This window comes from Alphaproteobacteria bacterium PA2, assembly GCA_002256425.1.
Classification (GTDB): Bacteria; Pseudomonadota; Alphaproteobacteria; order Caulobacterales; family Caulobacteraceae; genus Phenylobacterium.
In genome coordinates, this window is sequence record NKIZ01000001.1 from 3346878 (window position 1) to 3404548 (window position 57671).

At 60.0% G+C, this 57671-nt stretch carries 47 protein-coding genes and 1 tRNA gene (1 of these 48 only partly in view); 20 read left to right on the forward strand and 28 right to left on the reverse strand.

The features are described 5' to 3' along the window. Positions 1 to 523, forward strand: partial view of a 5-(carboxyamino)imidazole ribonucleotide synthase gene (locus CFE28_16055; GenBank protein OYU71372.1) — the 3' end only. Its footprint begins 557 nt before the window's first position; the window shows 523 of its 1080 coding nt (coding positions 558–1080); the start codon falls outside the window, past its left edge; the stop codon is at positions 521 to 523. Between the two features lie 5 nt (positions 524 to 528). On the opposite strand, the gene motA is transcribed toward CFE28_16055, so the two are convergent. After that, the gene (motA, locus tag CFE28_16060; protein OYU71373.1) at positions 529 to 1398 is read right to left on the reverse strand and encodes a flagellar motor stator protein MotA; all 870 of its coding nucleotides are present in this window, start codon (positions 1396 to 1398) and stop codon (positions 529 to 531) included. 59 nt (positions 1399 to 1457) lie between these two features. Here motA and CFE28_16065 point away from each other — a divergent pair, with 59 nt between their 5' ends. Beyond that, the gene (locus tag CFE28_16065; protein OYU71374.1) at positions 1458 to 2816 is read left to right on the forward strand and encodes an MFS transporter; all 1359 of its coding nucleotides are present in this window, start codon (positions 1458 to 1460) and stop codon (positions 2814 to 2816) included. On the opposite strand, the gene CFE28_16070 is transcribed toward CFE28_16065, so the two are convergent. Continuing rightward, on the reverse strand, positions 2817 to 4094 hold the full coding sequence (locus CFE28_16070) for a peptidoglycan-binding protein (protein ID OYU71375.1): 1278 nt from the start codon (positions 4092 to 4094) through the stop codon (positions 2817 to 2819). 157 nt (positions 4095 to 4251) lie between these two features. Between CFE28_16070 and CFE28_16075 the strand changes: the two genes are divergently transcribed. The 4 genes from CFE28_16075 to CFE28_16090 all read left to right on the forward strand — a co-directional run bounded on the left by CFE28_16075 (position 4252) and on the right by CFE28_16090 (position 5695). After that, positions 4252 to 4377 carry a 50S ribosomal protein L36 gene (locus CFE28_16075; GenBank protein OYU71376.1) on the forward strand — a complete coding sequence of 42 codons (126 nt, stop codon included), beginning with the start codon at positions 4252 to 4254 and terminating at the stop codon, positions 4375 to 4377. Between the two features lie 24 nt (positions 4378 to 4401). Then, complete coding sequence (locus CFE28_16080; protein OYU71377.1) at positions 4402 to 5013, forward strand: HAD family hydrolase; 612 nt, start codon at positions 4402 to 4404, stop codon at positions 5011 to 5013. 104 nt (positions 5014 to 5117) lie between these two features. After that, positions 5118 to 5384, forward strand: coding sequence for a hypothetical protein (locus tag CFE28_16085; protein ID OYU71378.1), 267 nt, complete (start codon positions 5118 to 5120; stop codon positions 5382 to 5384). Beyond that, the gene (locus CFE28_16090) at positions 5381 to 5695 is read left to right on the forward strand and encodes a hypothetical protein (GenBank protein ID OYU71379.1); all 315 of its coding nucleotides are present in this window, start codon (positions 5381 to 5383) and stop codon (positions 5693 to 5695) included. The genes CFE28_16085 and CFE28_16090 overlap by 4 nt, the downstream gene beginning before the upstream one ends. On the opposite strand, the gene CFE28_16095 is transcribed toward CFE28_16090, so the two are convergent. Beyond that, on the reverse strand, positions 5692 to 7185 hold the full coding sequence (locus CFE28_16095; GenBank protein OYU71380.1) for a sigma-54-dependent Fis family transcriptional regulator: 1494 nt from the start codon (positions 7183 to 7185) through the stop codon (positions 5692 to 5694). The two genes, CFE28_16090 and CFE28_16095, sit on opposite strands and share 4 nt — an antisense overlap. Positions 7186 to 7445: 260 nt before the next feature. Here CFE28_16095 and CFE28_16100 point away from each other — a divergent pair, with 260 nt between their 5' ends. Continuing rightward, complete coding sequence (locus CFE28_16100; GenBank protein ID OYU71381.1) at positions 7446 to 9569, forward strand: PQQ-dependent dehydrogenase, methanol/ethanol family; 2124 nt, start codon at positions 7446 to 7448, stop codon at positions 9567 to 9569. 49 nt (positions 9570 to 9618) lie between these two features. On the opposite strand, the gene CFE28_16105 is transcribed toward CFE28_16100, so the two are convergent. The 7 genes from CFE28_16105 to CFE28_16135 all read right to left on the reverse strand — a co-directional run bounded on the left by CFE28_16105 (position 9619) and on the right by CFE28_16135 (position 21090). After that, positions 9619 to 10419: a dehydrogenase gene (locus tag CFE28_16105; protein OYU71382.1), complete on the reverse strand. Its 801-nt coding sequence runs from the start codon at positions 10417 to 10419 to the stop codon at positions 9619 to 9621. A gap of 26 nt (positions 10420 to 10445) precedes the next feature. Beyond that, on the reverse strand, positions 10446 to 10919 hold the full coding sequence (locus tag CFE28_16110) for a universal stress protein UspA (protein OYU71383.1): 474 nt from the start codon (positions 10917 to 10919) through the stop codon (positions 10446 to 10448). A 43-nt stretch (positions 10920 to 10962) separates the two neighbouring features. Further along, positions 10963 to 11979 (reverse strand): tryptophan--tRNA ligase, encoded by a 1017-nt coding sequence (gene trpS / locus CFE28_16115; protein ID OYU71384.1) that lies wholly within the window; start codon positions 11977 to 11979, stop codon positions 10963 to 10965. Positions 11980 to 12105: 126 nt separating this feature from the next. Continuing rightward, positions 12106 to 13689 carry a murein biosynthesis integral membrane protein MurJ gene (mviN, locus tag CFE28_16120; protein ID OYU71763.1) on the reverse strand — a complete coding sequence of 528 codons (1584 nt, stop codon included), beginning with the start codon at positions 13687 to 13689 and terminating at the stop codon, positions 12106 to 12108. A gap of 102 nt (positions 13690 to 13791) precedes the next feature. Beyond that, positions 13792 to 16623: a [protein-PII] uridylyltransferase gene (locus tag CFE28_16125; protein ID OYU71385.1), complete on the reverse strand. Its 2832-nt coding sequence runs from the start codon at positions 16621 to 16623 to the stop codon at positions 13792 to 13794. Positions 16624 to 16673: 50 nt separating this feature from the next. Beyond that, a complete protein-coding gene (ggt, locus tag CFE28_16130) occupies positions 16674 to 18395 on the reverse strand; it encodes a gamma-glutamyltransferase (protein OYU71386.1) in 1722 nt (573 codons plus the stop codon). A gap of 103 nt (positions 18396 to 18498) precedes the next feature. Then, positions 18499 to 21090, reverse strand: a complete 2592-nt coding sequence (locus tag CFE28_16135; GenBank protein OYU71764.1) for a TonB-dependent receptor — start codon at positions 21088 to 21090, stop codon at positions 18499 to 18501. A 276-nt stretch (positions 21091 to 21366) separates the two neighbouring features. On the opposite strand from CFE28_16135, the gene CFE28_16140 reads away from it, so the two are divergent. The 3 genes from CFE28_16140 (at position 21367) to CFE28_16150 (ending at position 23233) form a co-directional block, all read left to right on the forward strand. Next, complete coding sequence (locus CFE28_16140; GenBank protein ID OYU71387.1) at positions 21367 to 21558, forward strand: hypothetical protein; 192 nt, start codon at positions 21367 to 21369, stop codon at positions 21556 to 21558. A gap of 56 nt (positions 21559 to 21614) precedes the next feature. Next, entirely contained in the window at positions 21615 to 22451 is an 837-nt protein-coding gene (locus CFE28_16145) for a beta-carotene hydroxylase (protein ID OYU71765.1), read from the forward strand. A 143-nt stretch (positions 22452 to 22594) separates the two neighbouring features. Beyond that, entirely contained in the window at positions 22595 to 23233 is a 639-nt protein-coding gene (locus CFE28_16150; protein OYU71766.1) for an NAD(P)H-dependent oxidoreductase, read from the forward strand. Between the two features lie 810 nt (positions 23234 to 24043). On the opposite strand, the gene CFE28_16155 is transcribed toward CFE28_16150, so the two are convergent. Beyond that, positions 24044 to 24328 (reverse strand): hypothetical protein, encoded by a 285-nt coding sequence (locus CFE28_16155; GenBank protein ID OYU71388.1) that lies wholly within the window; start codon positions 24326 to 24328, stop codon positions 24044 to 24046. A gap of 389 nt (positions 24329 to 24717) precedes the next feature. Between CFE28_16155 and CFE28_16160 the strand changes: the two genes are divergently transcribed. From CFE28_16160 to CFE28_16175, 4 genes are all read left to right on the forward strand, one after another. Next, the gene (locus CFE28_16160; protein ID OYU71767.1) at positions 24718 to 25449 is read left to right on the forward strand and encodes a chromosome partitioning protein ParA; all 732 of its coding nucleotides are present in this window, start codon (positions 24718 to 24720) and stop codon (positions 25447 to 25449) included. Positions 25450 to 25871: 422 nt separating this feature from the next. After that, on the forward strand, positions 25872 to 26342 hold the full coding sequence (locus tag CFE28_16165) for a hypothetical protein (protein OYU71389.1): 471 nt from the start codon (positions 25872 to 25874) through the stop codon (positions 26340 to 26342). A gap of 1 nt (position 26343) precedes the next feature. After that, positions 26344 to 28134, forward strand: coding sequence for a hypothetical protein (locus CFE28_16170; protein ID OYU71390.1), 1791 nt, complete (start codon positions 26344 to 26346; stop codon positions 28132 to 28134). Further along, positions 28085 to 31174, forward strand: a complete 3090-nt coding sequence (locus tag CFE28_16175) for a hypothetical protein (GenBank protein OYU71391.1) — start codon at positions 28085 to 28087, stop codon at positions 31172 to 31174. The genes CFE28_16170 and CFE28_16175 overlap by 50 nt, the downstream gene beginning before the upstream one ends. Before the next feature lie 128 nt (positions 31175 to 31302). On the opposite strand, the gene CFE28_16180 is transcribed toward CFE28_16175, so the two are convergent. Continuing rightward, entirely contained in the window at positions 31303 to 31518 is a 216-nt protein-coding gene (locus CFE28_16180) for a hypothetical protein (GenBank protein OYU71392.1), read from the reverse strand. Between the two features lie 137 nt (positions 31519 to 31655). Between CFE28_16180 and CFE28_16185 the strand changes: the two genes are divergently transcribed. The 3 genes from CFE28_16185 to CFE28_16195 all read left to right on the forward strand — a co-directional run bounded on the left by CFE28_16185 (position 31656) and on the right by CFE28_16195 (position 33987). Further along, positions 31656 to 31877: a hypothetical protein gene (locus CFE28_16185; GenBank protein ID OYU71393.1), complete on the forward strand. Its 222-nt coding sequence runs from the start codon at positions 31656 to 31658 to the stop codon at positions 31875 to 31877. 174 nt (positions 31878 to 32051) lie between these two features. Then, positions 32052 to 32792 (forward strand): hypothetical protein, encoded by a 741-nt coding sequence (locus CFE28_16190; GenBank protein OYU71394.1) that lies wholly within the window; start codon positions 32052 to 32054, stop codon positions 32790 to 32792. Positions 32793 to 32823: 31 nt separating this feature from the next. Further along, the gene (locus CFE28_16195; GenBank protein ID OYU71395.1) at positions 32824 to 33987 is read left to right on the forward strand and encodes a hypothetical protein; all 1164 of its coding nucleotides are present in this window, start codon (positions 32824 to 32826) and stop codon (positions 33985 to 33987) included. Position 33988: 1 nt separating this feature from the next. Here CFE28_16195 and CFE28_16200 read toward each other — a convergent pair whose 3' ends face one another. The 14 genes from CFE28_16200 to CFE28_16265 all read right to left on the reverse strand — a co-directional run bounded on the left by CFE28_16200 (position 33989) and on the right by CFE28_16265 (position 53413). Beyond that, complete coding sequence (locus CFE28_16200) at positions 33989 to 36034, reverse strand: TIGR02688 family protein (GenBank protein OYU71396.1); 2046 nt, start codon at positions 36032 to 36034, stop codon at positions 33989 to 33991. Continuing rightward, positions 36024 to 38663, reverse strand: coding sequence for a TIGR02687 family protein (locus CFE28_16205; protein ID OYU71397.1), 2640 nt, complete (start codon positions 38661 to 38663; stop codon positions 36024 to 36026). The genes CFE28_16200 and CFE28_16205 overlap by 11 nt, the downstream gene beginning before the upstream one ends. Before the next feature lie 5 nt (positions 38664 to 38668). Continuing rightward, positions 38669 to 42244, reverse strand: coding sequence for a hypothetical protein (locus CFE28_16210; protein ID OYU71398.1), 3576 nt, complete (start codon positions 42242 to 42244; stop codon positions 38669 to 38671). Positions 42245 to 42259: 15 nt separating this feature from the next. Then, the gene (locus CFE28_16215; protein ID OYU71768.1) at positions 42260 to 45919 is read right to left on the reverse strand and encodes a hypothetical protein; all 3660 of its coding nucleotides are present in this window, start codon (positions 45917 to 45919) and stop codon (positions 42260 to 42262) included. A 5-nt stretch (positions 45920 to 45924) separates the two neighbouring features. Continuing rightward, positions 45925 to 46494: a hypothetical protein gene (locus tag CFE28_16220; GenBank protein OYU71399.1), complete on the reverse strand. Its 570-nt coding sequence runs from the start codon at positions 46492 to 46494 to the stop codon at positions 45925 to 45927. Beyond that, entirely contained in the window at positions 46491 to 47084 is a 594-nt protein-coding gene (locus tag CFE28_16225; GenBank protein OYU71400.1) for a hypothetical protein, read from the reverse strand. Before CFE28_16225 ends, CFE28_16220 begins: the two co-directional genes overlap by 4 nt. Further along, the gene (locus CFE28_16230) at positions 47084 to 48310 is read right to left on the reverse strand and encodes a kinase (protein ID OYU71401.1); all 1227 of its coding nucleotides are present in this window, start codon (positions 48308 to 48310) and stop codon (positions 47084 to 47086) included. The genes CFE28_16225 and CFE28_16230 overlap by 1 nt, the downstream gene beginning before the upstream one ends. Before the next feature lie 3 nt (positions 48311 to 48313). Further along, positions 48314 to 48895, reverse strand: coding sequence for a hypothetical protein (locus CFE28_16235; GenBank protein ID OYU71402.1), 582 nt, complete (start codon positions 48893 to 48895; stop codon positions 48314 to 48316). A 127-nt stretch (positions 48896 to 49022) separates the two neighbouring features. Further along, a complete protein-coding gene (locus CFE28_16240) occupies positions 49023 to 49982 on the reverse strand; it encodes an integrase (protein ID OYU71403.1) in 960 nt (319 codons plus the stop codon). Then, positions 49979 to 50332: a hypothetical protein gene (locus tag CFE28_16245; protein OYU71769.1), complete on the reverse strand. Its 354-nt coding sequence runs from the start codon at positions 50330 to 50332 to the stop codon at positions 49979 to 49981. The genes CFE28_16240 and CFE28_16245 overlap by 4 nt, the downstream gene beginning before the upstream one ends. Positions 50333 to 50450: 118 nt before the next feature. Continuing rightward, positions 50451 to 51818 carry a hypothetical protein gene (locus tag CFE28_16250; protein OYU71404.1) on the reverse strand — a complete coding sequence of 456 codons (1368 nt, stop codon included), beginning with the start codon at positions 51816 to 51818 and terminating at the stop codon, positions 50451 to 50453. Then, entirely contained in the window at positions 51818 to 52285 is a 468-nt protein-coding gene (locus tag CFE28_16255; protein ID OYU71405.1) for a hypothetical protein, read from the reverse strand. The genes CFE28_16250 and CFE28_16255 overlap by 1 nt, the downstream gene beginning before the upstream one ends. Beyond that, positions 52282 to 52719 carry a hypothetical protein gene (locus CFE28_16260; GenBank protein ID OYU71770.1) on the reverse strand — a complete coding sequence of 146 codons (438 nt, stop codon included), beginning with the start codon at positions 52717 to 52719 and terminating at the stop codon, positions 52282 to 52284. The genes CFE28_16255 and CFE28_16260 overlap by 4 nt, the downstream gene beginning before the upstream one ends. Then, positions 52712 to 53413, reverse strand: coding sequence for a hypothetical protein (locus CFE28_16265; protein OYU71406.1), 702 nt, complete (start codon positions 53411 to 53413; stop codon positions 52712 to 52714). The genes CFE28_16260 and CFE28_16265 overlap by 8 nt, the downstream gene beginning before the upstream one ends. 145 nt (positions 53414 to 53558) lie before the next feature. Here CFE28_16265 and CFE28_16270 point away from each other — a divergent pair, with 145 nt between their 5' ends. After that, a complete protein-coding gene (locus CFE28_16270) occupies positions 53559 to 53945 on the forward strand; it encodes a hypothetical protein (GenBank protein OYU71407.1) in 387 nt (128 codons plus the stop codon). Then, entirely contained in the window at positions 53926 to 54660 is a 735-nt protein-coding gene (locus CFE28_16275) for a hypothetical protein (GenBank protein OYU71408.1), read from the forward strand. Before CFE28_16270 ends, CFE28_16275 begins: the two co-directional genes overlap by 20 nt. Before the next feature lie 918 nt (positions 54661 to 55578). On the opposite strand, the gene CFE28_16280 is transcribed toward CFE28_16275, so the two are convergent. After that, positions 55579 to 56253 (reverse strand): hypothetical protein, encoded by a 675-nt coding sequence (locus CFE28_16280; GenBank protein ID OYU71409.1) that lies wholly within the window; start codon positions 56251 to 56253, stop codon positions 55579 to 55581. Positions 56254 to 56447: 194 nt separating this feature from the next. On the opposite strand from CFE28_16280, the gene CFE28_16285 reads away from it, so the two are divergent. Next, the gene (locus CFE28_16285) at positions 56448 to 57560 is read left to right on the forward strand and encodes an integrase (protein OYU71410.1); all 1113 of its coding nucleotides are present in this window, start codon (positions 56448 to 56450) and stop codon (positions 57558 to 57560) included. 30 nt (positions 57561 to 57590) lie between these two features. Here CFE28_16285 and CFE28_16290 read toward each other — a convergent pair. Continuing rightward, a tRNA-Arg gene (locus CFE28_16290) sits at positions 57591 to 57667 on the reverse strand. Positions 57668 to 57671: the final 4 nt, after the last annotated feature.

Consider the following 57671-nt stretch of genomic DNA (forward strand, 5'->3'; position numbering starts at 1 on the left):
CGCCGCCTTTGTCCGTGAACTGTCGATCATCGCGGCCCGGGGTCGCAAGGGCGAGATCGCAGTCTATCCCCTGGGCGAAAACCACCATCAGGCTGGGGTCCTGCGCCGGACCCTGGCGCCAGCCCCTGTATCACAGGCCCTTACCGACCAGGCCGAGCGCATAGCCGCCCAGATCCTGGCTGGCCTGGACTATGTGGGCGTCATCGGGATCGAACTGTTCGAGCTTGAGGACGGCCGCCTGCTGGTCAACGAGATTGCGCCGCGGGTCCACAATACCGGCCACTGGACCCAGGACGGGTGCGAGGTCGACCAGTTCGAACAGCACATCCGGGCCGTCGCCGGCTGGCCCCTTGGCCCCACCCGGGCCCATGCGCAGATCGAGATGGAAAACCTGCTGGGGGATGATGTCGCTGACTGGGCCAGTCTCGCAGCAGAGTCCGACGCCCGGCTACACCTCTATGGCAAGCGCGAGGCCAAGGCGGGCCGCAAGATGGGTCACGTGAACCGGCGGATGCCGGACTAGGCCGGTCAGGCTTCGGGCGGGATTTCCGAGAGGGCCTGCTCAAGCTCTGCAAAGCTGGGCTGGGACGCCGACGGCACGCTGCCGCGGCCGATTTCCACCGAGATCTGGGCGGCGTTGCCGTGCAGGTGGGCCACCAGGACCGACTGGATGATCTTGTAGAAGGCGCCGTCATCCTCAACCACGCCGGTGAGGCGTGATGCGAAGGGCGCCACCAGGCCATAGGCCAGGAACACCCCCAGGAAGGTGCCGACGAGGGCGCTGCCAATCATTTCACCCAGGACTTCCGGCGGCTCGGTGATCGAGCCCATGGTCTTGATAACCCCCAGAACGGCGGCGACGATGCCAAGGGCGGGCAGGGCGTCGGCCAGGTTCTGGATGGCGTGGGCGGGATGCAGAGCCTCGTGGTGATGCTTTTCCAGCTGCTTTTCCATCGCATCCTCGACCTGGTGCGGATCTTCCAGGTTCATGGTCATCATCCGCAGGGTGTCGCAGATGAAGTCGATGGCGAAGTGGTCCTTCATGATCTTCGGATAACGGGAGAAGATCGTGGAATCGTGCGGGTTTTCGATGTGGCTTTCCAGGGCGATGACGCCCTTGGACTTCATGGTCTTGGTCAGCAGGAACAGCAGGGACAGGAGGTCACGATAGTCCGATGTCTTCCACTTCGGCCCGCCGAAGACCTTGCCCATGCCCGCGCCGCAGGCCTTGATGACCGTCATGGAGTTCGAAATCAGGAAGCTGGCCACGCCGGCGCCGCCGATCGCCATCATTTCGTGAGGGGCGGCATGAAGGATCACCCCCATGTTCCCGCCCGTCATGATGTAGCTGCCGAACACCAGGCCGAACAGCAAGACGATGCCGATTATCTGAAACATGCGGAAAGTCCGTCCCGACGAAATCTTACCGCACCATCGACATTAATGCTTAATGCCCGATGACCATTTCGGGGTTTGCGGCGACCTCAACCCGGATTATCTGCATTCCCGTGACTGAAGCCAAAGCCCCGACCAGCGGTCTGCCCCGTTCGACATTCGCCATCATCTTCGGCGTGTCGCTTGCAACCGCCATGGGCAATACCGGCATGATCTCGGTATTGCCCGCCATAGGCCGGTCGATCGGTATTCCCGACCCGATGGTCGCGGCAATTTTCTCGCTATCGGCCCTGCTCTGGGCGTTTTCCTCGCCCTTCTGGGCGCGCGCCTCCGACAGGTATGGTCGCAAGCCCCTGATGATGATCGGCCTGAGCGGCTTCATGGTCTCCATGGCGGTCTGCGCCATGGTTGTGGCCTTTGGGCTGCGGCACATGGCGACCCCCCTGATCATTTTTGTATGTTTCCTTCTGGCGAGGGCGCTGTTTGGGCTGTTCGGCGCGGCGTCCAATCCCGCTACCCAGGCCTATGTGGCCGAGCACACGCCCCTGGAGCAGCGGACCCAGTCCATGTCCAGCCTGGCCGGCGCTTTTGGTCTGGGCACGGTGATCGGGCCCTTCATCGCGCCCCTGTTCGTCCTGCCCTTCATCGGCCTGGCCGGGCCCATGGCAGGCTTCTCGCTGATCGCCGCCGGCATGCTCTATGTTGTCTGGCGCTATCTGCCTGAGAGCCAGCACCGGCCGGAATGGACGCCGCCACCCAAGGAAGTGGACGGGGTCAAGGTCAAGCCCATGTGGCGGGATCCGAGGCTCACACCCTTCCTGATCTATGGCTTCATCGTCGCGGTCTGCCAGACGGCGCAGGGGCAGACCCTGGGCTTCCTCATCATCGACAAGCTGAAAATGTCGCCCACCCAGGCCCAGGGTTTCATCGCCGTGGCCATGATGTTCGGCGCGGTCGCCGGTCTGCTGGCCCAGTGGGGCCTGATCCGCATGTTCGAAATGACCCCAAGGCAGCTCCTGCGCTGGGGTGTCGTTGTCGCGGCCGCCGGCAACCTGATCGTCGCCTTTTCACCCGACTACTGGACCGTGGTTGTTGGCTACGCCCTATCAAGCCTGGGGTTCGGCTTCGCCAGGCCGGGCTTTACAGCCGGCGCTTCACTGGCGGTGAACATGGGTGAGCAGGCCCGGGCAGCCGGCGCCATCGCGGCGGTAAACGGGGTCAATGTGGTGCTCGCCCCATTCTTCGTCTGGCTTTATGAGAAGATTCCCCCGGCCCCCTTCCTGCTCAACTTCACACTGCTCATGGCCATGCTGGTCTATGCCCTGCGCAATACACAGATGAGGGACGCCGACCCCAAGCCCACCACCCTGGAAGACACCAACCTCGCCACCCTGGAAAAGAACCAAGAAGGCGCGGGCTGATCAGGGAACCGGGACCTCGGCCTTGAGCAGGCCCACCATGGCCATGGACAGATAGCCGTCAGCCGTCATGCTCCTGGACTTCTGCCAGGCCCGAAGGGCGCTGCGGGTGTTGATCCCGACAACACCGTCAGGGGAACCCGGGTCAAAGCCCAGGGCGATCAGGGCCTTCTGGGCGCCGATCCGGTCGGCAAGGCTGAGCGGGGTCTCCACTGGCCAGGGGGTGGACAGGGGTCCAAGTCCCGAGAACCGGTCCGCCAGCAGACCCACAGCCAGGGCATAGGTGGTGGCGTTGTTGTAGGTCCGGATGGCGAAGTGGTTGGGGAAGAACAGGAAGATCGGGCCGCCAGCCCCGGTCGGCGCCGCCAGCATGGCCTTGGCTGACTGATCAGCGGCGCTCCAGCCCATGCCATCGGCCGGGCGAAGGCCAAGGTCGCCCCACCAGCCCGGAGTCTCCCGGGGACCCTCTGTCAGGCTGAAATCAAACCCCTGGGGGGCAAGGACTTCCCTCGCCCACCCCTGCCCCCGATTCCAGCCGCCCTTGGCCAGCAGGTTGGCTGCAGAGGCCAGGGCGTCGGGCGCCGACCCCCAGATGTCGCGTCGGCCATCGCCATCGCCATCCACGGCGGTGGAGAGGAAGGAGGTCGGTATGAACTGGGTCTGGCCCATGGCGCCCGCCCAGGACCCCACCAGTCGCGACCTGGGAAACTCGCCGGACCCGATAATCCGCAGAGCGGCCATCAGCTGGTCCTCGGCGAATTGCCGCCGCCGGCCCTGGGCGGCCAGGGTCGCCATGGACCGAATGACATCAAACCCGCCCAGCACGGCGCCAAAGCCGGTTTCCATGGCCCATACGCCCAGCAGGACATCGGCGGAGACGCCATAGGTCTTCTCAATGGGCGCCAGGAGGTCCGTCAGTTCCGCCCTCTTGCGGCGACCTATAGCCACCCGGTCGTCGGAAATCGCGCCCCGGACATAGTCGCTGAAGGGTTTGGCGAACTCTGGCTGGCGGGTGTCCAGGCTGTTGACCCGCGGATCAGGCAACAGTCCGGTGAGTTCGCGATCCAGGAGAGCAGCCGGCAGGCCGGCGCGGATGGCGCGGGTATAGAAATCCCGGGCCCAGGTGTCGAAATCGGGATCGCCGGAGCGGGTTACCGGCGAGACCGGCTCTGGCGCGGTCGGAGTGGGCGGGGCGGGAACCGGCGAAACCGCAGGGGTCAGATCCGTTGAGGGGTCCGCACATCCGGCGACAAACAGGGCGATGAAGGTGCGGCGATCCATGGTGACAGCCTACCCATCCTGAAGGGCGCGCTCAATCAAAAGCCCGAAAAGACATGAGGCGCGTCAGCATTCATTGACTCGCAACCGTGCAGCCCGTATACGCGCCGCCTCAATCGCAACCCGGACGCCGACGTCCCGCGCCCAAGAAGATAGTGTTATGAAGGTCAGAAGCTCGCTCAAAACCCTCAAGACGCGTCACCGCGATTGCAAGCTCGTGCGCCGCAAGGGCCGGGTCTACGTGATCAACAAGACCAACCCGCGCTTCAAGGCGCGTCAGGGCTAAGCGGTCCGCGCCGGAGACCCGGAGATGCCCAAGGCGGTACTCTGGGATATCGGCAATGTCATGGTGCGGTGGAACCCCCGCACCCTCTACGACAGGATTTTTCCAGAACCGGTCCATCGCGACCGGTTTTTGTCGTCTGTCTGCACCATGGACTGGCACGTCGCCCACGACCTTGGCGTCAGCTTCGCCGAGAATCGCGCCCGGCTCCTGCCGAAATTCCCCGAATACGAGGCCGAGATCACTGCCTGGGAAACCCGGTGGATGGAAATGTTCTCGGGCCATATCGAGGAAACCCGCCAGGCCATGGAAGACCTGCACGCTGCCGCCATTCCCCAGTTCGTCCTGTCCAACATGTCAGACGAGGTGTTTGAGGACATCACGGCCATCATCCCGGCCTGGAACCGGGTATCTGGCCATGTCCTGTCGGCCGAGACCGCCATACTGAAACCTGACCCCAGAATCTTCGGGCAGGCCTGTGACCGGTTCGGCTTCACCCCGCAGGACATGCTGTTTGTGGATGACAGCGCCACGAACATAGCCGGAGCCCAGGCCCTGGGTTTCCACACCCATCACTTCACCGATCCGGCTGCGCTTGGCCCCGCCCTGGTGGAATTCGGCCTCCTGCCCGACCGGTAGGGCCGGAACTCACAAGTTTTCGCGCAACCGGCTTTCCCTTGGGCGACTTGCGATCTAGGTTCCGCGGCTTTCCGTAACTTCCTTCCTGTGAGAGACTCCTTCCCATGGCCGACGACGCCGCCCATTCCGACGTTCTGAACCAGGCGGCCCAAGGCCAGCTGAAGAGCATTATCGAGCGCATTGAACGCCTCGAGCAGGAAAAGTCCGAGATCGCCGAGCAGATCAAGGAGGTCTTCGCCGAGGCCAAGGGCAACGGCTTTGACGTCAAGATCCTGCGCAAGGTGGTCCGTATCCGCAAGCAGGACCGCGCCAAGCGGATGGAGGAAGAGGCGATTCTGGACCTCTATCTCGCCGCCATGGGAGAAATTTGAAACGCGGGCCACCAGACCCCAAGGCGGCCGCCAAGCGCGCCGCCCTGAACGCCCTCAAGCGCGCCCGCCGTCAGGCGGACCGCGCCGGGGTGAAGCTTTCCGATTGGGAAGGTGAATTCCTGGGCTCGGTCGAGGACCGGCTCAAGACATACGGCCGGGCCTTCGGAGACCCGGAGAAGGGCGGCCCCGGCCAGGCCCTGTCGGTCATGCAGCACGTAAAGCTGAAAGAGATCACGTCCAAGGCCAAGGGCGAGAAGAAAGACCTCCCGCGCCGGGGTTTCAGACGCAAGTCACCGCCACAGGCCGACTAGGCCGATTTCTGGGCCAGCTCTCCGGACTCGCCCCCGGCGATACCGTTCAGCACCTCTTCCAGTCCCTGCTCGCGAACCTTGCGATAGAGGGTGGAGCGGCCGATGCCGAGGCGACGGGCGACCTCGCTCATGTGGCCGGCATAGATCTCGATGGCCAGCTGGATCAGGTCGCGCTCGATCTCTTCCAGGGTGCGCAGGTGGCCCCGGGCGTCAAGGATCTGGACCGGGCTGTCCTTGGGCATGTCGGCCATGAGCTCGCCCATGGTGGGCGGAGCCGAAGGCGGCCGCTCGTTCGCCAGTTCCGGCGTCGGGGCGGCGAGCCCGGATATGGCGGGGAAGTCGTAGGGCTGCAGATAGGGGGCGTCGGCCAGGATGATGGCGCGATAGACCGCATTCTCCAGCTGGCGGACATTGCCCGGCCAGTCAAAGCCGGAGAGCAGGGCCAGGGTCTCGGCCGAGGCGCCGGCCACCGACTTGCCTTCTTCCACATTGAACCGGCGGATGAAGGTCTCCACCAGGGCCGGCACGTCCTCGCGACGCTCCCGCAGGGCCGGGGCCTCGATGGGGAAGACGTTCAGACGATAGAACAGGTCCTCACGGAACCGGCCCTCGCTGACCGCCTGGGTCAGGTCGCGGTTGGTAGCCGAAACAATGCGCACGTCGACCTTGATGGAGCGCTTGGAGCCGACAGGGTCGATCTCGCTCTCCTGCAGGGCGCGCAGCAGCTTGACCTGGATGTCCAGGGGCAGCTCGCCCACTTCGTCGAGGAAGAGGGTGCCGCCACTGGCTTCCTGGAACTTGCCCAGGTGCTTGTCGGTGGCGCCGGTGAAGCTGCCCTTTTCGTGACCGAACAGGATGGATTCCACCAGGTTCTCGGGAATGGCGCCGCAGTTGACCGCCACGAAGGGCTTGCCGCTGCGCTCGGATGAGCCATGGACCGCCCGGGCGATGACTTCCTTGCCGACGCCGCTTTCGCCGGTGATCAGGATGGGGATGGAGGACTTGGCCGCCCGCTCGCCCATGCGCTTGACCATCTGCATGGAAGCCGAGGACCCGACCAGGTCGGCGAAGGTGGTCTTGCCGCCGGCGTGCTTCTTCAGGCGCTCGACCTCACCCTTCAGGGCGCCCATGGACAGGGCGTTGCGGATCGAGACGTTGATACGTTCCGGCGAGGCGGGCTTGACGAAGAAGTCGGTGGCCCCGGCCTGCATGGCCGCCACCACAATGTCGATGCCGCCGGATGCGGTGACCACGATGACCGGTTGGTTGAAGCCGCGGGCGCGTATTTCCTTCAGGGTGTCCTGACCCGACATGCCGGGCATGACCAGATCAAGCAGGATGACGTCGCAGGCGCCGCCGGAGGTCAGGCGCGCAATGGCCTGATCGCCGCCCTCTGCCTGGACCACGGCGAAGCCGTCGCGCTCCAGGACCGCCTGGAGAAGTCGCCGCTGTGTCGGGTCGTCATCGACGACGAGGACCGTTTTGGTCATATGAAAACACCCACCTGTACCGGACCTTCATCTGCCGGGGAGGACCCTGGGATGAGGCTCTTTGTGTCGCGATTTGATACAGGGCTTGGGTAAAGACCGGGTTTCGGAGTCATGAGTCGTGTCTTAACGCGGCGCTTTTTCCGGAATCGGCAAATGGCGCTGAATCAGACCCTCCTGACGCTGGGTCACGCCTTGCCCTGAGCGGGCGTCTGGGCATATTGGCGGCAAGGTCGCGATGTCGATCGCCCAGGGAGGGGCCCATGAATCTTGGCAAGTTTTCAATCGCGCTGGCGCTGACGCTTATCCTGGCCGCGTGCGGTCAGGGCGGCGGCAAAGGCGCCGGCAATGTGGATGGCGCGCGGATCGCCGCCGCCAGCGGGAATGGCGAGTGGCTGTCGGTCGGCCGGACCTATGACGAGCAGCGCTTCAGTCCCCTGACCAAGATCGACACCACCAATGTCAGCAAGCTGGGCCTGGCCTGGTACCACGAGTTCGACACCGACCGCGGCCAGGAAGCCACGCCGGTGATGATTGACGGCGTGCTCTACACCACCACCGCCTGGTCCAAGGTCTATGCCTTCGACGCCAAGACCGGCGCCCTGAAATGGTCCTTCGATCCCAAGATCGACGGCTCCAAGGCCTTTGACGCCTGCTGCGACGTGGTCAATCGCGGGGTCGCGGTCTGGAAGGGCAAGGTCTATGTGGGCGTACTCGACGGTCGCCTGATCGCCCTGGACGCCGCCACCGGCAAGCAGGCCTGGTCGGTCCAGACCACGGACACCACCAAGCCCTACACCATCACCGGCGCCCCGCGGATCATCAAGGGCAAGGTCCTGATCGGCAATGGCGGCGCTGAATATGGCGTCCGCGGCTATGTCACGGCCTATGACGCCGAAACCGGCAAGAAGGCCTGGCGCTTCTACACGGCCCCCAACCCCGAGGGTAAGCCGGACGGCGAAGCCTCGGACAAGATCCTGGCCGAAAAGGTCAATGGCACCTGGTTCGGCGATGTCTGGAAGAAGACCGGCGGCGGAGCCACCATCTGGGATTCCATGGCCTATGACCCGGACCTGGACATTGTCTATCTGGGGGTCGGCAATGGCACCCCCTGGAACCATCTGAAGCGTTCACAGGGAAAGGGCGACACCCTGTTCGTCTCGTCCATCCTGGCGCTGAAACCCGACACCGGCGAGTACGTCTGGCACTACCAGACCACCCCGGGCGAGAGCTGGGACTATACGGCCACCCAGCACATCATGCTGGCGGACCTGACCATTGACGGCAAGCCGCGCAAGGTGGCCATGCAGGCCCCGAAGAACGGCTTCTTCTATGTTCTCGACCGGGCGACCGGCCAGCTGATCTCGGCCAAGGGCTTTGTGCCCCAGACCTGGACCACCGGCGTCGACATGAAGACCGGCCGCCCCGTGGAAACCCCCGGCGCCCGCTATGCGGACAAGCCCTCCATGCAGCTGCCTGGCCCCCTGGGCGCCCACAACTGGCACCCCATGGCCTTCAACCCGAAGGAGGGTCTGGTCTATATCCCGGCCCAGGCCTCGCCCTTCGCCTACACCAACATCAAGGACTTCAAGTACCGCGCCGGCGCCTGGAATGTCGGCACCGACTTCCTGGCCAACGCCCTGCCGACCGACAAGGCTGTGCTGGCTGGCATGAAATCCATGTTCAAGGGCGAGCTGATCGCCTGGGATCCCGTGGCCCAGAAGGCCCGCTGGACCGTCGAGCACCCCTACTTCTGGAACGCCGGCATCATGTCGACAGCTGGCGGCCTGGTCTTCCAGGGCGCTGGCGAGGGCCAGTTCGTCGCCTATGACGCAGCCAACGGCAAGAAGCTGTGGAACTACGAAACGGTCAACGGCGTCGTCGCGGCCCCCTCTACCTATGAAATCGACGGCGAGCAGTATGTGGCTGTCATGGTGGGTTATGGCGGCGGCGGTCCGGTCTCGGCCTCGGTCTTGCTGGGCAACAAGCCCCGCCTGCCCGGTCGCCTGATGGTCTTCAAGCTGGGCGGAACGACCCAGGCAAAGGCCTATGACGTCGCCGTTGTTCCTGACCTTGATCTGACCCAGATCTCGGCTCCAGGGGACGCCAAGAAGGGCTTCGGGCTCTATCACGAGAACTGCCAGGTCTGTCACGGCCCCAGCGCTTCGGGCGCCTATCTGCCCGACCTGCGCAAGTCTCAGATGCTGACCTCCGCCGAGAACTTCAAATCGGTGGTCCTGGACGGCGCCCGCAAGGCCAATGGCATGGCGAGCTTCGCCAAGTTCCTGAACGTCGCCGAAACCGAAGACCTGCGCGCCTACATCCTCAGCGAGGCCCGCACCGCCCAGGCTGACGCCGCCGCGGCGGCGAAGGTGGCGGCGAAATAGCCCCGAATGACTGAACCGGCGCCTCCGCAAGGGGGCGCCGGGACAGGCTCTATATCTTGCGGAACTTCCCGCTCTGGGAGGCCATCAGGGCCAGGACCCAGTCGTCGGGGATGATCTTGGACAGGGCGGCGATGGCCTTGTTGGGGGCGCCCGGCACGCTGACCGGCCGGTTGGCCTCCGCCGCCTCATAGCCTGCAGCAGCCACCTCATCAGCGCCCATCCACAGCCAGTCCGGGGTGATCTTGTTGATCTGATCGCGGGTGCCGGTCACGTCATGGAATTCAGACCAGGTAAAGCCGGGACACAGGGCGCTCACATGAACCCCGGTGGACTGGGTCTCCAGATGCAGGCTCTGGGAGAACTTGATCAGATAGCTCTTCACCGCGCCATAAAGGGTGTGGCCGTTGGATCCCGGTGCAAAGCCCGCCAGGGAGGCGACATTGATGATCCGGCCGAACCTGCGCTCGATCATGCCCGGCAGGACCTTGTGCGCCAGTTCCGAAGGCGCGGTCAGCAGGATCTGGATGAACCTTGCCTGATCCTCCCATGTTGTCGCCGCATAGGTCCCGGTCAGACCGTATCCGGCATTGTTGACCAGGGCGTCCACATGCCGCCCGTGGGAGGTCAGGTGCTCGAGAATGGCGTCGGGCGCCTTCGGATCAGCAAGGTCCGCCACGACGGTCAGGGCCTCGACGCCGTACCGGAGGGAAATCTCGTCTGCCAGTTTCTCCAGCCGGTCAGCCCGCCGGGCCGTCAGGGCGACATCATAGCCATGGCTGGCATAGGTCCGCGCCAGGGCGGCGCCTATCCCGGCGGAAGCGCCGGTCACCAGGGCGAGTTTACGGTCCATGATGGCCTCTCAGTTTCAGGTCTACCTCAGGCGAGGTCAGCGATTTCCGCGTCTGTCAGATCGCCCGGCACCACAGTCACGGGCACCTTGCGGGCGCCCCACTTGACCCCCTCCTTGGCGATGGAGGTCACCAGGGGGCCTGGTCCACGCCCGCCGACGGCCGCGGCCAGGACCAGGATCTTGATGTCAGGGTCATTGCCGATCACGTCGCGGAGGGCCGCACGGGTATTGTCAGCCCGCACAATGATGAACTCCGGCGCTGAGCCGGTTTCAAAGACAATGAACTCGGCCAGGGCCTGGAGGGACTGTTCCGCCTCCTCCCGGGCCTGACGCTCGATCTCGTCGCGCACGCCGCTCCAGTGCTCGAACACAGCCGGCTCGATCACCTTGAGCAGGGCCACATGCCCGCCGGTCGAACGCGCCCGACGGCAGGCAAAGCGCAGGGCTGCCTGAAACTCGGGGCTCTCGTCGGCGATGACCAGGAACTTGCGTTGGCTCATGGGGCGGACGGTGGCCTGCCCGCTGAGTCATGGCAAGGGGGTCTCATCCGGCCCAGTAACCGACGATGGACTTGACCTCGGCCAGGGTCGGGGCGGCGACCTCACGGGCCCGGGCGGCGCCCGCAGCCAGAATGCGGTCGATCTCGGCGGGGTCGGACATGTAGCGACGCATGGCCTCGCCCACCGGGCCCAGCTTGGCCACAGCCAGATCCGCAAGCCGGGGCTTGAAGGTCCCGAAGCCCACGCCGGCAAACTCGGCCAGGACCTCGGCCGCGGTCCGGCCATCCAGGGCGGCGTAGATTCCCACCAGGTTCTGGGCCTCAGGCCGTTCTTTCAACTCTTCCATGGTCTCGGGAAGCGGCTCGGGATCGGTCCGCGCCTTGCGCACCTTCTGCAGGATGGCGTCGGCGTCATCCATCAGGTTGATCCGCGAATAGTCCGACGGATCGGACTTGGACATTTTCGAGGATCCGTCCCGCAGGCTCATGATCCGCGCGCCGGGGCCCTCGATCACCGCTTCCGGCAGGGGGAAGAAGTCGGCGACATCGAAGTCGTGGTTGAACTTCTGGGCGATGTCCCGGGTCAGTTCCAGATGCTGCTTCTGGTCCTCGCCCACCGGCACGTGGGTCGCCTTGTAGATCAGGATGTCGGCGGCCTGGAGCACAGGATAGGTGTAGAGCCCGACGCTCTCGCGTTCCTTGTGCTTGCCCGCCTTGTCCTTGAACTGGGTCATCCGGTCGAGCCAGCCCAGCCGGGCGACGCAGTTGAACACCCAGGCCAGTTCGGCGTGCTCGGGCACGGCCGACTGCGGGAAGATGGTGGCGACCTTGGGGTCGAGGCCTGCAGCCAGATAGGCGGCGGCGATCTCGCGGACCTGGGCCTTCAGCAGCTTGGGATCCTGCCATTGGGTGATGGCGTGGAGGTCGGCCACGAAGATGAAGGTCTCCATCTCGTGCTGCAGCCGGGTGAACTTCACCAGGGCGCCGAGATAGTTGCCCAGGTGCAGGGCGCCGGTGGGCTGGACGCCCGAAAGGACGCGGGGGTGTCGGGGTGTGGTCATGGGTCAGGCTTTACGAAGAAGGACAGGAAGGCGCATGCGCCGTGAGCGCGGGTTCTACGCGCTGCGCCATCGACGGGCGGCGTGTCCGGTATGAGCCATGGCCGTGGCAATAGTCCCTGGCCGGGTTCACGGCAAGTCCGGCGTATCAAGGACCGGGGCAGCAGGATCCTTCGGCCGGCGGCGGAGGGCGGCGCGGGCCTGGGCGATGGTCAGACCACCCGAGGCGAAGAGCAGGGCCGGATAGAGGGCCATGATGGCGAAGCAGGCCAGCAGGACCGCGATCTCCTTCTGGCCCAGGGGACCCAGATGGAACCCGCCCAGCAGGCCCTGCAGAAGGTCGCGGTTCCAGGACGCCGCACCGGCCAGCAGCCCCAGGGCTATGGTGGCTGCCAGGATACGGAGAAGCCGCGAAACCGCCGCCGCGCCGGGGCTGTAGAGGCCGCGCCTGGCGAGGGTCGCGGACATCATCAGCACATTGACCCAGGCCGCCAGACTGGTGGCCGCTGCAATGCCCGGGACGCCGATCACGGCAAACAGGGAAACCCCGGCGACCACATTCACCGCCACGGAAATCAGCGCATAGCGCATGGGGGTCTTCGTATCCTGGCTGGCGAAGAAGACCCGGGAGAACAGCTGGGCCAGAACAAAGGCCGGCACGCCCCAGGCGTACTGGCGCAGGGCCTCGGCGGTGGAGTGGGCGTCAAAGGTGGTGAAGGCGCCGCGGGTATAGAGGGCGTCAATCAGGAAGAAGGGCATGGCCAGCAGGGCGGCGGCGGCCGGCAGGGTCAGGGCCATGCTGAAGACGATCGCCTCGTCTATGGCGCCCTGGCTGGCGTCTCGGTCGCCCGCGTGGACGGCCCGGGACAGCTGGGGCAGGAGGGCGACGCCGACGGCCACGCCCACCAGGCCCTGGGGCAGCATGTAAAGCCGGTCACAGACGGCCAGCCAGCTTCTGGCGCCGTTCACCTGGCTGACCATCATGCTGGAGACAAAGATGTTCACCTGGGTGGCGCTGGCGGCGATGGAGCCGGGGACCGCCAGCAGGATCAGCTTGCGGATGTCGGGGGTCAGTCTCGGCCAGCGGAAACTGACCTGGGCGCCCGACCTGCGCACCCCCCACCACAGCAGGGCGGCCTGGGAGATCCCGGCGACCACAACGCCGAAGGAAGCATAATATGCGGCCTCCAGGGTGGTCTTCGCCGGCCAGACGGCGATCAGGGTCCAGAGGTTCAGCACGATCGGCGCAGCGGCCGAAAGGATGAAGCGGTTGCGGCCGTTCAGCACCCCCGACAGGTGGGCGTAGATCGCCATGCACGGCAGATAGGGCATCATGATCTGGGTAAGGCGCACGGCCAGGTCATGCTTCTCGCCCTGGAAGCCCGGGGCGATGGCGTAGATCAGCCAGGGCATGGTCAGTTCGGCGACAATGGTCACCGCCAGGGCGCCAGCCGCAAGGACCGCCATGGCGTCCGCCGCCAGAACGTCGGCCACCTCCTCGCCATCCTTGGCCAGGGATTTGGAATAGGCCGGGACAAAGGCCGAGGCAAAGGCGCCCTCTCCGAATATCCGCCGGAACAGGTTGGGGAATGAAAAGGCCATATTGTAGGCGTCGGCCGCAAAGGATGCGCTGGCGCCCAGATAATAGGCCAGGGCCAGGTCGCGGAAGAATCCGAAGAACCGGCTGATCAGGGTGAAGGCTGAATAGACCATGGACGAGCGGATCAGACCGCTGGACTTGGTCGGGGGTTTGGGGGCGGCGGCGGTCACGGGCGCTCTCTGCGCGGCATGGGTGCGCCGGTCAAGTCTCGCCGCCTACCTTGCGACACTGGCGCGGGCCTTCTGCAGGTTGGCCCTGGGTTTGACGATGGGCTGGTCTCGGTCGTCCTCGAGGGCGGCGATGAGGTCGGCCTTGAGGGCGGTCATGGCCTTGGGCTCAACGACCTTTTTGCCCTCGCTGTCCACCACATAGAAGGCGTCCACGGCCCGCTCGCCATAGCCGTCAATGTGGGCCGACAGGATCAGCAGGCCGGCGTCGGAAATCGGCTTGGCCAGGGCGGCCAGCAGACCCGGCCGGTCCCGGCCCGAGGCTTCGATGACGGTGGAAACTTCCGAGGCGTCATTGTCGAGCATGACTGTAGGCGTGATGGCGAAGGCGGCCGTCCGGCCCAGATCGCCAAGCTTCTTGGTTTCCGCCTTGACCGGTTCGCCCCGGCCAGAGCCGACCAGCATTTCAGCCAGGCGCTGAAGGGCCCTGGGATTGTCGTGGCCGAAGGGCTTGCCTGCTGCGTCCTGCACGAAGAAGACGTCCAGGGCCTGACCCTGGCGGGAGGTGAAGACCCGGGCGCCCACCACATTTGCCCCGGCATTGGTCAGGGACTGAGCCAGGTCGACAAAGAGCCTGGGCCGGTCGGCCGCCGCCACCACCACTTCGGCGGCGTTTAGGTCGGGACGGACCCGGGCTTCGGCCGCTGCGCCAGCGGTTTCAGCGGTCCGGGCCAGTCGGGCGTGAGCCTGGACCTCGGGATCGCCGAAGGAGGTGAAATAGGCGTCCTCCATGGATTGGGCCCAGGCGGTGGCGGCCGGATCCACGTCCACCAGGCGCACCCGGGCGTCATAGGCGGCGTTCTCGTGATAACGGCGGACCGCGGCGGCCTGATCGGACCCGCGCCCACCCCGGAACAGGGCCTCGGTGGCGGCGTAGAGTTCCCGCAGCAACTGACCCTTCCAGCCGTTCCAGACTCCCGGCCCGACGGCGCGGATATCGGCCACGGTCAGGACCAGCAGCAGGCGCAGCCGCTCGGGGGTCTCCACCACCCGGGCGAAGTCCACTACCGTGCGGGGATCGGAGACGTCGCGCTTCTGGGCCGTGTCGCTCATCAGCAGGTGATGTTCCACCAGCCAGGCCACCAGCTCGATCCTCTGACGGTCCTGACCCAGACGCTCGCAGGCCTGGCGGGCCGCCCGGGCGCCGGCCTTTTCCTGGCCGCCGGCTCCGCCCTTGCCGGTGTCATGCAAGAGCATGGCCAGGAACAGGGCCTCACGGTCAGCGATCAGGGGCATGATGGCGGTCGAGAGGGGATGATCCTCGGCGAACCGCCCGGCGGCGATCTGGGCAATGAAGCCCACCGCCCGCAGGGTGTGCTCGTCCACCGTATAGGAGTGGTACATGTTGAACTGCATCTGGGCGACGATGCGGCCCCATTCCGGAACGAACCGGCCCAGGACATCGGCCTCGTTCATCATGGAGAGGATGCGCTGGGGATCCCGGCCATGGGCGAGGATGTCCAGGAAGACCTTGGCCGCCTCCGGATCGCGACGGACCTTGGGTCCGATCAGCTCATGCAGGCGCGAGGCATAGGTAAAGGCGTCGGGATGGAGGTCCAGGTCCCTTCGGTCCGCAAGACGGAACAGGCGCAGCAGATTGACCGGATCGGACTCGAAAACTTCGGGGCCGTCGACATTCAGTCGACCGCCATCCTCGTGAAAGCCGGGATCCAGCGCCGTTCGCCGCCCCTTGCCCCGTCCGGGAAGCAGACGTGACAGGCCCTTGGGCTCCTGCTTGACCCGCTCGGATTCCAGCTTGGCGGCGAAGACCCGGGTCAGGGCGCCGACCTCCTTGGCGATCAGGAAATAGCGCCGCATGCAGCGCTCCACCGCCGGCGCGTCGCCCCGGTCGCCATAGCCCATTCGCCGGGCGATCTCCGGCTGGATGTCGAAGGTCAGGCGCTCTTCAGGCCGGCCCGTGGCGAAATGCAGGTGACAGCGAATGGCCCAGAGGAAATCAAAGGCGCGGACAAAGGCCGAGACCTCACGGCGCTCGAACATGTCCAGCTGGATGACGCCATTCAACCGGTCGACCTGGGCCACCGGGTGCAGGTACTGGGCGATCCAGAACAGGGTGTTCAGGTCCCGCAGGCCGCCCTTGCCCTCTTTGACATTGGGCTCGACCATATAGCGGCTGGCCCCGGCCCGCTCCTGGCGCTCGTCCCGCTCCTTCAGCTTGGCGGCGACGAACTGGGCCGCCGTGCCCTTGACCACTTCGGCGCGGAACCGCTTGGTCAGATCATCGGCCAGGGCCTCGTCGCCGGTCAGGCGCCTGGCCTCGAGGATCGAGGTGCGGATGGTATAGTCTTCCTTGGACAGGCGGATGCACTCTTCCACGGTCCGGGAGGCGTGACCCACCTTGAAGCCCAGATCCCACAGGGCATAGAGCATGTACTCGATGACGCTCTCGGCGTGGGGGGTCTGCTTGTAGGGGCGCAGGAACAGCAGATCGAGGTCTGAAAAGGGCGCCAGTGTGCCCCGGCCATATCCACCCACAGCGATGAGGGCCAGGCGCTCGCCCTCTGTGGGATTGCGGGCCCGGAAGACGTGGACTGTCGTGAAGTCATACAGGGCGGTGACCACCTCGTCGGTGACCCCCGACAGCAGGCGGGCGGTCTCGATGCCGCCGGCGCCGTTTTCCAGGCGCTCCTTGGCGATCATCCGGCCGCGGAACAGGGCCTGTTTCAGGATATCCAGCGCCCGCTTGCGCTGCTCGACCTCATCGCCCCCGGCGTCCAGGGCTGCAGCGGACAGCTGGGCGCGCAGGCGCACGCCATCGACCACGTATTCCAGTCGAGTCGGTCGCAGGCGCGGGGGCATGGAGATGTTATAGGCGATCTGACGCCAGTGGCTACAGGGGTCAGGTGGCCTCAGTAGCCGGCGACATCTCCAACGGGCAGGCGGGGATCGATCGCCCCATAGAGCCGGTCGTCCCCCAGGGGCGGCGACCCGATCGCCGGACCGCCCACGTAAATCGCGGCGATCTGGTTCCAGTAGTCCATGGGCTCAAGCTTGTGACCAAAGGAGGCAAGAACGGACATGGTGTCAGCGCTGAGGGAGCCTGGCTCGTAATAGATCACGTCCGGCAGCCATTGGGCATGGATGCGCGGGGCGTTGACCGCCTCGGTCACCGTCATCCCGTGGTCGATCATGTTGATCATGACCTGCAGGACGCCGGTCGGAATGTGGCTGCCGCCGGGGGTGCCCAGGACCATGGCCAGCTTGCCGTCCTTTGTGACAATGGTCGGGCTCATGGAGGACAGGGGGCGCTTGCCGGGCGCAATGGCGTTGTTCACCCCTTCGACCAGGCCGTACATGTTGGGTTCGCCGGGCTTCGACGAGAAATCATCCATTTCGTCATTGAGCAGGATGCCGGTCCCTGGCGCCGTCACCCGGGCGCCGAACCAGTCGTTGAGGGTATAGGTCAGGGAGACCGCATTGCCCTGTTCGTCGACGATGGAGAAGTGGGTCGTGCTGCTGCCCTCACGCCCGACGCCGGGGACGCCCAGAGAGACGGACGGTGTCGCCTTGTTGGCGGAAATACCCTGGCGCAGCTGGGCGGCGTAGTCCGGCGACAGGAAGCGGGCGACATCGACCTTCACGAAGTCCGGATCGCCGAGATTGACGTTGCGGTCATGGTAGGCCCGCCTCAGGGCCTCGGTCATGTAGTGGACGCTCTGGGCTGAATGGAAGCCCAGGTCCTTCAGGGGATAGGCCGAAAGTATGTTCAGGACTTCGCAGATCACCACCCCGCCCGAGCTGGGCAGGGGGGCGGAAATCACCCGATAGCCGCGATAGTCACATTCGATCGGCGTACGTTCGACGGGGCGGTAGTCGGTGAAATCGGCATCGGCCAGAATGCCGCCATGGGCCTTGCTGGCGGCGACCATGCTGGCCGCCGGCGCCCCGCGATAGAAGGCGTCGGCGCCCTTGTCGGATATGGCCTTCAGGGTCTTGCCCAGGTCGGCCTGGACAAACAGGTCGCCCTTGCGCCAGGGGCCGCCGGCCTTGAGGAAGATAGCCGCGCTGGGGGCGTCCTTGGCAAAATCGGCAGCGCCTTCATTGAGCATTGTGGCGTCGCCCTGATCCAGGGGGAAACCTTTCGAGGCGAGCTTGATCGAGCTGGCCATCAGCTCGGCCCGCGGACGGGTTCCGTATTTCTGCCGGGCAAGCTCCAGCCCGGCCACGGTTCCGGGGATCGCCACGGCCCGATAGCCTCTGGCCGACAGGCCCGGAATGACCTTGCCCTCTGCGTCCAGATACATGGTGGCGGTCGCGGCCTTGGGGGCGACCTCGCGGAAGTCGATGAAGGTCTGACGGCCGTCGTGCATGCGCACCATCATGAAGCCGCCGCCGCCGATATTGCCGGCCTCGGGAAAGGTCACAGCCAGGGCGTAGGCCACGGCGACCGCAGCGTCGACTGCATTGCCGCCCTTGCGCAGAACCTCAACGCCGGCCTGGCTTGCCCGCCGATGGGCGGAAACGACCATGCCATGCTCGGCGCCGACCGGTAGGGGCTCCGCCGCCTGGACCTGGCCGCTGAACAGGGACAGGCCGATCAGGGCGATGAGCGAGAGCCGGGCGATGCGCATACTTCACTTCCTTGCAGACAGGCCTGGGACGAAACCCAAAAAAAGTGGGCTGGGCAAGCCTAAGCCTGCCCAGCCCAACAATCTTCCAGTGGTTTCTGGAGGTTTAGTAGACAACCTTCATGCGGGCATACCAGAAGGCGCCGTTGAAGCCGAAGGGTCCGCCGTTACGGGGATAGACCTGCCCGTCACCCGTGCTGTTGGTCAGGGTGAAGATCGGGTTGCTCGCCGAGGCGGCGATCTTGTCCGGGAAGGTGTTGAACAGGTTATTTGCACCGACCGTGAAGGTGTACTTCTCGGCGAAGGTGTAGCTGGCGTCGAGGTCCACAGTGAACTTCGCACCGAACTCCTGACCGGGATAGTCGGACTGGGCGCGCCAGCTGCTGTAATAGTGACCCGCCGCATTGATGGCGAGGGCGTCACGCTTCCAGTTGGCCGCCAGGTTCAGACGATGGTGAGGCGCAAGGTTCTCAGCGTCCACGATCTGATTGGCGCCAATAGCCGCCGCATCAAACTTGGTGACCTTGTTTTCGTTGAAGTTGTAGGCCGCAGTCAGGTTCAGTCGGCCATCAGCCAGTTCGGTCCGATAGCTGCCGACAATGTCGACGCCCTTGGTGGTGGTGTCGAGGGAGTTGGTGAAGTACTGGACTTCGCCATCAATGCCCACGGAGGCCAGTTCCGGCCGCGCAGTGATATCAGCTGCCCTGACCTTGAAGGTCCGGGAGATGAAGATCCGGTCGGTGACCTTGATGTTGTAGGCGTCAACGGTCAGCGTCAGGGCGCCGGTGGGCTGATAGACAAAGCCGATACCGAAGTTCCGGGATTCCTCAGGCTTGAGGGCCTTGGAGCCGAAATACTTGGCCACCGAGCTGGTCACCGGGAAGGTGCCGGTCTGGACCGAGTTACCCGCCACGAAGTTGGTGGTCAGGACCTGGGTATTGCTCTGGCCCGGGGTCGGCGCGTGGAAACCGCTGCCAACCGTCGCGCGCAGGGCGAACTGGTCGTTCACATGATAGATGCCGTTCAGCTTGCCGACCCAGGCGCTGCCGAAGGTGTCGTAGTGCTCGTAACGGCCGGCGGCGCCGACCGAGAAGGCGTCGGTCAGATCGGTTTCAGCACCGGCATAGAAGCCATAGCTGGCCTGCTCATTCTTGCCGGCATAGGTCGGGCTGGTGCCGCCATAGCCGCTGGCCGCCGGGCTTTCCGCAGAGGTGAAGGTTCCGGTAGCGCTGTAGACACCCGGAGCGGTCTGAACATAGAGGGGGTGCGGAACGGCATAGGGGCCGGCGCCGTAGGACTGGGGATCACCCTCGGTCGCGGTATAGGTTTCCCGGCGATACTCGGCGCCGCCGGACAGGGTGACCGGGCTCGCAAAGCCGGCGTCCATGTCATAGGTCAGGTCGAGGCTGCCGTTCATTTCCTTCTGGATCAGCTTGCCGAACTGGAAGCTGGTCTGCGAGGCCTTGCCGTAGGACGGGCTGGTGGAATTGTACATCGACAGGTCGAGGGAGTTACGGCTGATCGACCCGGACAGGTCATAGCCGATGCCGCCGGCCGTCTTGCCCTTGAGGCCCAAGGTTCCGAAGGCCTGGTCGGTCTTGCCGACAAACCGCGGGGTGAAGCCTGCGGGATAGATCGAGCTCAGCATGAAGACATTGCTGTCCTGGACGTAGCCGCCAGCCGGGCAGGTCGCATTGCCGGTCGGGCAGGTGGTCAGATAGTAGGGCTGCTGGAAGAAGGACCGCCCGCCAATGCTGATGGTCTGTCCGTCCGTGGTCTTGAAGGGCCGCGACCCCACCACCGATGAGCGGAAGTTGAAGCTCTGGTCCGCGTCGCTGTGGGCGAGGTTGGCGAAGGCGTAGACCTTGGCGGAATCGGAGATTTCAAAGCCCGAATTGACGATGAACTTGTAGCCCTCGCTGGGCGAAGTACCCCAGATCTGAACTGGCAGGGGATAGTGCGGCAGCTTGCTGGCCAGGGTCGGATTCTCCGCGGCGAAGGCTGCGGCGATCGGCCGGGTCTCGCCACGGCTGGTCTGGGCGTCGTTGTTGTATTCACCGGAGACGCGGATGAAGCCGGTCTCACCGAGTCTCAGGCCACCGCTGGCGGCGATCTGGTAGCTCTCGCCGTCGCTGTTGGTCTGATACTGGCCGTAACGGGCCTGCATTTCGAAGCCCATGTCATCGCGAAGGCCATAGTTCAGGACGCCGGCGATGGCGTCCGAGCCGTACTGCGCCGTCGCGCCGTCGCGAAGGACTTCCAGGCTCTTGATGGCGATGGAGGGGATGGCGGAAATATCGGCGCCCTGGGAGCCGAAGGACAGGCCGGTGTCGCCACCGTTATAGACCTGGACCAGAGCCGAACGGTTGTAACGCTTGCCGTTGAGCATCACCAGGACCTGGTCGGCCGGAAGGCCGCGGAGGGACGGCGCGCGGACGAAGGTCGAAGCGTCGGAAATGGTGTTCTGGCCGACGAAGAACGACGGAATGATGTTGTTCAGGGTGTCCAGCATGTTGCCGGACGGTTGGGCGGCCAGTTCGCTGGCGCTGACCACATCGATCGGAGAGGCGGAGTCGGCGACCGTGCGGTCGGTACGACGGGTGCCGATGACGATGACTTCATCGACGGCATCGGCCTTGGCCGCGCCGGCAGGCGCCGCAGCGGCCGTTTGAGCGAAGGCAGGGCCCGTCGCGGTCATCGCCAATCCGGCCACGCTGCCCAGCAGCAAGGCCTTGATAAGCGATGTGTTTTTCGGATTTTTCATTCAATTTCCCCAGAGGTTTGGCTTATCTTCGCCATATTACAGCTTGGAATAGTGTGCAGTCAGCGGACAATTGTCAAAGCAGGTTGCACAAGTTTCGGGCTGCTGTGCTTTTCATAAGACAGGTCCGGGTGGCGCAAGACACGCCTTGCAGAAAAATGACGTGCGTGTCAGGTTTGCAGTTCAGAACTGTTCGCAGGACCACGCCATCCCATGATCCGAGCCATTCTGGGGCCACTCTTCAAATTCATGCCCCTCCTGTTCGGGATCGGCTTCCTGGCCCCCCTCATCAAGGAAATCATTGTCCTGACCAACCTCAGTCCGGGTGCGCCACCCCTGGTGGTCGGCCTGGTCATCGGCGGGGCCTGGGGCGCCTTCGCCACCTGGAAAGGTCGCTGGATATGAAGGCTTCAGCGGTCGCTGCGCCCGAGAACCTGTCGGCCCTGTCCAGCCAGGAACTCATGCGCCTGGAGAAGAAGATCGCCGATCAGTACATGGGCGGCCTGCCCTGGGGCTCCATCAGCTGGGGCCTGGGCAATCTGGTGGTCTGGCTGTCCCTCTGGCCCCTGACCCTGTCGGGCATTTTGCCCCTGTGTCTCGCCTTCCCCATCGCCACACTGAACGTGATGCTGAGCTATCTGCCGTCCCACGAAGCCCAGCACCGGATCATCGCCCAGGAGGGCGACAAGCTGTTCTGGCTGAACGAACTGGTGGGGCACCTGTCCACCATCCCCCTGGTCCTGCCCTATGATGTCGCGCGCCTGACCCACCTTGAGCACCACAAGCACGCCAACCATCCGGAGCTGGATCCCGACATCAGCACCAAGGCCAAGGGGCCCTGGGATTCCATACTGAACAGCATCCGCAACCGGCAGCCTGGCTCCAAAGGCAACGCAAAATATGGGGAGACCCTGCAGCGACTGGGAACCCCAGAGGCCCAGAAGGCTGGCCTGATCGCCCTGGTCTTCCAGCTGTCCTATCTGGGCATTCTCTTCACCATGGCCTGGACCGGTCACGCCCTGGTCGCAGCCCTGATCTGGTGGCTGCCCCGGCACATCGCCCAGACCTATATCCAGTTCTATCTCAGCTGGGCCCCACACCATCCGGGAACCGAGTCCGGCCGCTATCGCGACACCCGCGCCTTCCGCAGCGCCGTGGGCAATATCGGATCCATGGGCATGCAGTTCCACATCATCCACCACCTCTATCCCCGCATTCCCCTGATGCGGACCCCGGCGGCCTATTGGGCGCTGAAGCCGGTGCTCGAAGCGCGGGGATGCCGGATCGACGGGCTGTAGCAAGTCGACGGGCGACCTGCAGAATTTCTGCGGGAGCAAACTCCGATCTTCGGGCGTTTAGCCCTATCAAACCCCGCGCACATTCCTAGATGTGCCTGCCGACGACCATTCCGGTCCGCCAACCCTTTGGAAAAACCTCCCCCATGACCCAAACCGTGATCGACCTGCTGAACTGGCGCTACGCCACCAAGAAGATGGACCCCGCCAAGGCCGTTCCGGCCGACAAGGTCGAACGGATCGTTGAGGCCGCCCGGCTGGCGCCGACCTCCAGCGGCCTGCAGCCCTATGAAATCGTTGTTGTGAAGGACCCTGCTGTCCGGGCCCGCATCCAGCCCGTCGCCTGGAACCAGGCCCAGATCACCGAGGGCTCGCACCTGCTGGTCTTCGCCGCCTGGGACAACTACACGGCCGACCGCATCAACCACATGTTTGATCTGACCAATCAGATCCGTGGCTTCGAGAACGAGGGCTGGGAAAACTATCGCAAGATGCTGCTGGCCACCTATCCCCAGCGCGAAGCTGAACTGAACTATCAGCACGCCGCCCGCCAGGCCTATATCGGCGTCGGCGCCGCTCTGATCGCTGCAGCCTTCGAAGAGGTGGACGCCACGCCCATGGAGGGATTCGACCCCGTCGCCCTGGACGAGATCCTCGGCCTGAAGGACCGCGGCCTGCGCAGTGTGGTGATCATTCCCCTGGGCTATCGCCAGGAAGAGGGCGACTGGCTGGTCAACCTGGAAAAGGTCCGCCGCCCGACCGACCAGTTCGTCACTGAGGTCTAGGAGCGGGCTGGCTTCACCCGCGGCGTGTCCGCGCACAAGCCATTACGGATGGGGTGGTCTGGACTTTCCGGATCATCCCACACCGCCCAAAGGGCGTCAGACGACACCACGTCAAATTTCTGATTTTCCTGGATAAAATGGCGCGCCCGGAACGATTCGAACGTCCGACCCTCAGATTCGTAGACTGGCCTTATATGTTGAAATAATTGGCCTTTTTTGCAAACCTAAGGTCTTTTCCCGGATTGAATTCAAACGGGAATTCTTCGACTTTGCAAACCCAAAAGAACCTCGACAGCGGCCTCATGCTGACCTCTCAGGATGCATTGAAGTCCTAGGTTTTGAGCCTACCACGCAGGTGTGGGGCTGCAGATGACTGGCTCTGCAGAAATCACGATCCACCGCGGTCGGCGGACGAAGAACTTCACGGTCGTCGATAACGCCATAATTGAGCATCGAGTGCTGAGCGTTCGCGCTCGACTTGCCCTGATACATCTCCTTTCTAAGCGAGACGATTGGGTCCTCCAGATTGGTGACCTTAGAAGGGTTCTTGGGACGGCTGGGCGGGACCTGGGCCGGGACACGGCATACGCCGTAGTCTGCGAACTCGTGGCGGTTGGTTACATCGAAAAGGAGCAACTCCTCGGTCCTGATGGCCGCTTCCTAGGCGTGCGTTACACCGTCTGGGATGAACCTGTTCAGATGAAGCTACCTCCTGACTCAGGAGGCACCGTCGGCAACGATTTAGCCCTTGCTGAAACAGAACCACGGACTTCCGAGCCGCCTCCTGAAAATCAGGAAACGGTCGAAACCTTACGTGAAAATAGCGTGAAACTGAGAGGCGAGCTGCCGCTTCCTGATATTCAGGAAACGCCGTTTCCTGGTTTTCCGGATCCGGTAAATCAGGACCTTACCAAAGAAGAATCTATACCAAGAACTAATTCCCCCCTTCCTTTCCCCCATCGAATTCGCGGCGGCGACGTGCCCAAGGTGGAGGGAAGGTTTGAAGCTTTTTGGCGCGAGTGGCCGGAAGATGAACGGCCCAAGTTTTACGCCGCCGGTGAAAAGCATTTTCTTAAGCTCAAGGTCAGCGACCAAGAGTTAGCTGCCCGTCTGGCACCTGCTTATCGAACATATTGCCACCGCAGATCTCAGCCGGTCCTGATGATCCCATATCTTCAGGATCGGACGTTCCTGGATTTGGCGGAGGGGCCTCCGATCGATCCGGATGGACACTTTCGGATAGAGCCAGGTCGAGACGAGTGGGGCGCTTGGCTTCGCCACTACTCCGAGAGGTTTGGCCCCCGGCGGGTACAGTCCATCGAACAACTTGGCTTCACGTTGACGCCGACGCGATGGCCGCCAGTCCCAACACACACCCCTCACCTACCAGCCTGAATTCAGGTCGCCCTGTCCACGCGAGGAAGGGTGGCCATGAGGGCGTGCCGGAATGAGGCCCTTCGATATCCAAGACCTAGGAGATGAAAATGAAGACCCTGGCAGTGATCGCCCAAAAAGGCGGAGCCGGAAAAACGACAGTGGCCCTAAATCTGGCCGTGGAAGCCAGTCGAAGGGGCGCAAGCGTCATTGTCCTGGATCTGGATCCTCAGGCCTCTGCGGCGGCCTGGAGCGACTGGAGAGGCAAAGACGACGTGCCTGTCGTGGCGGTTCCCTCGACGCGGCTTTCCCACGTCTTGAAGGAAGCTGAGGAAGCAGACGTTGGCTTGGTTGTCATAGACACACCACCGGCCGCCGACGGGGCTGCGGTCGCCGCCGCCCGAGCTGCAGATCTCATCCTAATTCCGGCGCGAGCAAGCGCCTTCGATCTGGATGCCATTCGCACAACGATCGAATTGATGAGGGTTGCTCAGAAGCCGGCCTTCGCCCTGCTGAACGCCCTTCCCCCTCGCGCCAGTAAACTCAAGCAGGAAGCCGCCGCCCTGATCGAGGAGGCCGGGCTGCCTCTTGTTTCGGTCGAAGTCACTGAGCGGTCGGCCTTCCGCCATGCGGCGCTCCTAGGGCTTGGGGCCATGGAGTTTGAGCCGGAGGGCAAGGCCGCTGCAGAAATTGAGCGTCTCTACGACTGGCTGGCTGATCGCCTGGGCAATGGGTCTAAGCCAAACCTAACCCTGTCGGGCGATTGCGGCGGCGCTGCAGCGAAGCGGGTCAAGGGGCTATGCGACCATTCCTTGGACGTCCAGGCGGAGCTTCCGCTGTGACCCCTCGCCCAGACCTCAAGGCCCGTCTCGCTAGATCAGCCGGCATTGCGACCAAGCCCGTCTCCGAGGAGCAGCCAGCACCCAAAGTCTCCTACCAAGGCTCCACGCCCGCCCGGGAGGGGAAGGTGATGATCGCAGGGTACTTTTCGGCCGAGCTTGCCAGGGCCGTCAAAATCGCCGCCGCCGAGGAAGGTGTAACGGTCCAATATCTGATCGGCGAAGGCCTGGACCTCGTCCTGCGCTCAAGAGGCAAACATGCCTTCGATGAACGCTGACGCCACCTGGCGGAGACCAACCGCTGGAACCCTGAAGAGCCCTGACTTCGTGTCTACACCATTAAATAGAGCAGACACCACGCATGCCTGCGGCTTGGCCCTTTCATTGTTTTTATTGAATTATCCAACGTTGTAGGATGGCTGCCAATGGACACTCTGCCTGAAATCGCGCCTGCATTTGTAAACACGCCACCAGACCAACGTTTGGATGCCGATCTTGCTCCGGCGCCTGAGCGCCTGCCCGTAAGCTCCTTCCGGCTGAACGCCGTCGCACGAGATCAACTGGCAAGGCTCGCAGACCAGGCCGGCCTGTCCGCCACGAAGATGGTCGAGGCCTTGATCGCCAGGGCTGTCGACGATCCTGAGGGTTACTATTCTCGACTGGGCGCGCACTACGCCATGATCAGCGCCAGCGCGGGCCTTGCCCTTGCCTCTGTGACCAATCCTGCTATCGCGGCAGCCCTTAGTCGATGCCTTCCAGCTCAGGCCGCCTTGGCTCTAGGGCCCCTCCCCCCTCGCCCCGCCGACCTTCCCGACGCGCCTGACAGCGGCCCAGTCGCGGACCTCCTTAAGGCGCTTGAAGGGCTAACAGCAGCTGCTCGGTTAGGGCACCAGTAAGATGCTGGCTGCGCGATTTCGGTTCCTCCCGTTCGTCGTCCGCCAAGGCGGGCGAGAGGCCTTTAGCGCAGCCTTATGGGCTGGCGCTGTGGGGGCGTGCCTTTGCGAGATCAGCGCCATCGCAATTTTCAGAACAAGCCTGTTGCACATGACCGACGTGCTAAAAATCCTGGCCGGCGGCGTCTTAGGCTTTGTGCTGATTACTGGCCTGGCCACAGGAGGGATCGTCACCTTCCTCGCCCTGGCAGTGAACCAAATGACCTCACTGCAATGGGCGGAGAGGCATGGCGAGAAGATCACGGCGCCCGAACGATGCGGCGCCCTCCTCGACACCGAAATCAGACGGCGAAGGATCGGACCGAAAGGCGGCGCGAAGTCGGCAAAGGAACTCTTTGGCCACCTGGCTACGACCGGCAACTTCCTGGCCCTGGGTGGGGACGAGCGGTTTCGGGTCGAACTCGTTTCCAGAATCTTGAGTGGCCTCAGGCATGGCAAGCGCAAGGTCATCGTCTATGACCCCGACCGTCGACTTGTTGGGTCACACCGGCAACCGACCTCAGACACGGTCTGCGAGCTGGGCAACCCACTCAAATCCGGATGGGACCCTGTCGCCGAGGGACTTTCACCCCATGAGTTTGCGATCTTCCTGAGGGCCATTCTCCCGAGCGGCCCAATCGCTATGGAGGGTGGGCAGATCGTTCTGGCCGCTTACGCGTTTCTCGCTGCAAAGCCTTGGCGCCCCTCTATTGCGACCCTGCGCACCCTTTTGGAGAACGCTGACGATACCCTGCTGGCCATCCTCATTGAACAGGCGGGAATTCACGCGTTTACGCCGCGAGGTCTGCAATATGGATTGGACCTCCTCGCAGCTTTCGAGAGAGCCGCCGGGCCCAACCCGATCAGGCTTCTGGAATGGGCGAATACCGGAACAGCCGGTGTATTGGTCCTGACCCAAGCTGACGAGAAGACCCAAGAGGCTCTCGACTTCATGCTTGGCCTGGCTATCCGCCGGGCCAAGTCCAGTGGAGGGCTACCCCCACATTTGGTGTTTGTAAGGCCGCCTCAGTTCGGGGTCGGTCTGATGCCTTCCCTTACCGGCCTTGTCGCATGGCCTGCGCCCATTAGCCTGGCGTCTGACGGGTTTTCTGAAATCCAGGACTGTGACGACGGGTTGGAAGTTCCAGACTTCCTGGCCAAATTTGGGGAACAGTTCCTGCTCAAGCCGACGGGGATGGGCGAGGCCCAAGACCTTGCGCGTTATCTTGAAGCTGTGGTCAGCGAAAACCACGCCAGGTCCCAGAAGGCCTGGTGGCGCTCCCAGTTCCCAAGAATTGGGAAAAGTCACTCGCCCCCGCCCCCTAGAAGCCTTCACGAACTGGTCAATATGGCGCCCGACGCCGCTATTGTTCGATTGCAGCACCCAGGGCGAGACCAAAGGCCCCTGCCCCTCTTTGAAATTCGCGTTCACGACAGCAGCGAACTTGGCGAGCAAACGACCAGGAAGGGTTCGGAAGGCGGGGCATTCCAACCGCCGCCCGAGCCCGAGACCATGCCGCTGATCGAGCCGCAGGTCGAGGATCAAGCCGACATTGCGGAGGACCAGGTCGATGGGGACCGGTCTCTTCCCGATCGCCAGGATCGATCGCCTGCCATCGACGATGTGATCGCAAATCTCTTCGGGGCACACGGCCTGGTCTCAGCGGCCGAGGATCTGCGTAGCGACCGGGCGATCGAGGGTCTTGATGAACTGGCCGCCCCCGCAGTTATCGATAAGGACCTTGGACATGCTTAGCGTCTGGGCTGTCTCATCAGCCTCCGGCGGGCAGTATTATCAGAAAGAAGACTACTATCTTTCATCGATGGAAGGCGGGCCGGAAACTGGCCTCGTTTGGCTTGGCGAAGGATCAAAAGCGCTCGGTCTTGAAGGCCCGGCACGCGCCGAGGACTTTCAATCGGTCCTTCGAGGACGAAATCCAGATCCTGAAGGCCCTCCCCTCTCCAGAGCCGAGCGCTTGGGTGAGGTGGAACATAAGGCGGGCTTCGACCTTACTTTCAGCGCGCCAAAGTCGGTCTCCCTCCTTGGCCTCATTGGGGGCGATCATCGTCTGTTAGCCGCGCACGAAAAGGCCGTCGTCGCGGCCATGAGTTATGCCGAGAAGGAGCTTGCAGTCACCCGCGTCAGGACACCGGAGGGCAGAGTTGAAAGGGTCTCGACTGGAAACCTGGTCGCCGCCAAGACAACCCATGCGACCAGCCGCGAGGGTGATCCGCAGGCACATTCCCACGTCATCGTGGCCAATGCGACTTGGTTGAAATCAGCAGGCGAATGGCGAGCGATTGAATCTAAGGCCCTGTTTGAGGGACAGGTCACGCTGGGCCTCATCTACCAACGAGAGCTCGCTCGGGCATCCATGGAGCTCGGCTATGACGTCCAGCCTCATAAGGGCGGGACCTTTGAGCTTTCTGCTGTGAAGCAAGAACAGAGGGAGGCCTTCTCCAAGGCGACCAAGCGGGTCGAAGAGGCCTATGCGCGGGAAAAGCCCACCACGCCGGACGCCGCTCAAGTCGCAAAGCTTAAGGACCGCCCCAAGAAACTGAAGCTCGATATTGGCGAGCTCGAGGGACGATGGCGCGAGGAAGCCCGGGAGGTTGGCTTGGACGCTGAAGGTCTGGTGAAAGCGGCCCATGAACGTGGACGTGGCGCCGTCCTTTCCTCCGACCAGATAGCCAGGCGCGACGCCCCCATTGCAGAGTTCGTTTCGGCCCTGAAAACGCGCTTTCTGGGAGGCGTCTCTGAAAAGTATGGCTACCAGACTGGTGAGCCTGAAGTCGGCCGAGATCCAGAAGCCCGCCGAGCTGTCAGCTTAGCCGTGGAAGTTCTAGAAGATCGGCGTGCGGTCTTCACAAGGACAGAGGTCATGCGCGGCGCGCTGGAAGCCTCTTCGCTCCAGGTGGCGAGCGAAAGTCTATCAAAAGAGATCGCGGCGTTGGAGCGCGGCGGCGTTTTGAAGGTCGCAGATCAGAAACTGCATGGCGGCCTGACAACGCCGGACGCCTTGGCGCTTGAGCGCCAACTCATTGCATCGATCGAAGGTGGCAAGGGCAAGTCGACGCCAGCCTATGACAAGATCGGAGCCATCTCTCGATTGAAGCAGCCAGATCGCCAATCCTCGGATCTGAACTTGAACGCCGGCCAGGTCTCTGCGGCCCTGCTCGTCCTGTCATCCAGAGACAGGGTGCTGGCCATTCAGGGCGCTGCCGGCGTCGGCAAGACGACCTTGATGCGCACCGTGAATGAGGCCCTGGCCGACAAGGGTATCTCGTCAGTCGGGCTTGGACCAACCCATGCCGCAGTTGACTCACTTCGTAGCGAAGCTCGGATGGACAGGGCGCAGACGACGGCCAGCTTCCTGGCTCAGTTCTCCGATGTCGCAGACGGGAAGCGGCGGGCCACCAGCAATGAAAAATCCCAATGGGCCGGCAAGGTGGTCGTCGTCGACGAAGCTTCCATGCTGTCCAATCGTGACGCCCTGAAGATAGTCGATCTGTCGAGAAAGCTTGAGCTCTCGAAATTGGTCTTAGTGGGCGACCAGAGGCAACTTGGATCCGTGGGGGCTGGGGCTCCGTTCCGCCACCTCATGAATGAAGGTGCGCCCAAGGCCATCGTTGACGAAATCGTCCGCCAGCGTGACCTCGGCCTACGGTCTTCAGTCGAAGCCTTCTCCCGAGGAAACGCCAAGGATGGCGTGGAGCGGCTTGGCCTCTCACTCATCGAGGTTGGCGCAGGAAAGGGCTCAAGCGACCTCGTTGAAAAGGCCTTTCAGCTTTGGAAGGCGGCGCATGAAAAGGGCCAGACCCGGCCCGTCCTCACTGCGACCCAGGCTGAACGCCACGAGATCAATGGCAAGATCCTGGAGCACCTAGAAAGGCAGGGCGAAATCGGGCGCACTGGCGTCTCAGTCTCGCCTTTGGTCCAAGTTCATTTGACGGGTCCGGAGCGCTGGAAGGTAGAAAGTTACAAGGAAGGCCAAGTGCTTGTCTTCAACTCCTCAAGCAGACAGCTGGACGTGTCCAAGGATGAACAGGTCCACGTGATAGCTCGTGGACGGGCGGACACGTCCACACTTCTGCATGTTGAAAACCAAAGCGGGCGGCAATTTGCGATCGATCTTGCCTCAGCGGCTCGTAACGGGCGGGACATATTTTCGGTCTTCGATCAGCAGGAACCCACGCCAATCTACAACGGCGCCCAGATGGTGTTTGAGCGGTCGCTGAAAGGCATTGAAGCGCGGGTTGGCGAGAAGGTGACGATCGTCTCAAGCGACGAAAAGCAGGTGACGCTGGAGCGAGATGGAGGAGCACGGCTTGAATTGCCTGCCAATGACCCGAACCTCAGGTTCCTGGGTCCAGGCTATGCGATGACCACTCATCGCGCCCAGGGATTGACGCTCAGAGATGATCCAATAGCGGTCCTGCATTCTCGTAATGCGAACCAAGCCATCGCTTATGTCCAGGTATCACGGGCGGTGCACGGCATCAGCGTGGTCACCGACGCCAAGGAGCGCTTGCTCTCGAGGCTTTCCAATAAGGACGGACAAAACCTGATCGCTTCGGAGAATGTTCGTCCAGATCCGGCTGAGATGTCGCCAGACCGGCGAGCGGGAATGGATCAAGGCCTTCGCGAGCCGATCGCACGGGATGTCAGGCTGGAAAGCGAGAAAGAGAAGAAGCTTGAGAAAACCTTTGATCGACAAATCGATGGGCCGGCGCGCCAAGAGCCGCAACCCGAGCCGTCAGCCGACCGAAAGAGGGATTGGGGGATGTCGCTTTGAGGCTGAAGTGTCCGACGCCTTGCGGACTTGGATGCCTGTCTTGGCGTCCACCTGGCTACGAGTAGACCTGTCCTCAGGTCCCCGTGTCAGCACCCAGAAATATCTGGCAGCGGGGACAACGACTTATCTTAGAGAAGGAATTTCTGGAGAGCCAATCCGCCGGCCGAAGTCACAATCATCGCTATTGTAAGCCATATCCTTTGGCGTCGAAGGCTAGCTTCGTGGTGATCCCCGATCCCTTCGAATTGCTTGGTTGTCTCAGCGAACCGCTCATCAATCGAGGCGAACGAACTGTCGAATTTGGCGCTCAGCTGCGCAAATTTGGATTCCAGCCGACTTTCCATAGGATCGCTCGTACCTGTAAGTCCGAAGTCGAGACGGGTTTTACCATTCTGTGCAGAGAAGCTCTATCGGATTGAGGTGACTATGGTTCGATCCATTCATCAACAGACTCGAAGCCAATCGCAGTCGGATCGAGAAAGTGGTAAATGAAGTTCGTTCCGACCTCGTCACAAAGGGTTCGTACCGCCTCATGGAAAGCCGCCTTGAGAAGTCATTCGCCGAACTTCGTGCAGAACTTGCAACGTGCCGGACGGACATATTGCAATGTATGCGAAACCAGCAGCGGATTCAGATCGCCTTGATTATCGGCATGGAATTAATCATGGGCGTAGTGGCGTTCGCACTAGGCGTTTACCGTTAACAATCGTAGCGAAAAAAGAAGTTCCACTCTTCTTGGAGTGGAATGTCTGCGGATTTGATGTCGCTTAAGGCGCCAATCCGTCCTTCCCGACACATCTCGATAGATCCGCCAGCCCTTCCAAGGCTTCGCAGGTCGATGCAGGCAGGTCACGGCAGTTCTAGGTCGAGGTGGGGTATGGTCGAAGATGAACGCCTGCATGCCGTAAAGGCTCTGGTGATCAATCATGTCAGCACCCCCTCACTGCGCCGCATTCGAGATGCATGGGCTGTCCATCTGCTCGCGCAGGAAATCCTTGAGAAGCTCGACCATCGGGCAGGTATTTGGCGAAAATGGAACGATCAGCGCGAAGAGCTGGTCAAGTCAGCAACAGACTGCTGGATTCCTATCGTGGATCTTCAAGAATACCTGAATGGCATGCAAGGACCGCCCCTAACGCGGATGGATGTCGCACAGCGGCTTAGGGCGTTCCAGGACGAGGGGCATCGTTCTCCGCCAAATGAAGAAATGAAGCCCGTATGCTTGGATATTTTCGAAAGAGAGAAAGCGGAAGGTACGGAACTTCCCGCCATCATTGGGGCAATCCAAGAATGGCTCGACAAGGAAGAATTGCGCCTGTTCTTCGCCAGCATGGAGGCTCGGCGGAAACAGGTCGAAGAGGACAAGATTGCCCTGGAACAGCGGCTCCTCTCAGGAGCAGATTGCAAATGGACCCCGCTCGACAACTCAGCCGAGGTCTATTGCCGTACGAACGGACGCACCTATCGGCTCCTTCGGACAGGCAACAAGATGCTGGACCTTCACCGCATCAAAAATCTCGATGACCAGCAAAGCCTTTTGATCGGGACCTATCGAACTCGCGCCGATGCAACGAAGGTTGTCGCTGAGTCCGCCTACCAACCTGAGCCGCGCTGGTAATTGGCACGACGACAATCGTTTGGAGGGGGACATGGCATTAGTTTCGAGGCAGGCGCTTTATGAGCTGGTCTGGGCCAAGCCAATGAGGACGCTCGCCCAAGAATTCAATCTCTCCGACACCGGCCTGAAAAAGATCTGCCAAAGGGTCGAAATCCCCGTTCCCGACCGTGGGTATTGGACAAAGCTGCGCGCCAGCAAGGCGGTAAAGCCCGCCAATCTCCCGCCTCGAGGGCCAGGCATGCCCGACGCCGTCTATATCGGCGAATATTCCCGGTTCGGCTCGCATATTGTTGACCCCGAGGTGGAGCTTGCAGAGCCAATCCCAGTCGAACCTCAATTCAATGAAACGCTTGATCACTTGAGGCTCCGTATTGCGGCGCGCGTTGGCAAGGTGATCTACGAGCGCACATTGAATGCGCCTCATGGCTTAATCAGAAATCTGCTCGCTGACGATGAGAAGCGTGGTGTCAGGGCCCGAGACCTACCTTGGCGCCTAGCATCAGCGGAGCCGTTCTTTGACTCGGCGTTTGAGAAGCGCCGACTGCGCATCCTCAGTAGTCTATTCACAGCCCTGCAAAAGTTCGGGTGTCAGCCTTGGATTGCCGATCCCGAGGCGCGAAATATCGGCGTTATTGTTGGCATGGAGCACATAGGGTTCTTCCTCGATCACCCATCGGCAAAGGCCGATCGAAGCGGCCAGTGGCGTACTCGGCCCGGTTGGGCGGATGAGCTGCGGCTGACAATTGCGGGAGAAGGGGCGCGGAGTTGGAGTGATACCGAGGAGCACGGCCTCGAGGTACACCTAACCGACATAGTCGTGTCACTCGTCACAGTTGGCGAACTCAGTTATCGCGCCGCGGCGCGGGATGCATTTACGCGGTCGCTCCGACGGCGACGACAGCTTGAGGAAGAGTTGGTTCGTCGGCGCGCGGAAACAGAACGCAAGGCCTGCGAGGCGGAGGTCGCGGCAGAAAAGGTAAGGCGCGACGAACTCATCCGTATGGCGTCAGACCTCCGAGCCGCCGACGACATCCGCACGCTCGTGACAAGGGTTCTCGAAGGCAAAGGGGTGGGCGATGAGGTCGCATCGCGCTGGGGCGCCTGGGCTCTGGAGGTCGCCGATCGACTTGATCCCTCAAGTAGGCCTTCGCTCGATCTCACAAAAGCTGCTGGCGAAATTGGCCCACCGTCGTAACTCAGTCCACGCCCAGTGCCTTGAATACTGCATCTACCGGATCCGAGTAAAAGGAGGTCTGGAATTTAGCGAACAACTCGCCAGGCACAGTTGGAATGTCTGCGACGCTTGCCATCGGCAGAAGGATACGTTTGGCGCCGCTATCGAAGGCGAGCTGCAGGCATCCTGCGAGGTTTTCGACCGGCTTAATGTTCCCTCCAAGGCTCATGTCACCGAGGATCACCATCTGGCTCTGGACGGGCTTTTGGAGAACGCCAGAGCAAGCCGCCACGAGTCCAGCCAAGGTTATGGATGAGGTTGGACCACTGTTTTGGAGCTCAACCAGGTGGACGTGATAGTCGTGCTCTGTCGCCTTGGACGCCCCGCTTATCCGGGACAAGTTCGCTTTGAAATAGTCGAACCCGATCTTCAAGGCCTCGCGCGCTGAACTGCTTGAGCCGATACCGGAAACTGCGAACTTTCCGCCGCCGGCTGTCGTTTGAGTTTCAAGCCGATAGAGGCCCAGGTGTCCGCCGCTGCCCGTCCCAATGGTATGCAGGACGCCGGGCTTCATCTGACCTTCGGGGATTAGATGGCCGCCACCCTGTTCAGGAACAGCGATGAACCGCTCCTCGTGCGTTTCTTGATCGATGTAGGAGAAATGGACGTCAAAGAATTCCATCCCCCCAATCTTCTTGAGCTGCTCCTTGACCCGCCGTCGGGTTTCCAGCGCGTATTCCAGGCACTTGCGGACATCATCCTTGTCAAATCCGCCGTGGGGAAACAGCAGCTTCAGCAACCCTGAAACGGTCTTGCGCACGGCGATCGTGTCGCGCTGATTGAGATTGTTGCCGAGTTTGAAGAACCGATCGATGGCGTCCGAGAAGCTACGCTTGCGCATTTCGCGCATGAATTCGGCAAGGTAGTCGGTGATCAGACCGTACCTAGTCGTGAAGAACTCTGGGCGCATTTTCGGGATTTCCCAGCCTGGTATATAGGCGTGGAAGCGGTCGAAAAATGCACTGTCGATCATGGGCTGCGGAAAGGGCGCCAGCAGGTGGCTGGTCTTTACCAAGGTATCGACTGACTGATTGATGTTGCCGACGAAGACCATACTCGCAGAGGCCGCGATGGAATCCCGGCCCCGAGCAAACGAGCCGTTGGCCATGTAGCCTTTCATGATCTGGATACCATCGGGATCCTTGAAATTGATCCCTGCGACCTCGTCGAACGCCACCACGTCCCACATGCCAACCAGCCCGACCTGCCGGCGCGACATATTGTAGAAGAGGTTTGCGACCGTAGTCTGGCCGCCTGAAATCATGATGCTATTGGGGCTGATTTCCTCATAGACGTAGGACTTACCCGTCCCGCGAGGCCCGAGCTCGCAGGTATTATAGTTGTTCTCGACAAAGGGAATTAGTCGAACGAGCAGGTGCCAGAGCGTTCGTTCATCCAGAACTGTGGGCTCCATCCCTGTAGAGCGGGTGAGCACATCGATCCATTGTTTGGTTGTGAACTGACGCCGGGCAGCGAACAGCTCTTCCATATCCATATTGGGCATCTGGATCGGCTTGAGATCGGCGATCGAGAAGGGTGACCCGCGCTGCCCTTCCTCGAAATAGTAGTGGACGGTAACGATGCACCATATCCCACCAGCCAACAGCTTTTCGTTGGCCTTCACGTAGGAGGCCTCGATCTCGGCATCCTTAACGCCCAAGTTCGCGAGCAGGGCCTCATAACAGTCGCGCTTGTCGTTCAGCCTGACGCTGATCTTGTCTATGATCTTGAAACTGCCGCGCTCGCGGATCTTCGATTTGACCTTCTCAGCTTCATCGGGACGCACGTAATTATCAGCGAGGATGCCCTTAACGGTCTCCAGGCCTTCGCGGATCGTCGCCTCATCGTCGGACGCGCAATAGGTGCCGAGTAAGTACTCAAGGACATAGGTCGGCACATTGGCGCCTTCCTTGACCAGCTTAGTAAGGTCCTTCCGTACGACCTTGCCCCCGAAGTGCTGGACTAGAAGCTCGTCGACGTCGTTCTTGGCTTGAGGCTCAGAAGTCATTGTCGAAAGCCAGACTGATCGTGATTGGGAAGGGCGGGATGAGGTCGAGTTGATCGTCGTTGTCGCGGATGATCAATCGATATTGCTTTTGAGCGTCAAACGGCAGGTTGGCCAATGTAAGCCAAACCTCTTTGCGCCATAGGTTCATATCCGCCACAGCGGAGTCGAAAGTGACAACAGCTGTATTCGAAATCTGCTGATCGCCGTCATAGATGGCCAGGCGCGCAGTAGCAGGTTGGACGCGCGCGGATACGGCCTCCGTTTGCGTCAAGGTGAACCGATGGCGGGCAGTAGTGACACGGGTACTATGGAATAGGGGCGCTATTCCCACTTTGCGTATTGAAGTCTGGTCCCTCCCCTTGCCTTCCCCGCGCGCGTAATTGATCCGGAGCAGCGGTACGCAGATTTCCTGAGGCATGGCGCCGCCATGGACGAAGCGACTGCCGCCGACGAAGTGGAAGCGATTGATCCCCATGGGCGCCCAGAATTCCATGTCCATTTCGGATTTGGCGGTCGTGCTGGCGCTGCCAGCGATTGCGCCCGACGCTGTCCCTAGGTTCGTGCCAATCAGGTAACGCTTTTTGGCAATGACTGTGCCGCTTGGACGAGTGGACAGAGCATTCTTCTGCGCTTCGGTGGGGGATGTATTCTGGAAGAGGAAGCCGTGGTCAGCCGTAACGACGGCCCGGTTGCAGTTGAAGGTAAAAGCGCGCCGAACCAGCGCATTGATCTCATCGATCGTCGTGCGAACGGCAGCGAAGGTTTTGTCCTCATTGCCGGTATCGGCCGTCTGATCGATTTGATTGTGGTACACGTAAATCACCCGATAAGGCCTGAAGAAGGCCTTGCCGTCGTCCTTCTTCATTTCCATTAGGTCAGCGGCCTTGACGGCCACACCACCCACGGCCTCCAGCAGCTTCTTGCGCGCTTCGAGACCCGCTGTCGGCCGGCCATCAAGCAAGACAGCCGCATCTGCAGTGTAGGTCAGCTGCTGATGGGGGAGCAGCGCCGCCATGCCAAGCGCCGTATAGGACGGCAATACACCCAGCATGGATTCCAGCTTAGCCTGGTATCGGTCGGTGCCATTCATGGCTCGGAACAGCTCCTCCGCCGCCTCATAACGGAAGGCGTCAGAGATGATCACAACGACCCGTCGATCCGGGTCGCCGTCCAATATCGGTTTAATGGCGCGGCGGAAGAAATCGAACTGGTTGGTCACCTCCGGCAGCGACCAACCAGGAAGCAGTTCGCCTGAAACCTGACGGGTCCACAGGTCACCAAGCTCAGCCAGGTACCAATTGCCATAAACATCTTCGATGTGAGCGCGCAGGTCCTTGAGGACGTCCCAGTTCTCACCATCCGCGGTATCAGCGGCTTCGGAAAAGAGCCGGTAGAGCTGGTCGAAGCGAAAGAGTCGGCTCGTATAGGCTGCCCAGGTCTCTGCAGCGGAATTGCTCCGCAAATGAGCCCCCTCTGCGCCTTTGAGCGCGAGAAAAGCCGCAGCATGGGTGATCGCTTCGAATACCGCATGCATTGCTGCGCGCGGCGCCTCGTGTGTGGTCGGCTTGTCAGCATTTGCCCAATAGGCGTCCTGGCGCACGCCACAAAGGCCGGCAATCTTTGCGGCGTCCACGGTTTCGGACGCCTCGAGCACCTGGCGAGTGAGGAGCGATGCAATGCGCTTTTCTACATCGAGGAAACTATGGACAGTTTCGAGGTCGGCCAGACCGAAGACCGATAGCTGATCCTTCACTTTAATTTCGATAGCGATCTGCGCTGCGAGGGAGTCATAGCGCCTTTGATAGGCGCTGGAGTCACGCCAACCGTCCATGAACACAACGGCGTTTACCCCTCCACCGTTCGGCAGCGTCAGGTGGCTGAAGGCCTCCGGCGTCTTACCGGTAACGTGACGCGCGAAGTCCGTGGCGAACAGGCGCAGCAGCAAATTCCGTAGATTCGGGCTTTCATCGACATATCGGAATTCTGCGCAGACGAAATCCCAGAACCGGTCAAGGAGACCAAACCGCTCGAACTCGGCCATCAGAGGGGTAAATGCCGCAAGATCCTCCTCGTCCATTTCGGCCAAGGCGATCCGGAGAATATGCGCCAATTGAGGTTGGGCGGCTTTAGCCAACACAGCCAGGATCTTCAGATCAAGTTGCCGTTCAGTGTCGCCAGGGATGACCAACCGTTGCAGCTTTTCCAGCCTTTCACGGCTAGCGAAGAACTTCGCACGTTCGTTGATGAATGGCTTGAGCGCCAAGGTATCGAAGAGCCCCAGCTCTCGCAGAATTAAAGTGGACTTGTCGGCCGCGAAGGGGGCAGCCCAACGCCGAATATCCAGCATCAAGTCATTGGCTGGATCAGTCTGCATGCCAGTTTGATAGAGTAGGAAACGCGACGAGGGCTGTTCGAGCAAAATTCGAACCTTGAGTGCCAAGGCAGATTGGCCAGAAAGGTGGATCACCTCGACGCCATCGTCGCAGCAGGCCTCAAGGCCTAGGCCATCAATTTCGCCATCGAACTCTGATTCAGCGTCGTGCCACCAGACAACCCGATGGCCGGCATGGTCAGGCCCACCGCTGGTGAATAATCGCTTTAAATGGACCTGGATGTGCGACAAATCCACGTTGGCTAGTCTTCCTTGTCGTCCTTGCCGCAAACCTTGTCTTTGGCTGCCAGCAGGTTGCCAAAGCGGCCATAGTTGACCTTCACCCCGTCGTCGAGGTCGAGCTCAATCCGTTGATCGGCAAGGTGCCGCAATTCCTCGTCAAATACACGCAGTTCGGACACTTGTTTGAGCAGTTTGTCCTTCTCTCGCGTCTTACGGGTCTTTTCAGCTGACGAGGCGGACACCGCAATCTCGGCATCCAGATCGTCTACGCGCTGCTGAAGTTTGCCCATCAACGGCGTGACATAGACCGTGCGCATTCTGGCCAAAGTGCCTTCGTTGTAGCGGTGGAGATAGACCAGCGCCTCGAACGCCTTCTGCTTGCCCGAGGAAAAGAGCCAGTAGATCGGACGGTTCTTGTAGGTCTGAAGGTGATCTTTGTAGAACTGCTTTGAGAGGTAGGAACGCAGTGCCGCACGTGGCTCACCCGCCTTGTCCTTGGAGAGACCATTCATCAGCGTGAACATCGTTTCCGTGACTGGCGCTTTTGGCCAAGCTGCACAAAGGAACTCCTCGATCCGCACGGCAGCATCGTCGCCAAACCACTGCTCCTCCGTCAGCGGGATTATGCCGTCGTCGTCGGCGGGAAACGGACCATAGCGTGACGGATCGAAGCCTATACCTCCGGAATGGGCATAGATCAGGCCCGGTTCAGCCAGCGAGTAGCGGCCCATCATGCAGCCGAAAGCATATGAAATTATGTCAAATTCTGTTGTGGTTTCTCGTTCAAAATTCTCAACTCTATATCCATTACTATCTACACTTTGATGAAAATATCTACTGATATAATCAACTACAGATTTATCGATTTGTTTTTGTAATCTTCTTATAGATAATATGTTATTTTCATATTGAAGGTTGCTAAAGTTAATATATTCATCAATCGTTTTTGATTCAGATTGAAATATATTGATGCCTCTATATTCTATTGATAACTCTATGCCATCCCAATCGTCTTTTGCCGCATTGATAGCATCATTCGCCCAAAAGCTCATTTTATCAATAAGGTCGTCGGGGCACAAAGGAAGGTCGTCGAACTCACTGTTAAAATCTGTGCCAGGACTCATAAGTTGGATGGCGTCTGATACAACAGATGAATTTAAGAAGGCAAGATTCGCCTTCAAATTATTAAGGGATGAAAATGGCACGAGCATCGCAGATGTATCGAATATTAGACCTTCAGGATTATACCTAAAACCAATACGCTTTCCGCTAGATCTAACTCTAGACCACGTAACGCCCTCTCTAAAATAGAGAGACCTATTTCTTATTACAAATTCCGGATCAGAAATATTTCTATACTTATTTCTAACAAGATCGAGCAATTGCGATCCATTGTCTTTGTAATTTACAACATGAATAACATTTCCATACCACTTTCTAGGCGCTCCTCCCTTATTATAGAGGAACCATGACTTTTTTGGGTCGGATGTAGATATTTGGGAGATGGCATCGCGGGCAATTTCCCACCAGTATCGCAGAAATCTAGGATTATCTGTCGTAGACATTCCCTGCTTGGCAGTGGCGACAGAGCGCATTTTGTTCGGAAGTTTAAGAATTAAGCCAGCACTTATAGGTGCTGATGGTTCGATAATATTGTTCGGGAGTTCGAGAAATTCTCTTTGAAATCGATCAAATCGGTCAATGTATTTATTCCCATTTTCGGAATCTGAACCAGCCAATATAATAGATTTTCCTCCAAAATTTGAACCAGACAAGACAATCGCACACGCTCTTACCGAGAATGCGCCTGATCCAATTTTCCAGACCGAATTTATCGACTCATTATTCAGAATTTCAAATCTCAATGAAGATAAGCTGGGTAGATAAAGAAGCTCTTCCTTTACAACAAAACTTGAAATACCGTTTCGTTTTCTAAGATTCGACCCTCTTCTAATAAACATTGCATAAGTGTCTATTTTTGCTTCTGGGTAGTAGCGCACAGCAAAATTTTCATAAAGCTTTGGAACGCCCGTTACACCACGCCCTCCCAAGTAAGGCGGGTTTCCTACCACACAATCGTAGCTATCACCCAGCAAACGGGCCTGTTCGACCAACGGCTTTAACAGCTCCTGCGCATCCTCCTGCGCCCGTCGCAGCAGCAAATCACCCGTGAGCGGCTTTGCTAGTAGCGCATCCAGCAAAGGCAAACTCTGCATCACTTTGTCTGGAACCGTGATCAGCGATCCAAAGGTCTTTGCACCTTCAAACAGCGTGACCAGCGCCTTGATTGCACTTGCTTCGGCTGAGGTCGGCTGTTTCGCAGCAAGGGTGGGCTGGCGCAGCGTTTCAGGCAGAAGATCGCCGCTCGGGACCAATTCAAAACGCTCGTGAGGCAACAGCGCGCTAGCCAGCGCATCTGCATCAAGCGCCTCGGCCTCTTGCAAGGCCAGAACATTCAGCGTGGGAGGATTACGCAGCACCGAACGATCATCGGCACAGGCTTTCATCAGCAGAGCAAACCCGGCCATCTGTGCCGCACGATCATCGATATCGAGACCGAACAGGTTCTTGGTCAGGATCGCGCGGGCAGCTTCGCGCTTGGTGTAGCCCCGCTCCAGATAGATTGACCGGAACAGGTCATAGGCTTCGACCAGAATATGGCCTGACCCAACTGCTGGATCGATCAATGTGATGGCTTCGAGATCAAGCTGCTTTGGTGTGATCGCATCGATCTGAGCTTTGACCTCTGGCGTCTGTTCCGCCGGAGCAATGTAATACTCCATGCCAGCGCGAATGCCGCTGTCGGGATAGGTCGCCAGCCACTGCGCCCCGAGGCTGTTCTGGACCATATATTTCACGATCCAGTTGGGCGTGAAAAGTTGGGTGGCAGCAGGGATATCTCCCGACTTCACCACCTTGCCCATCACCTGATCCTTCTTCTCCGAGATGTAGAACTGGTAGAGCCAGCCTATGATTTCGACCTCGTCCCATTCAGGCTCCGCGATGCTGTTGACCAGCTTGCGGATGATGCTGTCCGTCTGGAGCAGGTTTTCTGGGAGCAGGAGTTCGGTTTCATCGTCGATGCGCTCGAAGAGAAATGGCATAGCTTTGTGCAGGTCGTTGCACTGGCCGATCAGGATGCGGCGATAGAGGACCTCATCCTTGTCGCCCGCGAGCTTGAGCTCGACGACAACCTTTTGGTCTAGGCCAGGCAGGCTTAAGTGCTGTGCCTGCTGTAAGATCTCCGGCTCCCGTTCACCGCGTGGATGGCTGAGCACCCGGTAGCCGTGGTCAAAATAGCCATGCAATTCGATATAGCGGATGGCCAGGAAACGATTGAACCAGGTATAAGCCACAGCCTCCATGACATCGTCAAAGGAGGTGACTTCGATGCGCGCGAGCAATTTCCTGCGCTGTGCAGCCACGACCTTGGGAAACGCCTTGCCGCCAATAAGGAAGAGGTCGCCGCGCTCTTCCCCCGGTGTGAAACCTTCCTTGGTGACACCGAACAACGCGGCTCGGTCGGTCATTGCGCGAATAAAATCCTTCCGCGCCTGAGGAGCATAGGTCTTCAGGGCGTTGCGATTAGCGACCATTGATAGGTGATCCTGCTACAGAATTTCGATTCGAGCGTTGGCGGCCAGGGCCTCTTCGAGCTTTTGGCGAAGTGCGGAAAGGTAAGTTTCCACATCGTCCCTGCTCTCAAGATAGGCCTTTGAGCCCATCAGGGTGCGAGCCGTAACCTGCTGTCGCTGTCGGAACTTCTCGGGCGTCGCAATGCGCGGTGGCGCAATGTAAGGCATCGCGGGCCCCTCTTGAGGACCGGGATGATCTGCCTTTTCTGTCGGAGCTGCCGACCCTGGCTTTGCTGCCGCCTTTGCTCGGGCACTTGAGACGGCGCGTTCGATCATAAGCCGTGCATTGTCTTCTGCTTCAGCTGCGGCCTTAACTAGGTCGGCAATCTGACCAGTAAGGATCTGATCAAGAATATCCCGGCGGATACTTTGAAGTGGCAGAAGGCATTGATTGGAAAAATCCGCATCGACGCCGATATCCGCAAGATCGGCCTTCACTGCTGCAATGCGAGGGTCAACCAGGGCCAGAGCTTCGGCTCGCCTCTCAATCAAGACAACCTCGTTTCGGGCTTTGAGCAGATCGATCAGCCCACCGCTTTCTTTGATCCTCGGATAGGGGCTTTCCGCGGCGAGAATTGCAGCGACATTGTCGAGCGCTTTGGCCGCATCAGAATCCTTTCGCAGATGGAATGCGTTGGGAAGGAATCGGTCCCGATAGGCTCTCCGCAATGCGTCCCACTGAGTACGCTGTTGCGTGAAAAAGGTGGACTGCTGCTGAAACCGTTCATCCTGCTCCACCAGGTCGGCGCGATCCGTCTGTAGTTGGTTGATCAGAGCGAAGCTGTCTTTATGGGCGAGGAGTTTCCGCGTGACACCCAAGAGGTCGGCGATCTCACCCTTCCCCGGATAGTCGCCCGTGCCGGCTAAAGCCGCCCATTCGTTCAACTGCCTAAGACGGTCATCAAAACGGTCTCGAATAAAGGCTGCCAAGTCATCTTCAGACTCCGGCGGGGTCTTGCCGAATAGGTCACGCGCAAGTGTGCGGACAGCTTGAAGTGCGGACCTGTCCACAGTCTGGCGCCTGGAAACACTGACACGGTTCCACTTGGTAGTTCCGTCAATCTGACCAAAAACTTCTGCGACCGCGAGCTTGCCGCCATTGGCATGAAGCTCGATTTGACCGGCCTTAAGAAGCCGACAGACCAAAAGGAGCGTATCGAATTCCCGCCATCCGTAGGGGTGCCGGGCAAACCGATCATTGATCATCGCCCCCAAGTTCAGCGTCTGGCTGCGCCCGCTCAGAAGTTCGACATAGTCGAGCACTTCTTTGAGGGCGCGAGCGTTCTGGCTTCCGCCCGTTAAGTCCAGTTCCTCACCATTGGGGTCGGACAAAACCTTACGGATCTCAACGATTGGGTCGCTGGAGGAATGCTGGATATAGCCAAGCTTGTTGTAGGAATTCTCCACTAGGTAGTTCAGGGCGGCATCAACCGCAGCCTTCGGCGCGCCTGAGAACGTCTTTTCCTTGCCGATAACGTAGAACTTCGCCGTTTCCAGCATGTCCGACAAAGTGGCGTGAATGCGTTGGCGGCGTTGGGTGTTTTCAGAGCGCTTGTCATCAAAGATCCGCTTTATCGTTGGGGTCACAGATCCGTCGGATCTTTGACGGAGGTAGGCCTCAGTCTTGATCAAGGTAGTGATCTCGTCTGCGAGCTTTTTGTCATCCCGCAGTTTGATGAAAACCTGGCCCACAGAGCCATCCATGCTCTGCTGCACACAACGCGGCTCATTGAAATCGCCGTAGTCGGACGCCAGGGGCGTAAGGACCGAAAGCGGAAGCGCACCCTCAATACGGTTGCCGATGGGCGCGAGATCGATGATCCGTAGGATATCGAAGTCCTTGTTGTTGACGCTGTAGCGGTACTTGCGCAGGTCTTTCAGGACATCTTCGAATATGACCTCCCCAAGCAGCCGAAGCCGTTCGCTCTCGACATACTCTTGGGTCTTAATCTCCTTGTTGATGTCGCGCTCTTCGTTGGTCAGAAAGAAATAGAGATCGCCGTTTCGGCTGATCAAGGTCTCCCTTTCCAGTCTTAGAAGGCTCTGCTCGATCTCCGCGCGAATGGCTCTTTTGTCGGCGTCCACTTCGTCGACAAAGAAGGTAACCAGATTGTCGATATTGCCCGGGACCTCATCAATATACCTGATTAAAAACAAGGTCTTGAGAACGCGGCTGTCAAAATCTGTGGCGTCAGCAATGTTTTGTACGCGGCTGATGGCGACACGCACGACGCCTTCTAGGAAACTCTCTATTGAGGGGTAGAAGGCGTCTAGCGTCACTAGGGCGCCCAGGGGACGCTCCTTGATGGCAAGCGCTGCAGTCTGGAAGGCGTCGAGCATGGAGCGCTCGCCCTTGGAAAGGTGCCCGCCTGCCGCGCCGAATTTGCGGCTCGCCTCGAACATCTTCTGTACCAATAGGAATTGGTACGGGGGGAAGGGGTAGCAGGTTGCGAAGTTCTTCCCGTCAGCGAAGCCTCGCAAGGTCATGCCCGCGTCTCGGAACGTTATCTGGTTCTTGAGAATGTCACCCTTGGCTGCGAACAGCGTTTCGAGCTCAGTGACGGCGTCGGAGGTTTTGGCCAGAAGCCGGCGCTGAATTACTTCATCGGCGTTGGATCCCGACAGGGAAAGCCGGGTAGAGAACCGCCCTTGGATTTTCGAGAAATCATTTTCCCGGGCATTCTCGAACGAAGCGCCGACGACGGCGTCCATATCTTCCTGGGATGTCACGACCACCCAAGCGCGGCCTTTGCAGATGGTGCCCAGCTCCTCGGTGACGGTCTGAAGGTTGAGCATCAGTTGGGATTGGCCGCCTATAAACTGGCCCACTTCGTCGACCAAGAAGACCAGGCGCTGCTCAGGGTCTTTGCCGTCCAGGTACTGCTTCACCCACTTGGCAAAATTCTCGATCGTCAGGCTCAGGCCCTTCTCGAGGTTATCGATCCAGGCTTGAAGGCTGTCGACCGGCTGTCCAAGCACGCCGCCCAAAGCGGCAGCGATTTCGGCCGTATGGAAATGATAGGAGTCCCGTTCCTCATTCCAGTTCAGACCGTAGCCAACCTCTAGAGCCTGTTTGAATGCCTCGTACTTTCCTTTCTCGTCGAGGAACCGCTCCATATGGGCCACCTCGGGATGGTCACCGCTGAAGCCGCAGTGTTCGTTGAACACCCTGAGGAAGACCCGCAAAATCGGATCGCGGTTGTGATTTTGTTCTGCCTTACTGTCGATATTGAAAAGGATGACCTCGGTCTTCGCAGCCGCCAGTTTTCGTAGGTCCCCAGCGAACGCAGAGTCGCCAGAAACTTTTTGAAGGAAAAAATCGAGCGGCGTTCTTTCCTCTTTGCCGTCACTGACGGGTTGGTTGGCAAGGAGGTAAGAAAGGATCTTGATTAGGTGGGATTTGCCCGACCCAAAGAACCCCGAAACCCAAACTGCCATTTGCGCAGCGACGCTCGGATCATTGCCGCGGGCCAGGCCCGAAAGGTAGGCGTCCACAAATTTGCGGAGGTGCTTATCGACTTCCTTGGTGATTACATACTCATCGAGTTCATTGAACGCCTGATCACTCTGGTCCGCCTTGATGACGCCGTTGATCGGTCTCTGGATGTCCTTCGCGAAGGCGTCCTGCAATTTCATATCGGTCAATCCACAAGTCTGAAGGCGCGATAGTATGGCGTTTCCTGCAATTCACCAAAGAGCTGCAGAGTCTGACCATTAAACCGTCCGGGGAAAAATAGGACGACAGGCGTGGTCCCGATTAGCGGTTGTAAGTTGTTCAGGAGGCTATGAGTGCGGACAAATGGGTAAGCTGCGCCGACACCTGTTAGCAGGATTGTATCGGGCTTTTCAGCTTGCACCCTCTCCATCAGCGTATGCGCAAGTTTCCCCGCTTCAAGTGGCCCTTTGAGAGCACTTAGGAGCGCGGGCGCGCCCTTTGCCGTCTCCAATGCAATGGCCTTTTCGTACAATCGGCGCGATCGCAGGACCTCTACGACGAGGGCAAACAAATTGACGTTGGTGACCTTTAGGCTTGTCTTGCGGTCAAGATCTTCCGCGAGCCATGACACGTAAGCATCGACTTGAGGTTCGTCGCCTGGCGCATAGTCGAAGGCGTAGAATGGCACTTCGTTTCCCAGACCTTTTCCGGTCAGAAAGTCATCAGACGTAATTCTCCCCCGGATCTGATCGAGGCGCACTTTCAGGTCGGTCATATGAAAGCCTGCATGGCGCGCAGGATTTCTGAAAATCCGCCCTTATTCAATTCAGCAATGACCTCGGGTTGATAGTACACCGGCTGAAGCATGGGTCGGTCGGCATCCGAAAGCATCCCGATCTCCAATAGTATTTGAAATGTCGAATCGCCGAGCTTTTCAGCTGTTGAAGTCGACCAGACCGGCATCATTGGGTCTCGCTCACGGCATCCATCTAAATAGGCCCGCCAATGGCTACGGGTAAGTGACAGGTTGCCAGAGCGAAAGTGGTCGCGGACCTCCAGTTTAAGAAAATCCAGAAGGAGCGGACTATGGACGAGAGCGGCCGCAAATACGGCTTGGGTTGCGGCTGGCTTTGAGCCATCTCGGACAAGCCCCAACAGATCCGGCGTCAATGTTACAAGCCTGGCTCGAATAAGACTGGCCTGCCGTTTTGCTGTTCCTGGAGACTTCTTTTGAAGGACGTTTTCAACCTCAATCGCGTTGCGCCATTCAGCTGCGCTGGCGTTATTCAGCAGTAGGCTGGCAACTATCCGGGACTCGTAGACTTTCAAGGCGCCGCCTGCGATGTCGGCCTTATAGCTAGGCATCACCTCGTTCCCGCGAGCGGAAGGGTGTCAATTTGCCGATTTATTATGTCGGAGATTTCGGCGTGGAGTGGAAGGTGCCTCCGCTCGTTGGCCCAAGCTTCTCGGAACCGCGAAACTGTCTCGCGGGCAACGCCGATAACTAGCCTTTCTGGAAGACCTGCCTTGGCAGCAAGGTGGGTGAGCTCGTCTTCGTTGAAGCCGTCCCAACGGGCGGTGCGGCTGAACTTAAGGGCCGCCTTATCATCTGGAATGTAGGCCAGCGTAGAGACGAAGTCATAGGCTGGCGACAGGCTGGGAGTGACACTGTCAGCATAGAGCAGCGACCAGTTTTTAAGGTGCATGTCGGCGTTGCCAATCATTGCATTGAAAACCAGACGGCGGATGAATTCGGTGATCCCAGCCTCTCCGATTTCCAACCAAAGTACCTTGGCAATCGACCGATAGGTGGCATGCTTGTATTTGTCGTCGGGATAGACTCCAAAGACCTGAGCGAAGTCCTCCATGTGGATACGCTCGCCATCGGCGGTCCGGTCGAAGCGGCGGACGGCGTAGGCCGCGCCTTCTAGCTTTCCGATTCCATCTGGAAGGCCGGCGATTTGATCAAGCTCGACGAGCTGAATGTCAGGCACATCGATGCCCACAGACTTCGCCAGGGTCATCATCGAGATCTCGTTCTCGGACACGCCGCGAAAGCGGGTTGATGGCAGCTTGACGATCCAGGACCCGCCGACACCGGTCGCTGGAATTGTCAGGCCTCCCTGTGCTTTCTCCAGCGCGGAAAACTTCAGCTGCACACCAGCAAGTGAAAACCGCAGCGGGACTTCGGCTGGTTCTGACCCAGCGGGAAGGGGATCCTCTTCATGGGCCGGCCCCGGCTCTTCCCCATCTGGCCCCCTGGCGATGACAGCTCCAGGCAAGTCGCGCCCCAGCGCCCACAATAGATAGAATTCCCGGACCACGTTTACGCCGGCCCTTTCGGCCAGGTAGTCCCGCAAGGGACCTTCCGGCAAGAGGTTCGAAAAGAACGGTGACAATCGCGTTTGGGTTCGCCGTTGATCCCGGATCAAGTCGCCCATGGCGTCCTTGAACGACAGGCTCAAGGTTGGCCTGTTGGGGTCATCTGCGTAGGCATCATCGAAGGTGAAGACTGTACGGTCGCCACCTAGCCCGTTGATCGTGCCGACCTTTCGGTCGGCAAGAAAGATGTCGAGGATGTCTGCGGCCACGGCCTAGTCCTCCTCGTCAAGGCTATAGGCGGGGGTCTGCACAGGTGCGCGAGCATGGACAAGCCCGTTACGGATTTTGGCCAGGCCGTGGATCGCGGCTTCGAGATCCTTCAGGTTGTCGTCTGCGCTTTCCCCGGCGCGTCGGATAACCGTGACCGCGTTTTCCAACTCGCCCAAAGCTCCGGGCGTCTGGAACAAGGGGGCGATAGCGATCACGTCCTGGATCAACGTGGCAAGGCGCTCCGTCATACTACTCTTGGGGTGCTCAATGCGCAGACGCCTTAGCGTCGGCTGAAGTGAGTTGACCAAGCCGCGCGCGGACCTCAGATCTTGGTTGGCTTCAGCCTCGCGGATCAAAGCCTCAACGGCCGGGATTGAGGATCGCGGCGCAAGCAAGAGCTCTAGGTCCAGTAAGCGTGCAAGCTCCACCAATGTTGAGACCTTCACGTCAACCGAGCCGCTTTCGATGCGCGAGATATGCGCCTGGGGAATTCGAGCCTTCCCGCTGAGGTCACGTTGAGACCAACCTTTGTTGAGGCGAGCTTGGCGAAGGCTTTGCGCAAAGGCTTCTGCCTGATAGCTCATGATGTAGTTCGTTGCATCATTTCACCCGATTGATGCAGAGAAGCATATATCGTCTCGGCTCCATATGCAATATATGCGCGACCGCATCAAATCCTATTTTGATGTAGCAGAAGATATCAACTCAATATCAGATTCGTATACGTTCGATCTCATCAAGGCTGACCTGATCGGAGCGCCGATCATAGAGCTGTGTGGTGCGAGTGGAGGCGTGATTTGCCATAGCGGCTGCATTTTCCAGCGTACCGCCGTTCTTCAAATAAGCCGTAATGCCCGTAGCGCGAAATGTGTGGTTGCCGATCTTAGTGGCGATGCCCGATGCACAGGCCCGACGCCCTATCATGGCATAGGCGTTCGACTGTGGGAGAGGTCTCGAGCTAAGCGCCGACCTACCCCGTTCAATCGTACGAAATAGTGGCCCTTTAGGATCACGCCGCAGGTCGCAGCCGTCGAGATAGGCGTCCAGAAATGTCTCGAGCGAATGGTGGCAAGGCATCTCGTGACGCTTGCCGCCCTTTTCGTGGAGGCGAACCCAGAGCCGACGGTTCTGCACAAAGACGTCTTCAACCTTCATTCCCAAGGCGGCGCCAATGCGTGCAAAGCTGAACACCATCAAGCTAATCAGCGCCCGGTCACGCAGACCGACCGGGGTCGATATGTCGATCGCATCAAGGAGATGCCGAGCCTCTGCCGGATCGAGCACCGGTGTTTTTCCCCGGCGGACGCTATGGGATGGTCCGCGCACTGAAGCGGCTGGATTCAGCGGAACGACCTGACCCATCACCAGCCAGTCGAAGAGATGGCGGATCGCTGCCAAGTGCTGCTTTGACGTTGGCGAAGATCTGGAAAGGCTTAGAGCCTCTATGTAGGCGCCCACATGGAGCGGTTGGACGTCAGTGACCGAGGCCACCCCCCTGCCCTCGCACCAAGCCAGGAAATCGACCACGGCGCGGGCATAGGCCCGGCGCGTGTTGGCGTTTCTGATGGTCGTGGCGAAGAATTCGAGAAATCGGATTTGAGCGCGCTCGCCGGCAGCCGCGACTATCGACGGTAGGTTTTGAAATCTAACGGGCTGGACGAGCCGCTTCATAACCTACCAACTTCGCGAGCAATCGCCACAGCGGAGGTCGCGTTGTCGAACTGAAAAACAACGCGTCCTTGAGTGTTGCGCTCACGCAGGTCGATTTTCCCTTGCGTGTAGTCATATGAAAAGCACCAGCGCTGGCCCCCAACCTTGACCCAGCAGGTACGGGCAGTCTGACCGTTGCGCTCATAGACGGAAACGTCGTGTCCAGTGCGGCCGAGCTCCAGGCGTGCCCTGACGGCGTCAGAAAGCGGCTTGATCACCTGATCGACCAGTGGCGCATGGTGCGCAGCTTCCCGGCACACCTTTGCGAGAAACTCGTCGATCTGCTTGTCTGTCGTTAGCTGCCGCGCCATGTCCCACCTATATGTGATAATGTCCTTTATCACACATATAAAGCAGCAGCACCTACTGCTTGGTCTCGATATGAAATAGGTGATCGCTTAGCCGATCCGTGAGGACCTGGAGGTCCAGCTACCGGGCACCGTGATCGCCCCACAGCGACTGAATAATCGGCTCGAATTCGGGCTTCGAGCAAAACTGGCAATCTGGGTGTCGGGGCCGCAGCGTGCGGGATCGGGCGATCGGCAGGTTCCATGGATCGACTGACCAGTAGTTAGTCGTGGTGATATCGGCGAAGCACCGCAGCATCTCCACCACCATCAGGATGCCCGCCCAGGCTGAGACGAAGGCGAAGGGCGCAAGAACCTGACGGCCTTCGGGGGTTGCCAGGGCCTGCTCCGAGCAGAGCTGACGGAACAAGCTGTCAAACGCTAGGTTGACGATGGCCGACGCGTCGATACTGGGGTGCGTCTGCGCGATCCTGCGCGCAACGCCTTCGGTGATGAGACCGCTCCGAACGTCGGCCAGGTCGACGCCCAGGCCTTCGGCGATTGAGCGCTCCCGGGCTTGCTCCTCCGGCACGTGGCGGTAGATGCAGGCGAGGCAGGCATGATCGGTGGGCAGGGTATTCGAGTGCACTATCACGCCGCGGACGTCGGTGGTGGATGCGTCGATGATCCGCCGGGGCGCCTCCAGCTGTATGGCGCGGCGGACGAGGCGGCTGTCGACCGTGACGAAGACCGTCTCAGGCGGTCGGCCGAGGATGCGGACGAACGCTTTGAAATCTTCTACGCGTGGAAGAAGGGTGAGCCCCTGGAGGTCGAGTTGGGCGCGCTCCGCCAGGGCCACTGCCTTGTCGCGGTCGATGTCGTCCTCGACCAGATATAGACAGCGGTTCAGCACCCCGCCCTGGACCACCTTGGGATCGACAATCGACAGCTCACCACGGACGTCGAGATGTCGAATGGCGCGCAGGAAGCCATGCGCCACGGCCCCAGCGCCAGCCATGACGGCCGACCCAAGAACGAGTGGACGGTCAAGGGCACCGTCTGGAACCCCGAGCTGAGCATAGTCTAGGCGCATAGGCAGGCGGGCCTGGGGCAGTGCCTGATCCTCGATCACCGCATGGACCGTGGCCGCGGCGGCGGCGCACGCGGCGGCGGCGGCGTATAGCGGATGAGGTTGGGTGTTTAGGAGCCTGACAGCATCCTGGCCGAGGATGGCTCGCGTGGCGTCAAGGTCAACGAAAAGCTGTTTAGCGGCCGTGCGGGGCTCAGCTCCGCCGACGACCACCTCCAGGTCGGGCAGGGCTTCCCCCAGGTCAAATTCCGTCTGGACGGTGCGGCCGACTAGCTCGCCAATGTCGCGCGCCCAAGCGGTCTTCCATCCCACCTCGGCCGTGATGAGAACGACGCGCTTGAGACGTTCTCCTGCCTCGCCCTCGCCCACCCCGAGTATGGAAGCGAGCATTAGTGCGTTTTGCTGTGCAGCCGCACTCATCAAGCAATCCTGATCTGGGCTTCGAGGCCGAAGTTCGGGTGGTGACGCCATTCACCGTCGGGCGTGTAGGCGTAGGTCATCACCTCATTGAGGAAGGTCTCCTGGGTCGTCGTGGCCGCGAAGCGGGGCAGAACCAGGGATAGAGCCCCCACGTGGCGGACGATGGCCCATTCGGCGTCGACTTCGGAGTGGAAGGCGCGGCCAGGATGGGTGTGGATTTGCGCGACGATCCGACGTCGGGTCGATCGAAGATGATCCATCAGGGCCCGCATCGATTCCGGTGGAAGTCGGAAATAATCGATCGCCGCTATCTGCGCCGGCTCATAGACCTCTACGATCGGCGTCGGCGACCGCTGCGCTGCGGTCGACAGCCAGAGTGCGACCCGCTCCTCCTGCCGCAGCCCGCCGCGCCGGAGGACGTCAATGGTCTCGCGTAGCAAGGTGGGTGACAGGACAATGGCGGTCATCTAACGGCTCTCTTCCAGGCGCGCCACAACTGCAGAACGATCCCTCCGAGGTCTAGGCCGGATTGTCCCCGGTAGTTGTCCCAAAGGTCGGTGAGGTGGCTGGTGTGGGTGTGATATTCGCGGGCACCGCGCATGCACACAAACGGGCGGCCGGTATTGTCGTGCGGCCCTGGATGGAAGACGCTGCCGACGTGCGGCGGCGGCGCCGTAAGATGCTTCCCGCTGGCGTCCATGATCTCGATCGCCGGCGGGAGTTCGTCCCAATCCTTGCAGGTCAGACGCAACCTAAGCGCCGCAGCGCTCTTGTGCCGAAAAATGACATCGAAGATCGGGAAGCGCGCCTCGACAATCTCCCAATCATAGAGCTTGACGGCGCGTGGGTCGATCTGGCCCACATCGCGGTCAAAGGCGGCGCGGGAGAGGGCTTCAAGCACCGCCGCCCCCTTCACGCGCACCCCATTCGAGCACCACCTCGCCGGCGAGGCAAGCCTGGGCCAAGGTGAGGTTAACGTCCACGTCCGTGCCGCCGACCGTGACGATCCAGGTGTCCGTATCGGTGATCTTCAGCTTGCGCTTGGCGTCGGCCAGGATCTCGCTGATCAACGCGGACGCAGGATAACGCTTGAAACCTTCCGCAGGGAATGTGCCAGCTGTGGTCACGACTGTGACCAGCACCTTTTGCGCGTGGTCCGCCCTACGTGACACCACGTGTTCGACGCCTCCCGGGCCGAAGGACAGAAGGCCGCCGGGCGAAAGTACAACGTCCGGTTCATCCTCCCGCTCTAGCACCCAGTCATGGTTATTCGAGGCTGGCCAAATGGTGAGGAACTCGTCCACCTCCATGTCCTGCTCCCCCCAGACCTGCCCCACCTCGTCAATGGTGAAGCTAAAGCTACGATCCGAGGGGAAGGCGCGGAGGAAGCCTCCGGCCTGCGCCTTGAGATCGATATCGTCGTCTGTGCCGATTAGGTGGGTGCGGCCTTCGTGCGCCAGTATCAGCTGGAACTCACTGGCTGGAACGTTGCCGGATTTGGTCAGGACCTCGCGGCCCGTGACCACACGGTCGGGAAATTCTACGTCCCGGCCGTTGACCGGGAAGGTCTGGCCGCGATGGGCGAGGTCATCCATTTTCTAGGTCTCCTATGAGCCGACCATCGGCCGGACTCTTGACGGGTGAATCAGTTGGACTACCTTGCAATAGAAGTCCCGATGTGGACTGTCTATATCGGGACTAAATGTTCCGTCAAGTCCACATGTGGATGGGAGGTGCTATATGCAGCTAGACACAACCGACGCCCATCAGGGTGCCGGGCAATCGAGGATTCCGGCAGAGCTTGAAGCCTTTTTCGCGATGGCTGATCGGTGGAAGTTATCGACGGACGAACAGATCATACTGCTAGGCTCTCCGGGGCGGTCGACCTTCTTTAAATGGAAGAAAGATGGCGGCGCTCTGCCCGCGGATACTCACGAACGCCTGTCACACATCTTGGGGATATGGAAATCGCTGCGCATCCTCTTCACCCAGGACGATCGCAGCGAGGCCTGGGTGCGGGCGAAGAATCGTTACTTCGACGGAGCCAGCGCGTTGGACATTATGCTGGAGAGCATGTCCGGGGTGATTCGGGTGAGGAGATATCTTGATGCCCACCGTGGGGCTTGAGGGCTCACATTTGACGGACTGGTCTGGGGAAGCGTTTCGGCTGATCCCGTCGAGGTTTCCGCCCGTCAATGTCTATGAAGGCCTGATCGCGAACGACCGCCAGGAAGATCTTGTAGCAGCAGAGAACCTGACCAACCCCCGGCTTAAGTCGCTGGAGCGGCTCTCATCGGCCGCGACGGGCGACGCAGGCGCCGACCCGCGCCTACAAAACTGGAACCTCGCGCCCTTCGCCTACGGAAATCCCGACGGCAGTCTGTTTTTCGGCGAAGACCGCGCCTGCCTCGAAGTTGCTACCGAACGACAAACCGCCCTTGCGGTGTCAGTCGCGCGGAGACAAGCGTTCATGGAAGCGACGTCGGAGGCGCCAATTGGCCTCGACATGCGAATGTTGTGCACACCCGTCAGCGGCGTGTTTTGGGACCTGCGTGGTGTGTCAAACTTCCCGGCGCGTCTTCCGATGAAGGACCGGCGAGAGCTTGGAGCCCTGATGCCGAGCGAGGCTCAAGGAATTCTCTATCGGCCCAGGGAGCGCCCCACGGGGACCTGCATAGCCATCGTGACCGGAGACGTCTTGCAACGATCTCAGCAAGCCGTGCACTTTCGATACGTATGGGATGGTCGATCCATTGCCTTGCTATACGCCTTTGACCAGAGGGGCACGCCTATCAATGCCGAGGCTCTTGCCAGCGAGGAAGACATCTTGGCCGCGGCCTGACCACCTAAAGCGCACCGGCCGACCACCCTTCCAGCCGGACAAAATCGTGGAAGCCGCAACCGGGCGCCATACACACCACGCTCGGATGAACGTAGCCATCCGAAGCAATCGAATGGGTCCTGAGCGAGACCCCGTGTCCACCGGAACATGTCAGCTCTGCCTTGAAGACCGCCCGGGTTCGTGGATTGCAGTCCTTCCACATCATCGGCGGCGGACGCCCGGGACCTGACCAGAGATTTATTGCAACAACAGAACGCGACCAGCCAGTCGGCGGCATTGAATTGATGGGGAATCGTTCCGGGTCTAGCTTCCCTCCCCCAAGGAAGCGGCGCAGCGCACCAAATATCCATCGTAGAATTTTCACCCGGTTCCCCCTCGCATCAACTCGACAGACTACCGAAGGTTAAGCTCGTGGAGGCTGAATTTTGCAAGTGACTGACCATCATGCGGAACAGGCCTCACGCCCCTCATGGAGAGAGAATAGTGGGTGCATTGATAAGGGACACTGACCTGCGGCTGAACCCGCTACGGAGATTGGAAAGGAAAATTCAGAAGTTCGATATCGCGACCGCCGAGCAATCGGCTGCCGTCATTAACCAGAGCTGGTGTGTAGCTAATTCCTGAAATCTTTAGAAAATCGGAAAATTGCAGCGATCCCGAAGCAAAGCGCCCCAGACAGCAATAAGAAGCCGGAGCTCCACGTCATTTCGTGGCCCTTTGAAGGCTCAAGGGCGGATAGGAGCAGAGCGACCACGCCCAAAATACAAAAAACTGTCACTGCGGCTCGATTGAATCCCCGCGCCGGTGAAAGGTTGGAATTCGAATTCAATCTTGCTTCCGTGCGCTGTTCTATACGTATTTCGCTCTGGAACTGCTTTGGATGTACAATATTTGAAGACTCGCAATCTTCATCAGTATTCATGTTTTTGCTCTAGAAACAATCCACTTAACGACAGATCTTTTTACGATTTCTTCAGCGTTTGGATTTTCTGCAAATATAATCTCAAGATATTCGAAAAATTGCTCTGGATCTAAATATAGGCCAACCGAGTCTAATTCATTCTTCAATTCTTTATATAATCTTTTTGCTCGTTGCCAATCCATCGAAGCACCCTTCGATATTGGGACAGATCCTGGACCTTCTAACAACCAATTGGCATCGATACCGAATTCTCGGACGAGCGCAACGAGAAGACGTAATGGCGGTTCGCTCTCGCCGCGCTCCCAAGTCAGATACGTTCTTTTCAGAAACCCTAATCGATCTGCAAACTCTTGCTGAGTCATGTTTTGCGACTGGCGGATCGCTAAAAGGCGCGCCATTATGTCATCGAATGAAAAATCTTTTTGACTAATGCCATATTTTGACAAACTATCACTCGCGCTTTGAGGGTTAGAGCTAAACCCGGGGCATTCGGATGATCTTCCCACGTAGCAGGTGGAAAATGCAACAAGGGTACAATTCTGGAACCGCGATTCTGTCGCTTGCATGTGTTGCAAGATTGCAGATTGGCCGTGTGTTTTGACAATGAGCGAGCAATTTTCTTCAATTGAGGGGAGGTCGCCCTCGGCGCCTGGGCCCCGCGGATTGACCATCGAACAGGCAGCAAAGTTTGCAGGCCTCAGCAGGCCGCGCTTTAAGAAAGCTTGTGAGGCTGGCGACTACCCTCGAGCGACATTGCCTGGCGGCCGCATCGATATGAAGAAACTCGAGCAGGCTATGGACCGGCTTAGCGGTATCTCATCTAGTAGTGAAGATGACGCGCTAACTCAGTGGGAGCTTCGCAGGCGTGAAAGCTAAGCTGCCCGGCGTCAACACTGTTAGGAAGCGTCTGAGCTCCGGCGGCGTAGGCATCTACTATTACTATCGTCCAACAGGAGCGCGGCTAACTGGGAAGCCAGGGTCGGCCGAGTTTGCACTCTCATATGCCCAGGCAGCTGCAGCACCGAAAGCCAACCATGTTTCCCGCACGCTCGCGGGACTGATGAACCAGTACTCACATTCCCAACATTTCAAGAAGCAATTGGCCAAGAGGACGCAGAAAGAGTATGTCCGGAAAATTCGATCTCTCGAGAACGAATTTGGCGATCTTCCAGTAAAAGCTTTGGATAATCGGCGAGTGCGTAGGCATTTTATTGAATATGGCGAACGCGTTGCTGAAATATCCGGACCGCGCGAGGCAGACTATAGGCTATCAGTATTGTCTTCCTGTCTATCTTGGGCTGCCGATGCAGCGATAATTGAGACCAACCACCTGCTGGGATTTAAAAGATACTACCACGGGGATCGGTCATCCATCATATGGGAGCCAACCCATATCGACGCCTTCATGCGACTTGCTCCATTTGAAATGCAAAGGGCCCTGGTCCTTGCACTCCATACAGGCCTCCGCCAAGGCGACCTATTGGGGCTTCAATGGTCAAATTATGATGGCCATACCCTCCGGTTGCGGATCGGAAAGAATGGAAAGAATGGGCAACTGGCGCCGGTTGTGGTCATCCCTTGCACAAAGGCGCTCCGCGGAATGCTCGACGATAGCGAGCGCAGAGGCTCCTACGTCCTATCCATAAGATCTGGAGAAAAATACTCGGCACGGCATTTCGGGAAGCAGTGGAAGGCGGCATTCAATCTCGCAGGATTGGAAGGATCCGATCTGCATTTTAATGACCTCCGCGGCACCGCCGTTACACTGCTTTCTGCAGCCGGATGTACGATTCCGCAGATCTGCGGGATTACGAAGCACAAGCTAGAGACAGCGACGAAGATTCTCGAAAAGTACCTCGATACGACACGCTACCTTGCAGAACAGGCAATCGAACTATTCGAGAACGCATCAGCAACTGAGTTTGCAAACCAACTGCAAACTGTGAGCCGCAAGGCACAAACCAAGGGGAGTTTCTAAAATTATGCCTCTGAAAATACAGAGAAAAAATGGCGCGCCCGGAACGATTCGAACGTCCGACCCTCAGATTCGTAGTCTGATGCTCTATCCAGCTGAGCTACGGGCGCGCAT

Bases quoted from the DNA above. Each gene is read 5' to 3' on its own strand.
- CFE28_16085 (OYU71378.1), top strand. From the start codon at position 5,118: ATGGCCGACGACGCCGCCCATTCCGACGTTCTGAACCAGGCGGCCCAA.
- CFE28_16250 (OYU71404.1), bottom strand. From the start codon at position 51,818: ATGAGTGCGGCTGCACAGCAAAACGCACTAATGCTCGCTTCCATACTC.
- CFE28_16275 (OYU71408.1), top strand. From the start codon at position 53,926: ATGCCCACCGTGGGGCTTGAGGGCTCACATTTGACGGACTGGTCTGGG.
- trpS (OYU71384.1), bottom strand. From the start codon at position 11,979: ATGACCACACCCCGACACCCCCGCGTCCTTTCGGGCGTCCAGCCCACC.
- CFE28_16210 (OYU71398.1), bottom strand. From the start codon at position 42,244: ATGGTCGCTAATCGCAACGCCCTGAAGACCTATGCTCCTCAGGCGCGG.
- CFE28_16080 (OYU71377.1), top strand. From the start codon at position 4,402: ATGCCCAAGGCGGTACTCTGGGATATCGGCAATGTCATGGTGCGGTGG.
- CFE28_16105 (OYU71382.1), bottom strand. From the start codon at position 10,419: ATGGACCGTAAACTCGCCCTGGTGACCGGCGCTTCCGCCGGGATAGGC.
- CFE28_16100 (OYU71381.1), top strand. From the start codon at position 7,446: ATGAATCTTGGCAAGTTTTCAATCGCGCTGGCGCTGACGCTTATCCTG.
- motA (OYU71373.1), bottom strand. From the start codon at position 1,398: ATGTTTCAGATAATCGGCATCGTCTTGCTGTTCGGCCTGGTGTTCGGC.
- CFE28_16170 (OYU71390.1), top strand. From the start codon at position 26,344: ATGCTGGCTGCGCGATTTCGGTTCCTCCCGTTCGTCGTCCGCCAAGGC.
- CFE28_16270 (OYU71407.1), top strand. From the start codon at position 53,559: ATGCAGCTAGACACAACCGACGCCCATCAGGGTGCCGGGCAATCGAGG.
- CFE28_16200 (OYU71396.1), bottom strand. From the start codon at position 36,034: ATGACTTCTGAGCCTCAAGCCAAGAACGACGTCGACGAGCTTCTAGTC.
- CFE28_16215 (OYU71768.1), bottom strand. From the start codon at position 45,919: ATGAAATTGCAGGACGCCTTCGCGAAGGACATCCAGAGACCGATCAAC.
- CFE28_16110 (OYU71383.1), bottom strand. From the start codon at position 10,919: ATGAGCCAACGCAAGTTCCTGGTCATCGCCGACGAGAGCCCCGAGTTT.
- CFE28_16175 (OYU71391.1), top strand. From the start codon at position 28,085: ATGAACTGGCCGCCCCCGCAGTTATCGATAAGGACCTTGGACATGCTT.
- CFE28_16150 (OYU71766.1), top strand. From the start codon at position 22,595: ATGACCCAAACCGTGATCGACCTGCTGAACTGGCGCTACGCCACCAAG.
- CFE28_16065 (OYU71374.1), top strand. From the start codon at position 1,458: ATGACCATTTCGGGGTTTGCGGCGACCTCAACCCGGATTATCTGCATT.
- CFE28_16135 (OYU71764.1), bottom strand. From the start codon at position 21,090: ATGACCGCGACGGGCCCTGCCTTCGCTCAAACGGCCGCTGCGGCGCCT.
- CFE28_16280 (OYU71409.1), bottom strand. From the start codon at position 56,253: ATGGTCAATCCGCGGGGCCCAGGCGCCGAGGGCGACCTCCCCTCAATT.
- CFE28_16255 (OYU71405.1), bottom strand. From the start codon at position 52,285: ATGACCGCCATTGTCCTGTCACCCACCTTGCTACGCGAGACCATTGAC.
- mviN (OYU71763.1), bottom strand. From the start codon at position 13,689: ATGGTCTATTCAGCCTTCACCCTGATCAGCCGGTTCTTCGGATTCTTC.
- CFE28_16070 (OYU71375.1), bottom strand. From the start codon at position 4,094: ATGGATCGCCGCACCTTCATCGCCCTGTTTGTCGCCGGATGTGCGGAC.
- CFE28_16180 (OYU71392.1), bottom strand. From the start codon at position 31,518: ATGGAAAGTCGGCTGGAATCCAAATTTGCGCAGCTGAGCGCCAAATTC.
- CFE28_16125 (OYU71385.1), bottom strand. From the start codon at position 16,623: ATGCCCCCGCGCCTGCGACCGACTCGACTGGAATACGTGGTCGATGGC.
- CFE28_16165 (OYU71389.1), top strand. From the start codon at position 25,872: ATGGACACTCTGCCTGAAATCGCGCCTGCATTTGTAAACACGCCACCA.
- CFE28_16095 (OYU71380.1), bottom strand. From the start codon at position 7,185: ATGACCAAAACGGTCCTCGTCGTCGATGACGACCCGACACAGCGGCGA.
- CFE28_16220 (OYU71399.1), bottom strand. From the start codon at position 46,494: ATGACCGACCTGAAAGTGCGCCTCGATCAGATCCGGGGGAGAATTACG.
- CFE28_16190 (OYU71394.1), top strand. From the start codon at position 32,052: ATGGTCGAAGATGAACGCCTGCATGCCGTAAAGGCTCTGGTGATCAAT.
- CFE28_16140 (OYU71387.1), top strand. From the start codon at position 21,367: ATGATCCGAGCCATTCTGGGGCCACTCTTCAAATTCATGCCCCTCCTG.
- CFE28_16235 (OYU71402.1), bottom strand. From the start codon at position 48,895: ATGAGCTATCAGGCAGAAGCCTTTGCGCAAAGCCTTCGCCAAGCTCGC.
- CFE28_16225 (OYU71400.1), bottom strand. From the start codon at position 47,084: ATGCCTAGCTATAAGGCCGACATCGCAGGCGGCGCCTTGAAAGTCTAC.
- CFE28_16075 (OYU71376.1), top strand. From the start codon at position 4,252: ATGAAGGTCAGAAGCTCGCTCAAAACCCTCAAGACGCGTCACCGCGAT.
- CFE28_16240 (OYU71403.1), bottom strand. From the start codon at position 49,982: ATGAAGCGGCTCGTCCAGCCCGTTAGATTTCAAAACCTACCGTCGATA.
- CFE28_16245 (OYU71769.1), bottom strand. From the start codon at position 50,332: ATGGCGCGGCAGCTAACGACAGACAAGCAGATCGACGAGTTTCTCGCA.
- CFE28_16195 (OYU71395.1), top strand. From the start codon at position 32,824: ATGGCATTAGTTTCGAGGCAGGCGCTTTATGAGCTGGTCTGGGCCAAG.
- CFE28_16160 (OYU71767.1), top strand. From the start codon at position 24,718: ATGAAGACCCTGGCAGTGATCGCCCAAAAAGGCGGAGCCGGAAAAACG.
- CFE28_16265 (OYU71406.1), bottom strand. From the start codon at position 53,413: ATGGATGACCTCGCCCATCGCGGCCAGACCTTCCCGGTCAACGGCCGG.
- CFE28_16145 (OYU71765.1), top strand. From the start codon at position 21,615: ATGCGCCTGGAGAAGAAGATCGCCGATCAGTACATGGGCGGCCTGCCC.
- ggt (OYU71386.1), bottom strand. From the start codon at position 18,395: ATGCGCATCGCCCGGCTCTCGCTCATCGCCCTGATCGGCCTGTCCCTG.